Raw genomic sequence first — 55,341 nt, forward strand, 5'->3', positions numbered from 1 at the left:
TTTGGGGGGTAGCCCCCTGAGAAAATAGCTCGATGCCAGGTAAAACAATTCTCAAGATCAACGTTTAGCGAATGGAGAACCATTGCAACGTTGCAGGAAAGCCACCCATAAGGGTGGCTTTTTTGTTTGCAGACTCCTCCACGCGCTACCGTTTAGTCATTGGACCTATTGCGCGGTTTTAGATCAACGCGTCGACTTGCTCAAGGGAGCGGATCACGCGATGTCCGCGAGGGTTTTGATCTGGATTGCCTGGCCTTAGGCTAAACAACACTTGCATGCCCGCTTCATGGGCGGCATCACATTCCACGCCGTTGTCGCTGATGAAGGTGATCGATGCGGCTGCGATTTTGAGTTGATTGGCGATTGTCACGTAGCTGGTTGTCTCTTTTTTGCTGCCTGTGTGGGTGTCAAACCAACCGCTAAATAGCTCCCTTAGATCTCCCGACGTCGTGTGTGCATAGAGCAGCTGTTGTGCTTTGATGCTGCCTGATGAATACACCGCTAGCTTTAAACTTTCTTTTTTCCAGCGCTTGAGCGAAGTGATTGTCTCTGGGTAAAGGTCGGCCTTGATGTCACCCTTCTGGAATCCCTCAGCCCAAAGGTGGCCTTGCAAATCTTTCAGGGATGTGGCTTTCCGATCGGTTTTAATCATTAGCTGCCAATAGTTTTCTAGTGCTTGTCGTTCTTGCAGATTTGAGGCTTTTGCCTCCTGCAGGATTGCTTGTGCAGTGTTGTCACTATCTTGCTCCCACTCCCGCCATGCTTGCTTGGCAATGTCTTGAATGATCACCTCATCGCCATGCTCTGCAAGGAAAGACGAAAGGTGTGTTTGCGCATACGGGAAGAGAACGTCTGCGACAAATGTCACGGGGCAGGTTGTGCCTTCAATATCGAGCAACAGGCATTCCGTCATGACCACCTCCCTTGCAGAAGGCTCTCGCGCCAGTGCAAATCCAGCAGGAACTCAAGGATCTCCACATGTCGACGTGCATCGTTCAATGTCTTCCCCCACGCGTATAGGCCGTGACCAGCGACAAGCAGTCCGTGTGCTTTTCCAGGCAGATGCTTTGAAGCCGTGGCGCTCAGTGTCTGGAGATTTTGATCATTGGCAATGATCGGAACCGACACACTTGTGTCGTGCGTGTCGATGCCTTCGAGTCCTTTCAGCATCTCCCAGCCCTCGAGCCTGAGTGAGCCAGATGCGGCGTGATGTTTGGACAAAATAGTGGCTGCCGGTGAATGGGTGTGGAGAACTGATCCTGCGTTGCAATCGTGGATCACCTGAAGGTGCAGCAACGTTTCAGCGCTTGCCTTTCCCTCTCCCTTCACCACGGAGCCTCGGGCGTCCACCTCAATCAGTTGATCTGCCTGCACGAGCCCCTTGTCGACACCGCTTGGTGCCATCAAAAGGCGGAGTGGGCTGTGCTCTAGGACGACACTGAAATTTCCGCCGGTGCCATCACACCAGCCCCGCTGATGAAGGGCATGGATGGTGTCCACGAGTTGCTGTGGGGCCGTTCTCAATGCCATCCGCTTGGGGTGCTTTCCAGTCCTAGTCGAGGGCCGAGCCATGCACAACATGGCACCATCTGCGCGCCTCAGTGTTGACAGCCAGGGCACCAGTGGGTGCTGCGTCCTGCCAGTTTCTCGCGCTGAATCGTGCCGCCGCAGCGACTGCAACTCTGACCCGTGCGCCGATACACCGATGCTTGGCCGCCGTAGTTGCCGTTGACGCCCTCAAGATCGCGGAAGTCGCTGAACGTGGTCCCGCCGACCCCGATACTGATCTCCAGGACTTGCACCAGGGCTTCCCGCAGTTGTTGTAATTGCTGCAGGCTCAGGCTTCCTGCACGAGTTTGTGGCGCGATTCCTGACGCGAACAGGCTTTCGTCGGCGTAGATATTGCCGGCTCCCGCCACCACGGCTTGATCCAGCAACGCTGCCTTGATCGATCGGCTTGAGCCTTTCAGCTTTTGCTTGAGGTAAGCCGCGCTGAATGCATCGTCAAAAGGCTCAGGCCCAAGGGTCTTGAGGCCCGTCATGATGTGTTCGGCGGGTTCACCGGGCGGTACCCACCACATCTCTCCAAAACTGCGAAGATCCACAAACCTGAGCTCTTGGCCCTCGGGATTCCAGAATCGGACACGGGTGTGTCGGCAAGTGGATGATGGCTCTGGATGCCACTGAAACTGTCCGGTCATGCGTAGGTGCACACCCCAGAGACCGGCATCAGCTATGCCGTCTGTTGAGAGCTCATCAGTGCTGGCATGGAGGTTGGCGATCAGGTATTTGCCCCGCCGTTTCCAAGCTCCAACACGGGTTCCCTGCAGGGCCTCAACAAACAAAAAGGGTCCACCAGGACTCGCAATGGCACGGTCCCGGCAGACCTCGACACTTTGAATAATGAATGATTCCAGACGGCTCGCCAGTCCGCGGCGAACCGTCTCAACCTCTGGCAGTTCAGGCAAGGGCCTCAGGCGGGCTCGAGCTCGGCTTCTGCAAAGTTGTTGGTGTTGATTCCACCTTCGGAGCCGGAGATGCCGTTGTAGTTCACCTTCTCGAAGCGAACGACGACGGGATAGCGGATGCCAGAGGTGTCAATCGAGGCAACGGTGCCCACTTCGTTGAACCAGTAGGACTCGGGGCGCTTGATGCGCACCTTGTCACCGCGGGAGATCGCCATCGCTGCGGAGGGTCGGGATGCAAGGCGAGCGTATCGCCGTATGGGCGTGTGGATGCATGGAGCGTCACAGAATGTCGTTCGCCATGGCAGCATCCAGCCCCGTCTGTTCGTTTGCAGTGAGCTCTAGCCAGATTCCTGATCCCCCGGCTCTGGAGCTCGATCTCCCCGATCCTGAACGGGACGATCTCAGTACGCTCGAATTTCTGGCTCAACTGGAGCAAGCCTGGGCCGTTTGCGATCGATTTGATCTCCAGACAGAGATCTGGCGTGGCCGCATTCTCCGGGCCGTCCGCGACCGCGAGAAGCGCGGTGGCGAAGGGCGCGGTGCTGGCTTTCTGCAGTGGTTAAGGGAGAGAGAGATCAGTAAGACCCGTGCCTACAGCCTGATTCAGCTGGCTGAATCAGCGGATGATCTGGTGGGTGGAGGTCTGCTGCAGGCGGACAGCGTCAATCAGTTTTCCAAGCGGGCTTTTCTGGAAACAGCTCAGGCGGCCCCCGAGGTGCAGCTGATGATTTCAGAAGCGGCCAATGAGGGACAAGAAATCACTCGCAAGCAGGTGAGGCGCCTGACCGATGAGTTCACGGCGGCCACCAGCCCGTTGCTGCCGGAGGAGATCCGACAGCGGACTCAGGAGAATCTTCTGCCCCCCAAGCTGGTGGCTCCCCTGGTGAGGGAGCTGGCCAAACTCCCGGAACCTCAGCAGGAGGATTTGCGCCGGGCGCTGCGGGATGAACCGGAACTAGACCGTGTCAGGGACGTTACGAGTACGGCTCGTTGGATTCATAAGGCGACTGAATCAGGGGTCGCCGTTCGCGCTTTTCAGCAGGGCGAGCTCGACCTGGAGAAGGCCATGCAGGAGGCGCAACGGCTTGACGCCCTTGGTTTGCTTGCGGATGCGGTGGGCCAGGCCCAGGCTCTGGAATCGGCCGTTTTGAAGCTCCATACCTCCTGGCGGCGTCTCGGCGGCCTGCAGGAACGCCTCTGGGTTGAGAGTGGAAGCAGCACGCCCTATCTGCGCGATGTGCTTTCGGCTCTGCAGACCCTCAGCGGTGCGACCCTGAGGGTCTCCTTGGGCGAACTGGCCGGAGGAAAGCGGGTGCGTTTGCAGCTGGTGGAGGAGTCGCCTGACCAGCTGGAGCCACCGGTCATCCCCTAGATCTGGCGGTGCCTAAGCTGGACCCGCCATCGGTGGTGTTGTTTGGATCCCCTGCTGGCATCGCTCAGGCAGCATTACGGATGGGATGCGTTCCGTCCTGGTCAACGTTCGGTCATCGAGGCGCTCCTGGATGGTCGCGACTCCCTTGTGGTGCTTCCCACCGGCGGCGGCAAATCGCTGTGTTACCAGTTGCCCGCTCTTGTTCGAGGCGGACTGGTCCTGGTGATCTCTCCCCTTGTGGCCCTGATGGACGATCAGGTGCGACAGCTGCGGGCGCGCGGCATTGCTGCAGCTTCGCTCCATGCCGGCGTGGATCCGGAAGCGCGCCGTCGCATGCAGGAGATGCTTGCCGACGGTGGGCTGCGCCTGCTTTATCTCGCTCCTGAACGTCTCCAGCACGACTGGGTGCGCCGTGTCGTTGCTGACTCCGCCAGGCAGGGGCGCTTGGTGGCTCTTGCGGTTGATGAGGCCCACTGCATCAGCGCCTGGGGCCATGACTTTCGACCGGACTACCGGCGTCTTGGGGAGGTTCGGGATCTCTGCCCGGGTGTGCCGGTGGTGGCTCTGAGCGCCACGGCAGCGCCCCAGGTCAGGGCTGACATTCTGCGCTTGCTGGCCCTGCAGAGGCCCCTGGTGCAGGTTGGTTCTGCGCGACGGGACAACTTGGTGTACACCATGCGCCGTCGCCCTAAAGAGCCCCTGCCCCAGGTGCTCGCCGCCCTGCAAGAGGCCCGTGGCGCCGCTTTGATCTACGCGCGTACCCGACGGTCAGTCGAGCGCTGGGCCGCTCGCCTCCGCGATGAGGGGATTGAAGCGATCTCGTATCACGCCGGTCTCGAGGTCGAGGCGCGCCAGCAGGCTCTCCATCATTTTCTTGAAGCGGATCGTCCCGTCCTGGTGGCCACAGTGGCCTTTGGGATGGGTGTGGATCGCGCCGATGTGGGCCTCGTCCTGCACCTCGACCTCCCCTCGACTCCTGAGGGGTATCTGCAGGAGTCAGGTCGAGCCGGGCGTGATGGTTTGCCGGCCCAGTGTTTGGTGCTCTTTTCCCCAGGAGATCGCACCAGCTTGGGGTGGGCGATGCAGGCCTCGTTGCGGCGGCAGAGCGGCTCTGACTACCCGCCTGATGAACGCTGGCGTCTGGAGCAGGCGCAACGAAAGCTTCGGCGCATGGAAGCGGTGGCAGAGGGCGGGGACTGCCGCCAACAGGTGTTGCTGTTGGCGGTCGGTGAGCTCTCGCCGCCTTGTGGTCGCTGTGATCGATGCCTCAGCAAGGGCTCCTTGGCCGACTGGTCAGAACAGGCCGTTGAGGTGCTGAAGGCATTGGATCAGGGGCAGGGGCATGACCTGCGCTCGCTCACGGAGGCTCTTTCAGAGCAGGAGCCTCAGCGTTGGGGCTGGCTTGCCAGACGTTTGGTGCAGGAGGAGCTGATTCAGGAAAGCGATGACGGCATCCAGCGTCTGTACCTCAGGGACAGTGGTCGCCGGTTTCTGCGGCAGCCCTGGCCCCTGCGCTTTGTGGCTTGAATTCAGCCTTTGCTGCTCTTGCAGCGGTCTTTCACCAGATCATCCTCAAAGCCACTCTGCGGTGCACTCCAGCTTTTCCAGGATCCATCGGCTCCGGTGACATTGATCTTGTTTGCGGCGCAATTGACGGCGATGTAGAGGGGCTTGCCATCGGAGTTGAGCGTGGGGGCTACATCGCTGCCACCCATCGACTGCCAGTTGGCCCAGTCCACCTGAAGCGGGCCATAGGTTCGCCAGTCGGCATCCTTGGGCTGCACGGATTTGCTGGTGGGTTTCGGCGAGGCTTTCGCCGTTTGAGTGGGCTTGGCTGTTTGAACCGGTCGCGCAGTTTCGACTGCTTTGGCTGTCTGACTCTTCGGAGCGGGTTGGGATTTTGGAGCAGGTTGTGTGGCTTCGACGGTCTGTTTGCTGGGATTGGGTTTGGGTGTGGTTCCGCGAAGCATCAGCTTCGTGCCGACGGTCACCTTGTTGGGATCTGTCAGCTCGTTGAGCTGTATGAGGGTGGCCACGGGCACGTCATAAGCCTTGGCGATCTGAGTCAACGTTTGGCCGCTGGCCACGGTGTGGGCCGTGGCATTGGGATTGGCCTTGATCGCTACAGGCTTGGGTTTGGGGGCTTGTTTCGGTTTGGGCTTGGGCAGCACAGCGTTGCTTGGCAGCCTCAGGGTTGCTCCAAGTTCAACGTGGTCTGCGCTGGGAAGGTTGTTGAGCGCGATCAGTGCCTTCTCGCTGACGCGGTAGCGATCGGCAATGCCGCTCAACGTGTCACCACTGCGCACGGTGTGGCGGCCAGATCCAGCAACCACTCGGGGGCCTGGGACTTGCAGCGTCTGCCCCACTTCCACATGGTTGGCATCCCGCAGCCCGTTCATGCGCATCAGAGCGCCAACGGAGATGCCGTAACGGTCGGCAATGTCCGAGAGGGTGTCACCTGATTTGACGGTGACAGTGCCGGCGAAGCTCGGCAGAGGCAGCAGAACCGCCAGGGCCAGGGCGGCAATGGTGGTGCGGCGCATGCATCTCGGTCGGCTGGGCGAACCATAAGGTGCCCAGCCGGCGATGCCAGTCTCGGATCAGCCGAGCAGTCGTTTGATCAGCCCTCGGCTGATGGCATAGGGCGGGTAACGCAGTCGTGCATCCAGCGCGAAGGAGCGCTTCAGCACAGCCCGTTCATGGGAAAAGGTCCGGAATCCCGCCTCCCCGTGATAAGCCCCCATTCCGCTAGCGCCTACGCCCCCGAAGGGCAGTTCGGGAACACCCACCTGCATCACCACATCGTTAAAACACACCCCACCAGAGCTGGTGCCCTGAAGCAGCATGGACCTGTCTTGGGCCTCTCCTCCAAACAGATACAGCGCCAGCGGTTTCGGCTGCCGACGGATCCTTGTGATTGCCGCGGCGAGGTTGTCCACGCAGATCATGGGAAGCAGGGGGCCGAAGAGTTCGTCCTCCATCAGGGGATCGTCATCGCGATCCACCTGAATCACTGTTGGTGCCATACGCAGGGTGTCCGCGTCGCTCTCACCACCGATCAGCACCTGTCCGTTCTGCCGAGCCCCCTCCAGCAGAGCACTGAGTCGTTGGAATTGGCGGCCATGAATGAGATGGGCCAGATCAGGGGATTGCAGCGGCTGCTCTCCATAAAGCTCGAGGCGGGCTTGGGCCAGAGCTGCCAGTAGCGGCTCTCGAATGCTCGCTTGAACCAAGAGATGGTCGGGGGCAATGCAGGTCTGCCCTGCATTCAGCCCCTTGCCCCAGATCAGCCGTCTTGCAGTCACGGCCAGATCCGCTCCTTCAAGCACCACCGCTGGGCTTTTCCCCCCCAGCTCAAGCGTCACAGGGGTGAGGTGCGGTGCCGCACCAGCAAGAACTCTGGCGCCAATGGCTCCACTTCCGGTGAAGAAGATGTGGTCGTATCCCTGATCGACGAGGGCGGCGGCGACTGGCCCTTCACCCTCCACCACCTGCACCACCTCCTGAGGGAAATAGCTGGGAAGCAAACGAGCGATCAGGGACGAGGTCGCCGGAGACTGCTCGGAGGGTTTAACCACAGCGGTGTTGCCAGCGGCGAGGGCACTGATCAGCGGCTGCAGAGTGAGATGGAAGGGATAATTCCAGGGGCCAATGATCAGCACGCAGCCCAGCGGTTCTCGGATGACCTCCGCTTTGCCCGGACGTTGCGCAAGGGGCACGGGCACGGGCCGAGGTCGCATCCAGCGGCGCAGCTGGCGTCGGCAAAGTTTCAGCTCCTGCCGCAGGGCCAGGATCTCGACCATGCCCTCCAGCTCCGGTTTGCCCAGGTCTTGATGCAGGGCGGCAAGGATCTCGTCTTCGTGCTCCTCCACCAGAGTGGCGACTGCCTGCAGCTGGCGACGTCGCCAGCCCTCAGGGCGGGTATCGCCCCTCTGCACCGGGGCGCGCAGGGCTGCCAGATCCGGTAGGGCCTGGCTCACCGGGACGGTTGAGCTGGTCATGGCTGGGGACGGACTGCCGTCATGCTCGCAACCTGCTTGCCGTTCTGTGGGCAGCGCTGGCGTGACGCCTCCCCCCAGCGCTACCACCAGTGAAGGAGAGACGGCGATGAGGCATGGAGCAGCCCTGGTGGAGCGGTGCTGTCATCTATCAGCTGATCGTGCGTAGCTACGCCGACGGCAACGGCGATGGCACGGGCGATCTCCAGGGCCTCGCATCGCGGCTGCCTTATCTGCGTTGGTTGGGTGTGGATGCCCTCTGGTTGACACCGATCTATCCATCACCCCTGCAGGACGGCGGTTACGACATCACTGATTTCAAGGAGATTCACCCCGACCTCGGAGATCTCGCCGCTTTCCATCGCTGTCTCACCGCAGCCCATTCCCAGGGGATCAAGGTGATCCTCGACCTGGTGCTCAATCACACCAGCACGCTGCATCCCTGGTTCCAACGCGCCCGCTGGGCACCGAAGGGAAGCCCGGAGCGGGAGGTCTACGTGTGGAGTGATGACCCGCAGCGCTACGCCGATGCGCCGGTGTTGTTTCGACACTTCGAGGCCTCCAACTGGGAATGGGACCCGGTGGCTGAGCAGTACTACCTACATCGCTTCCTCCGCCATCAGCCAGACCTCAACTACGAGAACCCCCTTGTGCAGCAGGCGATGCTCGAGGTGGTGGACTTTTGGATCGAGCGGGGGGTGGATGGCTTCCGCCTCGATGCCGTGCCCTTTCTGTTTGAGCAGGAGGGATCCCGCTGTGAGGGCTTACCCCAGACCCATGCCTTTTTGAAGCTGTTGCGGCAGCGGGTGGAGCGGCATGGCCGTGATGTGCTTTTACTGGCTGAGGCGATTCAGCCAGTGGATGAGGCGGCGCCCTATCTGGCGGATGAGGAGCTGCATGGGGCGTTCAATTTCGTGCTGACAGCCCATCTCTTCGCCGCGATCGCCAGTGGCAGCACACGGGATCTTCGCCTCTGTCTCGAGGCCTCCCATCAGGCCGTTCCTGGATGTCGCTGGGCCCTGCCTCTGCGTAACCACGATGAGCTTTGGCTTGGCGATGGACACCTGGTGCCTGAGGAGCTGATCCAGTCGATCCGTACAGGACTGCATCAAGGGCAGGGGCATTGGCTCAACTGGGGAATCAATCGACGCTTGGCACCCCTGCTCAATGGTGACCCAGGTTCCAACCGGGTGCTGCACGCACTCCTCTACAGCCTTCCAGGCATGCCTTGCCTCTACTACGGCGATGAGCTGGGTATGGGTGACTGGCCCGGGTTGAGGGATCGTGACCCCAACCGAACGCCGATGGCTTGGACCCCTGCCCGCAACGGTGGATTTTCCACAGCTCCGGATCCTCTGCTGGTGCTGCCACCGATCACCGCTCCTGGATACGACTATCGGGTGGTGAATGTGGAGGTGCAAAAGCAACTGCCAGGTTCTCTGCTGAATTGGCATCGGCGGATGCTCACCTGCCGACGGCTGTTGCCTGCCTTGCGCAGTGGTGATTTCACCCTGCTCGACTGCGCACACCCTGCGGTGATCGTTTACAGCCGCTGCAGCGAGTCGATGACGGTGCTCGTCGCAGCCAATCTTTCTGCTGCTGGAGCCTCCTTCCGGCTGGATCTGAGTCGCTGGCTGGGCCAGCGAACGCGAGAGGTGCTCTGGGGCTGTGAGTTCCCTGAAGCGGGGCCCAACTGGTTTGTCTACCTCCCGGCCCACGGCTTCAGTTGGTGGTTGATCGGAGAGGTGGAAGAGATGCGTGACGATCTCGAACCGCAGGGCCTGTGACCGGGCCTGAGTGCTTTTAGAGCCTGAGGTCGATGGAGGGTTCTGCAAGGTTGCCGTTGGTGCGACTGTCTGCGAGCAATGACTGCACCTCAGGCACTAGGCGCTCGGCGTCCGCTTGATCCACCATGGCCAGGCGGCAGCGGCGCGCCAGCACATCGGTGACCGTGCGGGCGTGTTCCCGTTCGATCGCGTGCCGCAATTCGCCTCGACAAATAGGAATTACTTCGCTCAGGGGCCGCCGCTCAGCCGCAGGCCACCCGGCCAGAAGCTTGGGGGCTTTCAGTCCATGGTTGGCTTGAAGATGGGCGATCTGGCGCTGCCGCAGAGGGGTGTCGGGTAGGAGCTCTTCCAGCTGTTGCTGTTGCTCGCACAAGCGCTGCGGGGTGCGTTCCGGACTGCCATCCGCACCGAGCAAAGGCAGGGCAGTGGGCTCGGGAAGCGACTGTCCAAGCTGTTTCTCCACCGCCGCCAGGGTGTCGAGAGCCATGGGCCGGCAGGTGGTCCATTTGCCTCCCATCACGCTCACCAAGCCGCAGCTCAGAGTTTCCACCTCGTGTTCGCGAACCACGCGGCTGCTGCTGCGATTGGCTCCCGCGGGGCGCAACAGGGGGCGGCCGCCAGCCCAACTGCTGCTGACCCTGAGCTCGCTGAGGAAGGGAAACCAGCGCTGCACGTACGACAGCAGATAGGCGTGTTCTTCAGGTGAAGGGGTCTGGGCCTGCTCGAGAGGGCAGGGGGTATCGGTCGTGCCGACGAGGGTGCGGCCGAAGAATGGCAGCATGAACAGAACCCGTCCGTCATCGGTGGCCGGTAGCAGCAGGCCGATGCCCTGCGGGCAGAGGTCAGCTTCGAGCACCAGATGCACGCCTCGGCTCGTGAGCATGCGGGGCGGCAGGTCGGGATCGGCCATGTGGCGAATGGCATCCGCCTGGATGCCGGTGGCATTCACCACCACCTGGGCCTGCCAGCGTTCTTCGCGCCCATCGTCCCCCAGGCTGAGGACAGCGCAGATCCGACCTTGGCCATCACGCTCGAGTTGGGTGACTCGGCAGCCGGTGCGGATCTCGGCGCCGGCTTGTTCGGCAGTGAGGGCCAGAAGCAGATTGAGGCGGGCATCGTCGAACTGTCCATCGCTATAGGCCACACCACCGTTCAGCTCTGGTTGCAGCCCAGGGAGGGCCTCACGCAGCTGTTGCGACGACAGCCAGCGACTGGAGCCAATGCCAGTTCGCCCCGCAAGGGCGTCGTAGAGGCCAAGGCCAACGCGGTAGTAGGCCTGGCTTAGCCGGTTGCTGGTGGGCAGGGCGAGTTCGAGCCGATGAGCCAGAAAGGGCGCCTGTCGCAACCAATGGCCCCGTTCAAGTAAGGCTTCGCGCACCAGGCGGAGTTGGGCGGGATCAGCTGTTTTGAAGGCCAGTTCCAGGTAGCGCACGCCACCGTGAAGCAATTTGGTGCTGCGGCAGCTGGTGCCACCGCCGAGGTCGGACGCCTCCAGTAGAGCCACCTTGAGGCCGCGGCGTACGGCCTCATAGGCCACGCTCGCACCGCTGGCGCCGCCACCGATTACGACAAGGTCGAAGGACTGGTTCATGCCTGGTCTCCTTGGCTCCAGTGCAGGCTGCGGCGCACGGCGTCATCCCAACGCTCACGCCAGCGGTTCCGTTGCGGGCCATCGATTTGAGGCATGAACACGGTGGCTCCATCCACGCGCTGCACCTGCAGGGCTCGAAGATCCCCCACGGCGCCGCACTCCACACCGGCCAGCAAGGCCACCCCCCTGGCGGTGCTCTCCAGGCTGGCCGGTCGGCGCACCCGCAGGCCCGTGCTGTCGGCCTGCGCCTGAAGAAGTGGATCGGAGGCTGCCGCTCCCCCGTCGACGGCTAGTTCGCCAAGCCCTTGCCCCAGGGCCGTTTCTGCCAGATGCACCAGGGTGGCCACCGATAGGGCGATCCCCTCGAGGGCGGCCCTGGCGATATGGCGCCGATCGCTGTCTCGGGTGAGGCCGATCAGCAGCCCCCTGGCTTCCGGGTCCCAATGGGGGGTGCCCCAGCCGGTGAAGGCTGGAACCAGCATCACGCCGGCGGCGGAGTCCACCTGGGCAGCCAGTGCATTGATCGCTTCGGCGCTATCGATGATCCCTAGGCCGTCGCGCAGCCATTGCACGACGGTGCCGGCATTGAAGAGGCTTCCCTCCAGGCAATAGGTGGGAGTGCCATCGGCATCGGTCCAGCCCAGCGTGGTGAGTAGGCCGGCATTCGAGCGGCGGATCACTGAGCCGGTGTTCACGACAAGAAAGGCGCCGGTGCCGTAGGTGCACTTGGCTTCCCCGGGATCCAGGCAGAGCTGGCCGAGGGTGGCGGCTTGTTGATCGCCAAGCAGGGCCTTGATCGGCACACCCGCGAAGGGCAGGCCTTCGGTGATCGCGCCAAAGTCGCCGCGGCAGGGCACCAGCTCCGGTAACGCGGAAAGGGGCAGGCTGGCTTGCTCACAGAAGGCGTCCACCCACTGCCGCTGCTCCAGATCCATCAGCAAAGTGCGGCTGGCATTGCTCATATCGGAGTAGTGCCGCGTGCCCCCGCTCAGATGCCAGAGCAACCAGCTCTCCACGGTGCCGAAGCACAGGTCATCGCGAGACGCGGCCGCATTGGCGGCCGCTTCATGCAGGATCAGCCAACGGATCTTGCTGGCGCTGAAGTAAGGATCGAGCAGCAGGCCGGTGCGTTGGCGCCACTCTGTCTCCAGTCCCTGCTGTTTCCATTGCCGGCATAGGTCGGCGGTGCGGCCGTCCTGCCAGACGAGGGCTGGTCCGCAGGGGGCGCCGTCGTTGCGCTGCCACAGCACGGTGGTTTCCCGCTGGTTGGTGATGCCGCAGCAGCTCACGGCCTGGCGTTGCTCGGGGCTGAGGGCCTTCTCCAGATCGGCCATCGCCTGGAGTTGGCTCTGCCAGATCAGCCTGGGATCCTGCTCCACCCAGCCATCAGCTGGGTAGTGGATCGCCAGAGGGGCTGAGGCGCTGGCGATCAGGTGGCCCTCGGAGTCAAAGAGAGCGGCCCTGGAGCTGCTGGTGCCCTGGTCCAGGGCCAGAAGGAGCGGCTTGTCTGCCATGGCCATGCCGTTTTCCAAGTGCTAGCGCTGAGGCAGAGCGCTGCAAAGCGGTCGTTTCCTTTGTTGGCTGGCCCTGCCTGGGCTTCTTAGGACGCAATGTTCAGCTCGGGGAACTGTGCCTGCAGAAGGCGAAGGCGTTGTCGCAAGTTCTGAATCAGCGCTGTGATCGCAGGTTCGTCGCGCAGCTCACGACGAGTGACCAGAGTTTCCCCTGATTGAAAGGGCAGTGTGTAAGGCAGTGGAACGAGCCCCTCACCGGAGACTGCCTGGCTGAGACAGTGGCCATAGACGATGGTCACATCCTTGGTGCTGCGCCCTTCCCAGCGATCCTGGCGGTAACGGCTCATGGACACGGGAGTGTTCCAGAGGCCGAGCGTTTTCAGTTCTCGTTCGACCACGGGATAGGCGCCATCCGGCAGAGCCAGGCTCGGGAAGGCCTGGAGATCGCTCAAGTGGATGTCTGCTTCCTTCAGCAGTGGGTGGTCCGCTTTGACCAGCAGATGCAGCGGCATGGTGCAGAGGTGCACAGCACAGAGTTCGGGGTCGTCGGCGGCAGGGAGATCCGGAAGGCCGCAGATCCATGCATCGCAGATTCTTTGGCGCAGTAGGGATAGGTTGGGCTCCATCCCCACCAGATTGGAGAGACCGGCGATCCAACCGCAGGGCTCGGGTCTGCAAAGCAGGGGCAGGGTCCAGTAGGTGGCCTCCAACCGGAGGGGATGCAGTCCCGCCAGGCGGGCTCTCTGGTGGACCTCCCGTTCCATGTTCAGCAGCGTCTGATCACCAGTCAGGACCCACTCCTGATCATGCTTTTCAAGAGTGATCCCGAAGCTGCTGGCGCAGGTTCGCTGCCTTCGGCTCACCGACGATTGGTCGAGACTCAGGCGGCTAGCCACTTCCCGACCGGTTCTCAACCAGATCAGCCCATCGAGGCAAGCGAGGGAGTCGAGATCAACCATGGCTTTGGTGCCGAGCCATCGTTGGATGGAAGCCCTTGACGAGACTTGAACTCGTGACCTCTCCCTTACCAAGGGAGTGCTCTACCGCTGAGCTACAAGGGCATGTGGAAGGTGGGCCGGGTTGGATTTGAACCAACGTAGGCAGAGCCAGCGGATTTACAGTCCGCCCCCATTAACCACTCGGGCACCGACCCGAACCACACCGCAAGAACTTACCAGCCCGCGGGACCATCACCCCTCGATACGATCAGCTCGACATGCATCGCATCGGGCCATGCGCCTTCTGCTGCTCAACGGCCCCAATCTCAACCTGCTCGGGCGCCGAGAGCCTGGCCTCTACGGAATTGAGACCCTGGACGTAATCGAACAGCGTTTGATCCAGAGGGCCGAGGCCGAAGGTGTGCAGCTGGAGTGTTTCCAGAGCAACTTCGAGGGTGCCCTGGTGGAGCGAATTCATCAGGCGATGGGCCAGATGAATGGAATTCTCATCAATGCCGGTGCTTACACCCACACCTCCGTGGCTCTGCGGGATGCGCTGTTGGGGGTGGCGATTCCCTACGTAGAACTGCATCTCAGTAACACCCATGCCCGGGAGCCATTCCGGCATCACTCCTATCTGGCGGATCGTGCCGTCGGAGTCGTGAGTGGATTTGGGGCGGCGAGTTACGTTCTGGCTCTGGATGGCCTTCTGCAGCACCTGCGGGCTGCCTCTGCCCGTGGCTGAGGCCGCTGCTGTCACACCGGTGGCCAGCATCCGCTGGCTGGCGGCTCCTACCAGCGCCCTTTGGGTACAACAGGCCATCGCCCGCCCGATGGAGGTGCTGATCGATCACGCCCACTGTGAACGCAAGGCGGCCGGCTCCGCGGTGCAGCTCATGTTTCGCTATCTCTGCGAGCCGGGCCTCGGAGAGGTGCTCAGCCCTTTGGTGCGAGAGGAGCTGGAGCATTTCGAGCAAGTGTTGGCTCTTCTCAAGGCACGCGGTCGCTACCTCGAGCCGCTGCCATCGCCGGGCTACGGAGCCCAGCTTGCCAAGCATGTGCGTCGTGGTGAGCCGGAGCGGATGCTGGATTCCTTCCTGGTGGCAGGTCTGATCGAAGCCCGTAGCCACGAACGGATGGCCCTACTGGCGCAGCACAGCCCGGATCCGGAACTTCGTGATCTGTATGCGGGGCTGCTGCAAAGCGAGGCACGCCATTTCGGGCTCTATTGGGTGCTCTGCGAGGAGCGCTGGCCGCGGGACGTGATTGTTCCAAGGTTGCAAGCGTTGGCTCTCGCCGAGGTGGAGGCGCTCTCCGGCGAACTCGAGCGCCCCGAGGATGTGCGGATGCACTCCGTTGGAATCCGCAAGCAAAGTCCAAAAGAAGCCTGAAGAGACGCGCCGCTGTCTGTGGTCGGTTTTAAGATTGACCCAGTTCTTGCGGGTGTCGTGATGGCTGATCCAGCGGTGACGGTGAAGACAACCGTGGCAGCGGCTGTGGCTGACTCTCTGCAGGCCCTTCGTAACGGCACGACAGAGGAGCAGTGGGATGGTCTGAAAGCCAATCCGCTGGTTCGGGATCTGATCAGCCGATGCGCAGACCTCGAGGCAGCCCTGCTGTTGGCTGACGCCGCGGGATCAGGGGCCAGAGGTGATGTTCTGCAGAGGCTTCGGGCGCCGGTGGATGCGCGGCTGCTGCTTGCTGCCTGAGCCTCCCTTAGTTCAGGAGCGGGTAGCGGCTGGCGATTGGGTCACCCGTGAATTGGGCGACCCAGCCCTCTGGATTATTGAAGAACCGGATGGCGCAGAAGGACGGAGCAGACCCCATATCGAACCAGTGCTTGGTGCCTGCAGGAACGGCGATCCAGTCATCGGCGCAGCACAGCACCTGGATCACCTCATGGCCCAGATGGAGGCAGAACAGGCCCTGCCCTTCCACAAAGAAGCGCACTTCGTCTTCAGCGTGGGTGTGCTCATTCAGGAACTTGGAGCGGAGCGTTTCCCGATCGGGATGCTCAGGGGTCATCCGGATGGCATCGACCGTGCCATAGCCACCGCTGCTTTGCACGGCAGTAACCTCATCGGCATAGACCTTGAGGATCGCCTCCTGGTCAGCGCCTGATAGCAGGGATTGGCGCGCTGGCCAGCGCTCGAAACGGATGCCACGTTCCAGGAGTTCTGCCTGAATCGTGCCTGGATCATTGCTTTCCAGGCTGGGCAGGGGCGAGAGGTCATCATCGGGATTCCCTGGACCCTCGCCGGGGGTGTGGCTTGGGGCGGGAAAGATGCGCAGATGACTCATCGCTCCCTGAAGCTGCTGGGACATCCATCTTGCCTGGGGCTGGCTGCCGCCACCGGCTGGCCTGCCATTGCTTTACGACTGATCGGGCTGACCTAGAACGAGACGATTCGTTTGCCTCTTCTCGAATCCTGTGGACCTGCGAAGTGAGAGGCCAGCCGCATCTCCAGGAGTGGTGCTCCTGGGGGTGGGGCCTGGAGATCCGGACCTTCTCACCCTTGCCGGCTATCGAGCGTTGAGGGCGGCGGATGCTGTGGCTTACCCGGTCGCCTCGCTCACGGCCTCGGGGATGGCGCTCACGATCGTGGAGCGCTTTTTGGAGAGTGGGCAGCGGCAACTGCCCTTGGTGTTTCCGATGGTTCGGGAGGCCGAGCCGTTGCGGGCGGCCTGGCTGGCGGCAGCCAATGCATTGGCTGCCGAGGTGGCCGCGGGCCAGCGCGTGGTGTTTCTCTGCGAAGGGGATGTCTCTCTGTTTGCAACAGGGAGTTATGTGTTGCTGGCACTCCAAAAACACCATCCGGAATGCCCGTTGCAGGTGATTCCAGGGGTGTCCTCGGTCGCGGCCGCTGCTGCGGCGGGAGCCTGGCCTCTGGCCTTTCAGCAGGAGGCTCTGCTGATTCGACCCTGCCCAGACCGCCCCGACGATTTACTCGCCCTACTCGAGCAGGCGCGCCAGCAGGCGATGGTGTTGGCTCTGCTCAAGCTCGGCCATCGTTGGCTCTGGGTGCAGCCGTTGTTGGAGCAGCAGGGCCTGCTGGCCGAGGCCCTGTTTGCTGAGCGTGTCGGCTGGCCCGATCAGCATGTGATCACGGCCGATGCTGTGTCAGCCCAGAAAAGGCCTTATTTCTCCCAGCTTCTGATCCGGCAGAGATCGCAGGGCGTTCCCAGTCCGCCGGTTCTGCCGTAGAAGTGCTGCCTTAAAGGTGAAGGTGCAGTTCTTGGTCGCGATCGGCTCCGTGGTGTCAGAGCTTTCACTTCCCACCCTCACCCCGATGCAAGGCCTCGCCCTCTTGCATCCCGTCCTGATCATTCTGTTTGTGTATCCGGTGGTGGGGGCGACGATCCGCCTGGGAATCTTGGCTCGCGAGCGCCGGCTCCAGATCAATCCGATTCCACCGACGGTGCCGATCGAGCATGCCGACCATGGGCGTTGGCTGACGGGGGCTGTTGTGCTGGCGGTGCTGATTGCCTTTGGTCACGATGTGGCGTCTGCCTGGGCTGAAGGAATGCCCGCGGCGGACGACCGTGCAGCGCGTTTAGCCGGAATCCTGCTTGCTTCCATCGGCGTTGCAGCCGCCTATGGGGGGCTCTTGCGCACAGGTCGGACAGGGCGTCGTTTGCTCTGGGCCTTCGGCTGCTGGTTGGGTTTGTTGGTGCTGGGGGCTCAGCCGGAGGTGGAGCGTCTCGCCGATTCCCCATTGCAATTGGCCTTCTGGCAGTCCCATTACTGGGGTGGTGTGTTGCTTGCAGGGATGCTTCTGCTCTCGGTGGCCTTGCAAAAGGAAATCGCACGTCGTGATGCGGTGCGCCGACTTCACGTCGTGATCAATGTGCTGGTGGCTCTGCTCCTCGCTACCCAGGCGATTACCGGCACTCGCGATCTGCTGCTGGGCTGACTCTCTGCGGCACCAGGCTGCGTTGAAACGGTGCCGGTCCGCGCCATGGGGGCAGGATTCGCTGGCAGAGCACAAGCAAAGAGATCCATTCCCCACCGGCCTGGCGCTCCACCCAGCAGCCAGGACGGGTGAACAGCCAGCGGTAGAGGTTGCGGCGTTCATGGGACGAGAGCGGCTGCCAGCGCAGGGCGAGTTGATCGGCCTGTTTCCTGCGGTTGGATGGCTCCCACGGCGTGACCCCGAGGGCTGGCAGCTCATCGGACCAACGAAGCTTGGTACTGGCAACGATCGGTGGTGGGCGGCCAGGCAGCTGCACTTCCACACCGCTTTCGCTGATCGCTGTGATCCGGCAGGGGTGGTGATGACCTCCAGCGTCCTCAAGGGCTGCTGAGAGCGAGAGCTGCTGCCAGGGGGCTGGATCGGAGACGGCGGGATCCCAGCAGGCTCGAAGGGCGACCAGCAGGCTCAGGGTGTTGAGGGTGGCCCACAACAGGCCCAGGAGCTGTCCTTGGGGCGTTACCTCCTCAAGGGCTGTCTCTGGAGCTAAGAGGCCCGCCAGGTTGATGAGGTTGAGGAGTAGCAGCGCCAGCAGCGGCATCACCAGGCCCAGGCTCCAGCTGCCTCGGTCGCGCCGTTGATGCTTCGGCGTCACCCGGAAACCATGGAAACGGCCGAGCATGCGGCTGATCACGGTGAGGGTGAGCGGCACCGTCAGGACCCACCCGGTCAGTTCGCTCAGGAAGGCGGCCCTTGAGCCGCGATTGAGCCAGCCCAGGCTCAGAAGCAGCGTCGCCCAGAGCGGCAGCAGTAGAGAGATGATCGCCTCAGGGGTCAGCAGAATTGGCACCACACCGAGCAACCCGTAGCTCAAGGGCATCAGCATGAGCACAAGCCGGGGCAGGTTGTTGCACCAATGCAGCACTCCCTCGAGGTAGGCGATCCGCTGGCCGAGGCCTAGTCCTGGCGCCAGCGGGCCATCCGCTAGTCGCAAACTCTGGAGCGTCCCGGCAGCCCAGCGCTGCCGCTGGCGCACGAAGTCGGCCATCGTTTCTGCCGCCAGGCCAGCACTCAGCTTCTCCTGCAGGTAAAGCAACCGCCATCCGCTGCGTCGCAGGGCGATTCCGGTGACAAAGTCCTCCGACATCGCCTGCTCAACAAAGCCTCCAACAGCATCAAGGGCGGCGCGACGTGCCAGAAAGGAGGTGCCGGCGCAGACCACGGCGTCCCAGCCGTCACGCACCGGTTCGATCCAGCGGTAGAAACTTTCTTCATCGGGAAGCAGGCGCTGCTCCATTCCGAGATTGCGCATCACAGGATCGGCATTGATGAAGTTCTGCGGTGTCTGCACCAGGGCGACACCCGGTTCCATCAGAAGACCGATGCAGCGTTCGAGAAAGTGGCGTTGTGGGATGAAATCGGCATCGAACACGGCCACGAGCTCGCCGTTGCAATGGCGCAAACCGTGGTTCAGGTTGCCGGCCTTCGCGCCGTTCCGCTGGGGGCGATGCAGATAGCGACATCCCAGTTCAGCAGCAAGCTTCCGAACGTCCTTGCGTCCGCTGTCATCCAGCAGCCAGACGATGCTGTTGGAGTAGGTCTGATTGCAGCAACCCACAAGGGTCCGTTCGAGGACGGCGAGTGGTTCTCCTTTGGTGGGTACAAGGATGTCCACCCAGGGTCGCCAGCCACTGGCTCTCCATCGCTGCTCGCATTCCTCCACCTCGTTGCGGCGGTCGGGGAATGACCGCCAGGCCAGCCATAGGGGCACCAGTCCTGTGAGTAGCAGCCAGCCTTCGCTCAGCAGGAGCAGCAGGCTGAGGCTGGTGCTCAGGGCTGTGCTGACGTTGAGGCTGGCGCTCAGTCGCCACACCAGGTAACGGGCTGTGAGCAGGGTGATCAGCAGGATCAGACTGCGTCGAGCCCAGAGGGGAGAGCTCTGCTCTGGACGACGTTGAAGCCAGAGGGGCCAAAGCAGAACCAGGAGGGGCAGCAGGTTCACGGCGCTTCAGCAGCCGGGGGGGGGGCTGTTGCCAGCGACCGGCCTGCGGCATCGAGAAGAGCGATCGCGTCAGCGGGCGTCGGGGCGCGCATCAGGGCGTGGCGGAGCTGGGGCGCTCCACTGAAGCCGGTGCAGGTCCAGCTCATGTGTTTCCTTGCGATCAGGAGCCCGTGATCGCCGCGGCAGTCCACCAGGGCCAGCAGCTGTTCACGCGCAATGGCCAGCCGATCGGCCGCGGCTGGAGTCGTGGGGATAGGCCGACCAGCCAGGGCGGCATCGATCTGCCCGACTAGCCAGGGCGCTCCCATCGTGCCGCGCCCCACCATCACCCCATCCGCTCCAGTGGTTTCCAGGCAACGGAGGGCGTCGGCCGGGTTGTTCACATCGCCGTTGGCGATGACCGGAATCGCCAGGTTTTGTTTCACCGCTGCGATCGAAAGCCAGTCGGCCTGCCCCTTGAAGCCCTGTTCTCGTGTGCGGCCATGCAGGGTGAGCAGCTGAGCACCAGCGCCTTCCAGCCGTCGGCACCAGGCCACGGCCGCGGCGCTACTGCCGTCTTCACCGCACCAGCCAAGACGGGTTTTCACGGTCACCGGCAGGGTCACAGCGGCAGCGACCGTCTCAACAATCCGACAAGCCAGATCCTGATCGCGGATTAAGCCGCTGCCGCCGCCCTTGCGGGCGATTTTTCGCACCGGGCAGCCCATATTGATGTCGATCAGGAAGGCACCCGCTGCTTCCGCTCGCCGGGCAGCATCTGCCATGGCCTGCGGGCGGTGATCGAAAAGCTGCACGCCGATCGGCCCGGATTCCTCGGCCAGTTCCTCGACCTTGCGCCGGCCATGGCCAAGCTCAAGGCTCGTGGCGTTGACCATTTCCGTGAACAGGAGTGCATCCGGTGCCCAGCGCCGCACCAGGCTTCGAAAGATCCGATCACTGACGCCGGCCAGGGGGGATTGCAGAACTCGGCAGCGCAGCCGCCGCGGCGTACCCAGTCCGGGGAGTGTGAGGTCGCTTTGAAAACGCGGGGGGGCAGGGAGCGACATCGATCGCTGAACTACCTCTCCATCCTGCCCTTCAAGCAGCGTTCTCGTGGTTGCTCAAGCGCGCACGACTGCGGGCAACCTGCTGTTCAATTGCATTGCGCAGCCAGGCGGTGGTGGACCAGTCCTCTGCCTGGGCCAGACGCTCCACCTCCTGAGCAAGATCCACCGGCAACTGCAGATCAAACGACTGGATGCTGTGGGGGGCTGCAGGACCCCCTGGTAGCGGGGCATCAACGTGCAGCAGCTGCACTTTGAGCACCTCCAGGCGGGTGCCTGGACGCCCCCCGCCTTTGCGCACTTGCCTCAGGGTGAGACGCACGGCCGATCCAGCTCGCACCTGACTCAGCTGCCGAGCTGGCAGGGGCTGATCGCGACGGTCGCAATAGACCGGACGACTCCGCTCTGATGCCACTGAGTAGGTGAAGGTCACCCGGCCATCGGCGTCCCAGGGCATGGCCAGGCCGTCACGGCCCTGTAGGAACTGGCGGCGATCCCGGCGGGCCCTGCGAAGCACGCTGTCGGGCAGGCGGAAGCTCAGGCGGTGCGTGGACTGAGCCGAGTCGATCCGACTCGCGCTATCGAGACTCGTGTCAAACACATACATCCGTCGAAGGTAATGGAGGGATTAAGGAGTTGCTAAGTGCTGTCGTGAAACGATGGCTTCGGGTCTGATTGGTCTGATGACGGCGCAACCTTGGCCGCTCAGCGCGGCTCTACTGGAACGGATTCTGGAGGACCGCCTCTCCGATCGCTTTGTGGCGACGCTGGTCTGGGAGAGGCTTGGTTATCAACCCCGCTCTCCAGGAGAGCCCTGGAGTGCAGGACCTGAGACTCCTGAGCCCTGGAGGCTGGCCTACCCACAGGCTCCGGAGGTGATTGCCACACGGCCGGCCTCCGTGCAGCTCACCCGTTCGGTCCCGCCGGCGCACAAGCAACTGCTCAAACAGCAGCTTGGTTTTCAGGGGTACCGCATCGGTGCCCTCTACCCCCGGCGTACGCGGAGGGCCACGGCGGTCAACTGGTTGCTGGCCTGGTTGGCGGGGCGGGGTGATCCCTTGCCGGAGCAGGGGCCTGTGCCGGAGTTATTGCCAGCGCCGGAGGATCCGGTGCGAGGTCATCCCGGGGACCCGCCGGTGAGCTGAAGGCCCGCGCAGGGCCTTCAGCTCACACTTGGATGATCACCTTGGTTCCTTTGGGGGTGTTCTCAAACAACCAGCGAGCTTGATGGGTGGGCATGCGCACGCAGCCATTGCTGCGGGGTACGCCAAAGGCCTGGCCGGCGTCTTCCTGCCAGGGGGCTCCGTGCATGCAGATCAGTTCATTGGCGGTGATGCACATGGCGTAGGGCACGCCCGGGGCCACATAGTTCCGCCCTCGCATGGTCACAGAGCGGTATTTCGTGAGCACAGAGGCCTCGCCGGTCGGGGTCGGTGTGGATGCTTTGCCGGTGCTGACGGGAATCACGCGCACAACCTGCTGGTTGCGGTCCAAGACGGTGAGTCGCTGGTCGGAGAGGTCGACGACGAGGGTCGCAATGAGCTCGAGCATGGCTTGTGACGCTTGCTGCACTGCCCAAGGGCTAGCGGTCTCGGCTGGGTCTCATTAGTCTCTCTTAGGAAGATTTCCTATTCCTCCTCCTTGAGTGCCTGGAGGGGTGCCTCTGTACTGTCAAGAAAGTCCTTTTCCTTGTCTGTCTTGGCGCGTCCGGTTGTCGCGATCATCGGGCGTCCCAATGTCGGCAAGTCGACGCTGGTGAATCGCCTGTGCCGCACGCGCGAGGCGATCGTCCATGACGAGCCCGGAGTCACCCGCGACCGGACCTATCAGGACGGCTATTGGGGGGATCGTGAATTCAAGGTGGTTGATACCGGTGGTCTCGTTTTCGACGACGACAGTGAGTTTCTGCCGGAGATTCGCGAGCAGGCCAATCTGGCCATGGCCGAGGCCTGTGTGGCTGTCGTCATCGTGGATGGGCAGCAGGGGGTAACAGCCGCTGATGAGGCGATCGCCGAATGGTTGCGCACCCAGCGCTGCCCCACGCTCTTAGCGGTCAACAAGTGCGAGTCTCCCGATCAGGGGCTGGCCATGGCGGCTGAGTTCTGGGGATTGGGTCTGGGCGAGCCCCACCCGATTTCCGCGATTCATGGTGCAGGAACCGGGGATCTTCTGGATCAGGTGCTCACCTTTCTTCCTCCCAAGGAGGAGGAGGGGGAGGACGATGAACCGATCCAGATGGCGATTGTCGGCCGTCCCAATGTGGGTAAGTCGAGTCTGCTTAATTCCATTTGCGGCGAGCAGCGCGCGATCGTGAGCCCCATTCGCGGCACCACGCGCGACACCATTGATACCCAGCTTGAGCGCCAGGGCATGCCCTGGCGGCTGGTGGACACCGCTGGCATTCGCCGCCGGCGCAGTGTCAACTATGGGCCTGAATTTTTTGGGATCAATCGCAGTTTCAAGGCGATTGAACGCAGTGATGTCTGCGTGCTTGTGATCGATGCTCTCGATGGTGTGACCGAGCAGGATCAGCGTCTCGCTGGTCGAATCGAAGAGGAGGGTCGCGCCTGTGTGGTGGTGGTGAACAAATGGGATGCGGTCGAGAAGGACAGCCACACCATGCCGGCGATGGAGAAGGAGCTGCGCGCCAAGCTCTACTTCCTCGATTGGGCGCCCATGTTGTTCACCTCCGCTCTGACCGGCCAGCGGGTGGACAGCATCTTTGCGCTCGCGGCACTCGCGGTGGAGCAACATCGGCGCCGGGTCAGCACTTCGGTTGTCAATGAAGTGCTCAAGGAGGCCCTCAGCTGGCGCAGTCCACCGACCACCCGCGGAGGTCGTCAAGGTCGGCTGTATTACGGCACTCAGGTGGCCAGCCGTCCACCGAGCTTCACCTTGTTCGTGAATGATCCCAAGCTGTTTGGCGATACCTACCGTCGCTACGTGGAACGCCAGATCCGCGAAGGGCTTGGTTTCGATGGCACTCCTTTGAAGCTGTTCTGGCGGGGTAAACAGCAGCGGGATGCGGAGCGAGATTTGGCTCGCCAGCAGAACCGTCAGGACTAAACGATGGACTGGCTGAGGCAGATCCCCATCGGGCAGTTCGTGGATGGCCGTGAGAGCTGGCTGCGACTGATTGATCCACGCCTCAAGTTCGCTTGGGTGCTGCTTTTCTTGCTCACCCCTGTGCTGGCCGGTCCGATCTGGCGGCTCTCCCTTCTGGCTCTGCTGCTTCTGCTCACGCTGCTGAGTGGCCTGCCGCCAAGGCTCTGGTGGCGTTCGTTGCTCTTGCTTGCTCTGCTCGGGGGCGGCGTGGGGCTGCTGGCTGCGTTCCTGCCCACCGGTGATCCCGCTGCCTCTTGGCCCCTTCGCTCACCCCAGGAACTTCCCGACCTCTCACTGCAGGTGCCCTCTTGGGATATCTGGCGGCTGGGCCCTGTCCGGCTTGGTCCACTCAGCCTTGGTCCGCTTGTGATTGATCGGCGTTCCGCCGAGCTGGGCCTCAGCAGCGCCACGCTCATCATCACGGTGATTCACAGCGTCAATTTGATGCTGCTGACAACCCCAAGTGAAGACTTGGTCTGGGCCCTGAGCTGGGGTCTCGCCCCTCTGGCCTGTTTAGGTGTTCCGGTGGAGCGCTTGAGTTTTCAGCTCTTGCTCGCACTGCGCTTCCTTCCGCTGGTTCAGGAGGAGCTCCAGAATCTGATGCGTGCCCTCGCCAGTCGTGCGGTGAACCTGCGCAGGCTCGGGTTCAAGGCGTCCTTCGGCCTTGTTCTTTCTGTTGGAGAGCGATTGCTCGCCAACATCTTGCTGAGGGCCGAACAGGGGGCGGATGCGCTGCTAGCCCGGGGCGGCCAATGGCGCCCGGCTTCGCATTTTCGAGCCGCTTCGAAGACCACTCCGGCCTCGGCTGTTCTCAATTCTTTGGCAACGATTGTTCTCTTGCTGATGGTTGGTTTGCGTGGGAAGTACGGTGCACTGTGATTCCTGATCTGAATCTGTGGGCGCCGAGCGCTATCTGAATCACCCCACCTTCGGCATGCTGTATCGCGTCGCGCCGGCGGGAGAGGGCCGTGATATTTACGCCACGCTGTATGCACAGCGGATGTTTTTCCTTGTCACCCTGCAGCCCCGTGGTGCTCAGTTTGAGGTGATCCCCTACCAGGATGCGCGCCATCACGCTGAGCTCAACTTGGCGCGCAGCCGACGCGATGGAGCCGCTGATCAGGAGCTCTGGAGGGAGCTGTTCGACCAGACGTTCATCTGAGTGCGGTCTCTGCGCCTGTTTTGACCATGATCGAAGCGGATCTTTCAAGGCGTTGGGCAGAGCTCGGGGAAGCCTTGCCGCCTTCAGCCCGTCTGCTTGCGGTCAGTAAAGGCCATCCTGCGGAGCCGATCCGTTTCCTTGCAGGACTCGGGCAGCAGGACTTTGCAGAAAGCCGTCTTCAGGAGGCGCTGCCCAAGCAGGAGGCCTTAGGGGACCTGCAGGATCTGCGCTGGCATTTCATCGGTCGTCTGCAGGCCAACAAGGTGCGTCAGGTGGTGAGGGCGTTCCCCGTGATTCACTCGATTGATTCCTTGGCCCTGTGCCGGAGGGTCTCGAGGATCGCGGAGGAGGAGCAGCGTCATCCCCAGTTGATGCTTCAGGTCAAGCTGCGCCCAGATCCGAGCAAGGGCGGCTGGGACCCTGAGGATCTTCGGGCTGCCTGGGAGGAGCTGCAAGGCCTTCCCCATCTACGGATCACCGGCCTGATGACGATGGCCCCGCTGGGGCTGGAGTCGCAGGAGCGATTGGCGCTCTTTCAGGAGTGCCGGCGGTTGGCCGATGACCTGGGTCTTGATGAGTGCTCCATGGGGATGAGCGGTGACTGGCAGGACGCAGTAACGGCCGGAGCGACCTGGGTTCGGCTCGGTTCGGCTCTGTTCGGTGCGCGGCCCTTGCAGCAATCTGCTGTTTAACGCTTGCTCCGGCTCCGACGGAGCGCTATTCAGGGTCAAGGTTTTGCAGACTCCAGGTGTCGCTGATTTCCCGCCTTCGCGCCGTTGTTGCCGGTGATGATTATCTCGATGGCGACTATGACGATCTCGACTACGACACCGGCGAAGAGCATGAGGCTGATTCCGGGGCCACCCATGCCAGCGGTGGCGCTCTCGCACCGCTCGGTTCTGACAATCCCTTCGGCAGCGACTCCCCCTTCGGTGGCAGCTCAAATGTGATCGGGATGCCCGGTATCAGCACTGCGGCGGCTGAGGTGATGCTCATGGAGCCCCGCAGCTTTGATGAGATGCCGAAGGCGATCCAGGCGCTGCGCGAGCGCAAAACCGTGATTCTCAACCTCACGATGATGGAGCCCGACCAGGCTCAGCGTGCGGTGGATTTTGTGGCAGGGGGCACCTTTGCCATCGACGGCCACCAGGAGCGGGTCGGTGAAAGTATCTTCCTGTTCGCTCCAAGCTGCGTGAGCGTGACCAACGCCGGCCACGAAGAGGCCTCCTCCCCCACGGTGGTGAGCCGAGATGTGGAGCAGTCATCCGCTGAGGCCAGCATGGCTCCTGCCCCAGCCTGGGGCGGTGCGACTGCCGCTGCGCTTTGAGCCCTGCTTCAGCACTGTGCCTGACTCTCTGGGGGTGATCGGCCTGGGTCGGATGGCTCAGGCTCTGCTGCTGCCTCTGCTTGAGCAGGGTGTTGTCTCGGCCGACGATGTGATCGCGGTTGTTGGACAAGCGTCAACCTGCCAGCGCTTAGCGACGTCCTTGCCCCAGGGCGTGCATCTTTTGGCTGCAGCGGATCCGGAGGCGCGTTCGGTTTGGACGTGCAATGTCCAGCTGCTGGCGATCAAGCCCCATCAGCTTGATGGGGTTGCGGCTTCTGCACCGCCTGTGCCGGAGGGGACGTCCCCGATTCTGATTTCTGTTCTGGCTGGTGTGACCCTCGAGCGCCTTGAGGCTGCCTTCCCCGGACGACGTTGCGTTCGCGCGGTTCCAAATACCCCGTGTCTGGTGGGGGCTGGCCTCACCGGTCTGGCCTGGGGGCAGGGGCTCACTCCAGAGGATCAGCAGCGGGTCAAGGCATTCTTTTCCCCGGTCAGTGAGGTTCTTGAGTTGGGCGAGTCGCTTTTGGATGCGTTCTTGGCTCTCACCTCGTCCGGTCCGGCCTATGTGGCCATGGTGGCGGAGGCGATGGCTGATGGCGCCGTCGCCGCAGGCCTGCCCCGCGATCTCTCCCATCACCTGGCCCATCGCACGTTGGCCGGTACGGCCGCGTTGCTCAAGGAGCAGGAGCTGCATCCCGGCCAGCTCAAAGACATGGTGGCGTCACCTGGTGGCACCACGATGGCCGCTCTCCGTAGGTTGGAGCAGGCAGGCCTTCGCTCCGCATTGATCGAGGCGGTTGTGGCTGCGTCTGAACACGGCCGAAACCTGCTCTGATGGTTCAGCGGGTCATCAAGCAGCGTGGCTGGTGCGGGTTCTGAGTAGCTCGGCGTACAGGGCTTCGATCGCTTCGATATTGCGGCTGAGGGTGTAGCGCTCCAGAACCCGCTCGCGGGCGCGTCGGCCCAGTTCGGCGCTGAGCACCTCCTGGTCGCGAAGCACTGGTAGGAGGGTGCGCAGCTGGGTGGTGACCCCCTGGGTGCTCAGCACGATGCCTGCGCCTTCGTTGAGTACTTCCCCATCGGCACCAGCGTCTGTGGCCACGCAGGCACAACCGCAAGCCATCGCTTCCAGCAGTGCGAGCGAGAGGCCCTCCACCAGGCTCGGGAGAACGAACACTTCGGCTGCCTGCATCAGGGCCACCCGGGTGCAGAGGTCTGACTCGTAGCCCCACCAGGTCACGCTGCCATTGCCATGGGCGTTTTGCAGGGTGGTGCGGAGGGGGCCGTCTCCCACGACCACCAACCGGCAGCCACGGGGATTGACCAGCCGCCAGGCCTTGAGCAGGGCCTCGACATTCTTTTCGGTGGCGATCCGCCCCATGTAGAGGAAAATCCGGTCGTCGCCCAGTCGTTCGCGTACCGCCTGCTGCCCTGGGCTGACCGTGCTGGGATCCCCTGGGGCCCAGCAGTGGGGGTCGACGCCATTGGGAATCACGGCCAGCCGCTCTTCACGAACCCCGAGTCGGGCCAGCACTTCAGCCTGCAGATCGGAGAACACGATCACCCTGTCGTAGCGGGCCAGGGCCGGTGCATACAGCTGGTAGGTCAGTTGTTGCGTGCCAGCGGTGAGGTTGCGCAGGCCGGCATCGAAGGGTGGGTGAAAGGTTGCGACCAGAGGCACTCCCAGTTGCTGGCAGAGGTCTGGGAGGCGGAAATCCAGGGGGGAGAGGGTGAGACTGGCGTGGACCAGATCGGGCTGAAGCCGTTCTAGGGATTCGCGTAATTCCCTTTGAGCCCCTGGTGAAGGGATTGTGTAAACCTGCGATTTGATGAGGTACGGCAGGCTGACGTCCGGATCGTTCGCCAGCAGCGAGGTGGTTCGATTGGCCGGGGCCTCCGGGTTGTCGAAATGGATGAAGCTGGTCTGATGGCCACGGGCCTTTAGGGCTTCCGTGGTGCTCAGCCCGTAAGTGACGTTGCCGCAGAACGGTGATTTTTTGCCCAGCCAGGCGATATGCGCCACCCGCTGCTTCCCCTCTGCTGAACAAGAAAGTTAGCAGCGCTTCCAGGGGCGCTCCACTAGTGCAGCAATCAGAGCGAGGATCGCAAGCAGTCCCAGCACCGGGGAGAGGCCCACACGGCTCACCAGGGTCCCCGCCAGCACGAGCGGAAGACTGAGGGCGATGTTGATCAGATTGTTCTGCAGGCCGAACACGCGCCCCCGCTGGTGTTCAGGGGTGTCCTCCTGAATCGTGGTCTGGGCTGGAATTGCCACGAGGGCAGCACCTACGCCGAGAATTCCGCAAAGGCCCAGGGTCCCGCTCAGGGAGCCCTTGAACTGGCTGAGCAGGAGCAGCGACCAGGTGATCGTTCCCAGACCGGCTGCCGTCAGGCGGCGGCGGCTGAAGCGATGGCCGAGTTGGGCGGTCAGTACAGCGCCCACGGCCATGCCCAGGCCACTCATGGCCAGCAGAGTGCCAAAGCCGGAGGGGCCGAGGTTGGTGATCAGTGCGGCGAGCTGGAGGGCCAGCACATAGAGGGCCGCCAGCAGGCTGTAGAGCAGCACCAGATGCACCATGGCGCTTCGTACGGTCGGAAAGTGCCTGAGAACCTGCATCCCTTCGCCGATCTCCTGCCAGACGGAGCGTCCAGAGCTGGTTCGGGGGGGCTCATCCCGCCGGATCGCCAGCAGGCTCAGGGCCGCCATGCCGTAGCAAAAGGGCAGCAGAGTGAATTCCCCACCGGGAATACCGAGCCGCTCCGAGGCCAGGTTGAGGGCGCGAAGGATCGGTTCCCCAAGGGCGAAGCCCACGATCGTGGCGCCCATGCTCGTTGTTTGGTAGAGCGAGTTGGCAGCGAGCAGGTGTTCTCCTGGCACCAGCAGCGTGATCGCGGCTTGTTCCGCCGGTGCGAAGAACTGGGTCAGGATTGACTCCAGAAAGGTCATCACAAGGAGTCCCCAGTAGCCCCAGGGCAATCCGAGGATCTGGGGGCCGGGGATCAGACAGAGCGGTGTGAGCAACACCAGGAGCGCCCGCAGGCCGTTGGAGGCCACCATCACCCGTCGCTTGGGCCAGCGGTCCACCCAGACCCCAGCCACGCTTCCCAGCACCATGGCGGGAATGGTGTTGGCGACAAAGATTCCGGTGGCCAGCAGCGTGATCACCTGGGTGCGGGTGCTGATGTCGAAGCCGTAGTCGGACGCGACATCCGCCAGGACCCCGTTGTGCTGCTGCGTCAGCAGCAGGTGCTGATCGATCAAGAAGACCATCAGCACGATGTAGAACTTGTCGGCCAGCTGGGAGAAGATTTGGCCGATCCAGAGTTTGCGGAAATCCTCAAGCCTGAGAACGGCCTGGAGACCACGTCCCCCTTCTGGATTGCCCCCGGTCGGTAGGGCTGGTTCCGGGATGTTCAGAGATGGACCGCTCAAAGTGGCTGCCGTGACCGGGTCATGATCGCCCAGCCTCCCGCACCATGGCGAGGGAACGGACCGGCCGGGGCAGATGGGCCCTGATCCAGCACTCCACAACCGTGAGCAGGCGTAGCCAGACATCGACTGGTCCCATCAGCTCACCATCGCGTCGGTGGGGGAGCTCGGCCCTGGGGAGTCGCTGCAGGAGGGCCAGTTCCGATGGGTTGAGCTGAATCGCGGCCCCCGGTTGGCGCTCGATGGCAAAGCCTTCCTCCGCCAGCAGGCTGCAGCGCCAGTCCCACTGGCCAATGGGTGGTATCAGGGCGGAGCCACTGCGGCAGCAGCTTTGGAGCGGCAGCCCATAGCCGCCGAGGGCGAGCAGGTGCACGCAGGCCTGCACCGTGCCGGCCAGGGCGAGGGTCGGTTGGGGTGGTTGGAGCCGACTCCACTGCTCCAGCCGCTCCAGATGCAGCAACACCATGTCCAGGAGTCCTGGCATCGGATCGTCACCGGCCACCAGGGCGATGCAAAGTTCCGCCAGCGCCTGGGCACCGGCCAGGGTTTCCAGCCGCTGTCCGACGGCGCTGAAGCTGTGCTGCACCCGCAACTGCCGGATCCGTGGGAGACCTCGCTGGCCGACCACCTGCAAGTCCAGTTGGGTGAGGGGCACCGCTGCGGCCAAGCTGCTGCGCGGCCTGCGGGCTCCGGGAACAGCCAGTCGGATCACTCCCGATTCCCGACTCAGCAGGGTGAGCAGTCGATCGTGTTCTCCAAGGGGGCCCACCTTCAGCGCTAGACCCTCGAGGCGTCGCTCAGTCCCCATGGGAGCCGCCTGAGGAGGGACGGCGCAGTTCCTGAAGCAACTGAGGGCCATGGCTCGTGCCCAGCGCTGTTGCACCGGCTTCGATCAGCGCCGCACAGGTCTCCAGCTGCTGAATACCGCCCACGGCTTTGATCCCGCAGCGCGCGCGGCAGAGTCCTCGCAGGCGCTGGATCTGGGCTGGGGTGACCCCTGGCCCGAAGCCAGGGCCACTCTGTAGGGCGCAGACCCCGGCATCGAGGGCCGCTTCAACCGCTAGTTCCAGCCGATCGTCAGCCAGGCGGTTCAGGTCGAGCACCACCGTGATCGGAAGGCCGATTGCGCCCAGGGTGGCGAGCTCCTCTGCGAACTGATTGCCATCCCCGGTAGCTAATGCGGCCAGATCAGGGGCCACATCCAGGGCGTCTGCCCCTTGCTCTGCTGCCCATTCCGCTTCCGCCTGCTTCAGCTCGCTAGGGAGGCCACCGAAGGGGAAGGCAATGGTGGCGATCAGTCGGGTTGCACCAGGGGCACCAAGCCGTTCCCGCAGCATCGGCAGATGACGCAGGCTGGTGCAGAGCCCACCCATCCCAAGTTGCCGCGCCGCGTCACAGCCCTCCTGCAGCTGTTCGGGCGTCAGGTGGGGATCCAGCAGGGCTTGGTGGATCAGGGGGGCCAGTTCAGGCAGATCCTGCCGGCGGGTCGGAAGCGGCACTGGGGGCATGGAATCCTGGCGCGGGAGCCGGGCTGGAAGCCCGTGATCAGTCCCGAGCCTGAATCACGCCGTAGCCACCGTGGTTGCGGCGATAGATCACCTGCAGCTCACCGCTCTCCGCATCACGAAAGAGGTAGAAGTCGTGATCGATCAGATCGAGCTGATGGCGGGCTTCCTCCATGCGCATCGGTGGCATGGCGAAGTATTTGCGACGCACCGCGGGCTCAGGGAGTTGGGCCTCCTTGCCGTCGAGTAGCGAGCCATCGATGGGTGCCTCACTGGTCACCGCATCGGTGGGGGGCGTCTCGCTGGCGCGATGGCCATGGCTGTGGTGATGGTCGCTGTGGCGCTCTTTAAACCGACGCAGTTGTCGGCAGAGTTTGTTGGCAACCAGATCAATGCTGGCGTAGAGGTTTTCGCTGCGTTCCTGGGCGCGAATCACGGTGCCGTTGGCGAAGACGGTGACCTCCGCTGTTTGCTGGGGAACTCTCGGGTTGCGGGCTACGGAAAGATGCACATCCGCTTCCTTGACCATGTCGTTGTAGTGCTGCACCGCCCGCTCCAGCTTTGACTGGGTGTAGTCGCGCAGAGCAGGGGTCAGTTCGAGATTGCGACCATGGATCAGCAGCTTCACGGCATCCCTCCGGTGCCAGACGATATCCGCAACCTAGAGACGCCAAACCAGGGGGCAATGCAGGCTGCGGCATTTCTTTTTGAGCCCGCTTCGCCTGTGTCATTTTCAGAGGCCTGGAACTGGCAGCGCTCCTGGCAGGAGCGGCTGTTGGTGGAGCCGGGAGCGGCCCACCCCGAGGCTGTTTGGTTGCTGCAGCATCCCCTCTGCTACACCCTTGGCCGTGGTGCCAGTGAGCAGCATCTGCGCTTTGATCCCTCGCACCCTCCGGCGCCCCTGCATCGGATCGATCGGGGAGGGGAGGTGACGCACCATGCGCCCGGTCAGCTTGTGGCCTATCCAGTGCTTGATCTGCGCCGGCATCAGCCTGATCTGCACTGGTACCTGCGTGAGTTGGAAGCGGTGGTGATCGACGTGCTGGAGCTTCTGGAGCTGCAGGGTGAGCGGATCGAAGGCCTCACCGGGGTCTGGTTGGACGGCGCCAAGGTGGCGGCGATTGGGGTTGGTTGCCGCCGCTGGATCACCCAGCACGGGCTCGCACTCAACGTGAATTGTGATCTCGAAGGTTTTGAGGCCGTCGTGCCCTGCGGGTTAAGCGGTCGTCCGGTGGGGCGACTGAGTGACTGGCTTCCAGGCTTGACAGTGGAGGAGGTGCAGCCCCTCTTGGGCCAGGCCCTGGCGGCGCGGTTTGGCCTCGAATGGCTCAGTCCTTGAATTTCTAGCTGCCATTGCCGATGGCGCCCCAGGGTGATAGCCCTGGGCAATCCCGGGTCCCTGCCGTGTCGTCATTCGCTCAAGCCAGTTGGAGCCCTACAGCGCGGGAGCAGCAAGCCCTGGCCCGTCAGGAGCATGTGCAGGCCCTCGGACGGGTGGATCAGATCTGGCCTTGGCTTGCTCACCATCACGGCCGGGTGCTGGCGGTTGACGCTCCCCATGCCGTTCATCCGGAGCGCTTCAGTTACGGCGAGTTGGACGAACGAATCGCGCGGGCGGCCAGCGCGTTCGCTGCGCTTGGCATCAGCTCCGGCGATGTGGTGGGGCTCTTTGCGGAGAACAGCCCCCGCTGGCTGGTGGCGGATCAGGGGCTGATGCGGGCCGGGGCCACTGATGCGGTGCGCGGCGCTGCCGCACCCGTGGAGGAACTCCGTTACATCCTTGAGGATTCCGGGGCGGTGGCCTTGGTGGTTCAGAACACCGACCTCTGGCGGCGCCTTGACCTCCCGCCCCAGTTGCGAGCGCGACTTCGCTTTGTGCTTCAACTTGAGGGAAAGGCGGCGGAAGGGGTGCTCGCCTTTGATCACTTCCTTGCCCTGGGCGAAGGGCATACCGCTCCTGATCCGGAGGCAGGGCGAGACCGTGCCACCGCGGACGCAACGATCGCAACGATCCTGTACACCAGCGGGACGACCGGCCAGCCCAAGGGGGTGCCCCTCAGTCACGGCAACCTGCTGCATCAGATGCGCAGCCTTGCCTGTGTCGCGAGGCCAGAAGCCGGTGACCCGGTGCTGAGTGTGCTGCCCATCTGGCATGCCTACGAGCGCAGTGCGGAATATTTCTTTTTTTCCTGTGCCTGCTCGCAGACCTACACCACGATCAAGCAGCTGAAGAAGGATCTGCCCCGGGTGAAGCCGGTGGTGATGGTCACGGTGCCGAGGCTTTGGGAGGCCGTGCAGGCGGGCTTTGAAGATGTGGTGAAAACCTTCCCCGCTTCCCGTCAGCGCCTGCTGCGGGCAGCCCTGGCGAATAGCAGCGCCTATGGACTGGCCCGGCGCCGCAGCCTTGATCTGATGTTGGAGCCGCAGCGCAAACGCGATCGACTGCGCGCCACTGCCGAGGCGGCACGCCGCTGGCCGGCCCATGCCTTGGCATCCCGGTTGATCTGGCCAAAGCTGCGCCTTCAGTTAAGTGGCGGTCAACTGCGCTACCCGATCAACGGCGGTGGAGCGATCGCTCCCCACGTGGACGCCTTTTTTGAGGCTGTAGGGATTGAACTGCTGGTGGGTTATGGACTCACGGAAACCAGCCCCGTGGTGAGCTGTCGTCGTCCCTGGCGCAACATCCGCGGTAGTTCCGGCTTGCCGATGCCGGAGACGCAATTCCGGATCGTGGATCCCGAGAGCCGTCAGCCCCTCGGATACCGCCAGCGGGGTCTGGTGCTGGTGCGAGGCCCGCAGGTGATGAAGGGCTATCTCGGTCAACCAGAGGCCACCGCCAAAGTGCTGGATGCCGATGGTTGGTTTGACACCGGTGATCTCGGCATGTTGTTGCCGGATGGCTCGGTGGTGCTGACAGGCCGGGCTAAAGACACGATCGTGCTGAGCAGCGGTGAAAACATCGAGCCAGGCCCCCTGGAGGAGGCGCTGGTGGCCAGCCCCTTGATCGAGCAGGTGATGCTGGTGGGTCAGGACGAGCGTCAGCTCGGTGCCTTGGTGGTGCCCAGGGTTGAGACCATGCAGGCTTGGGCCTCTGATCAGGGGCTGGCCCTTGGCGAGGAGCTGGGAGGGCGGCCCGGTGATGAAAGCCTGCGCCGCCTGCTGCGCGGTGAACTCAATCGATTGCTGGCGCAGCGGGTCGGATCCCGTGCCGATGAGCGGTTGGCGGGGGTAGCCCTGGTGGAACCGTTCTCGATTGAGAATGGCTTACTCACCCAAACCTTGAAGCAGCGCCGCGATCGGATCAGTCAGAGGGATCGCGCGGCGATCGAGGCCATCTACGGCCGTTGAGGGGCGGTCATCCGTCTTGACCTTCCGGCGTTGGGCTGAGACGCTTGGCGCTCCCTCACGGCTCCCATGTCAGACGGCACCAGCCTCTCGATCAAGCGTTCCATCACCGTTCGTGCCGTCGTGACTCCCGCCTGGAAGGAGGAGGCTGAGCGCGAGTTGAGCAATGCGATTGCCACCACCGATCAGCAGCTGGCCCAGTTGGAGCAGGAGGGGCAGCAGGTGGTGGACGAGATCCGTCGCCAGAGCGCCAACCCCCTTGATCCCCGGGTGCAGGATCAGGTGGCGCAGGTACAGCAACAGGTGGCTGCCAAACGGGCCGAACTGGAGGAGCAGAAGCGCAACCTGCTGCAGCAGCAGGCTCAGGTGCGCGAGCTCGAGATGGAGCAGATCGTTGAGCAGGGCCAGATCGAAAGCTTCTGCGAGCTCAAGGTGGGCGACAACCTCGTGAGCAAGATGCAGGTGGCTGTCGTCGTGCGGGACGGGGTGGTCGAGTCGATCGAACAGGACTGATCCCTTCTTGGGCTCAGCGGTCTGGTCGGCCCGTAAAATCCCCCTACTCAGCCCACCTGGAGACGGTTTTGGCGACCCACGACATCTTCATGCCTGCCCTCAGCTCCACCATGACGGAGGGCAAGATCGTGGAGTGGCTCAAACAGCCCGGCGACAAGGTGGCACGGGGAGAGTCGGTGCTCGTGGTTGAGTCCGACAAGGCCGACATGGATGTTGAATCCTTCAATGAGGGTTACCTGGCGGCGGTGCTGATGCCAGCTGGGAGCACCGCTCCTGTTGGTGAAACCATTGGCTTGATCGTGGAGACCGAGGCCGAGATCGCCGAGGCTCAGGCCAAGGCAGGATCAGGCGGTGGCGCAGCAGCTGCTCCTGCTCAGCCTGCTGCTGCGGCCTCTTCACCGGCTCCTGTTGCCGCAGCACCCACACCTGCTGCTGTCCCCGCTCCTGCGGCACCCGCGGCACCGGTCGCTGCTGCCCCTGCGCCCGTGGCCAGCAACGGTCGTCTCGTGGCCAGTCCTCGTGCCAAGAAGTTGGCGGCCCAGATGGGCGTGAATCTCGCTGGTCTCCGCGGCACTGGACCCAATGGCCGGATCCAGGCGGAAGATGTGGAGCGGGCTGCTGGGCGCCCCGTGAGTGTTCCCCGTGTGGGTGAAGGCACGGCAGTCGCTGTGGTGGCCGGTGCCGGTGCTGCTGCCCCCAGCGCTCCGGCTGGCAACAGCTTTGGTGCCCCCGGCGACACCGTTGCCTTCAACACGCTTCAGGCGGCGGTGAATCGCAACATGGAAGCCAGCCTGGCGGTGCCCTGCTTCCGCGTGGGGTACACCATCACCACGGACAAGCTCGATACGTTTTACAAGCAGGTGAAGCCCAAGGGCGTCACGATGACGGCCCTGCTGGCCAAGGCTGTGGCGGTGACCTTGGCCCGTCACCCCCAGGTGAATGCCGCTACCACCGCCGCCGGGATGGCCTATCCCGCTGATGTGAATGTGGCCGTGGCGGTGGCCATGGAAGACGGCGGTCTGATTACGCCGGTGTTGCGTCAGGCCGACCGCACCGATCTCTATGAGATGTCGCGTCAGTGGGCTGACCTGGTGAAGCGCTCCCGCAGCAAGCAGCTGCAGCCAGAGGAATACAGCACCGGCACCTTCACCCTCTCCAATCTGGGCATGTTTGGCGTCGATCGCTTCGATGCGATTCTTCCCCCAGGCACCGGCGCGATCCTGGCGGTTGCCGCTTCTCGCCCCACTGTGGTGGCGGGCAAAGACGGTTCCATCTCCGTGAAGCGTCAGATGCAGGTGAACCTCACGGCCGACCACCGCGTGATCTACGGCGCTGATGGCGCTGCCTTCCTGAAGGATCTCGCGGAACTGATCGAGACCAGGCCGGAAAGCCTCGCGATCTGAGCGATCAGGGCAGGAGCTGTCAGATCCGGGCAACGTTGGCAGGCTTGGACCGAATGCTCTAAGTCGTGTCCACTGGTTTTCTGTCCCGTTTCTTCGGTCGACCTTTACCCCGTGCAGCCGCCGTCGGCGAGCGGCTGCCCAACTTTGAGGCCCTGCCCATCCTCTCCTCCGATGCGCTCTCGTCGGTGGCCTATGCCACGGAGGCAGCGCTGGGCGTTTTGATCCTTGGCGGTAGTGCTGCCCTCGGGCTGTCCGTGCCGATCACCCTGGCAATCATCGCCCTGATCGCGATTGTGGTGCTCTCCTATCGCCAGGCGATCGCCGCTTATCCCGATGGTGGCGGTTCTTACGTGGTGGCTCGCGACAATCTCGGTCGCAATGTGGGCCTCGTTGCCGCAGCTGCCCTGCTGATCGATTACACGCTCACGGCGGCGGTGAGCCTGATGGCGGGAACCCAGGCGCTGTCGTCTCTGGCGCCATCTCTGCTTCCCCATGAGGTGTCGCTGTCACTGCTGCTGTTGGTGCTGGTGGGCTGGGCCAATTTGCGGGGGGTGAAGGAGGCCGGTCGGGTGTTTGCGATTCCCACCTATGCCTTTGTGTTGATGGTGGTGTTGCTGACGATCGCGGGTCTGAAGGACCTCACGTTCCACCACGGCTGGTCAGCGGATGCGCCCCCGTCGATGCAGGCGCTTGAACCCATCGGTCTGTTTCTGATTCTGCGGGCCTTCAGCTCTGGCTGTTCCGCCATGACCGGGATCGAAGCCATTGCGAATGGCGTGAAGGTATTCAAGGAGCCTGCTCCGGCGAATGCTCGCAAGACGCTCCTCGTGATGGGGGTGTTGCTCTCCCTGATGTTCCTCGCGGTGAGTGGCATGGGATTCATGTATGGCATCGCCCCCGATCCCAAGGTCACCGTGCTGGCCCAGATCGGCATCCGCGTGTTCGGAGCAGGCAGCGTGTTGTTCTGGGCACTCCAGATCGCGACGCTGCTCATTCTCGTGCTGGCAGCCAATACGGCCTTCGCCGGCTTCCCGCGGCTGGCGGCGATGCTTGCCGATGATCGTTGCCTTCCGAGGCAGATGAGCTGGCTAGGAGACCGGCTGGTGTATCAAAACGGCATCGGTGTGCTTCTGGCCTTCACCGCCCTCATCATCCTGATCTGCAGGGGAGACACCACCGTGGCGGTGAATCTCTATGCCCTCGGGGTGTTCACGGCTTTTACTCTCTCGCAGCTGGGATTGGTGCGGCGCTGGTGGCGGCTTAGGGGTGATGGTTGGCAGGGCCGCATGCTGATGAATGCCCTGGGAGCCCTCGCCACCTTCCTGGTGCTGCTGGTGATCGTGGTGAGCAAGTTTGATGAGGGGGCCTGGACGGTTGTCATTGCGATTCCCCTGCTCGTGGCAGGGCTGGCGATGATCCGTCGCCGTTATCGGGAGGTGTATGCGGCCATCGCACCAAGAGCTGGCATGGAACCCCTCTGCTGCCCGGAGCGCAGCACCCCCACGGGGCATCACTGCATTGTTTGGATTGCAGGCCTCACCATGCCGAGCTTTGAGGCCGTGCGTTATGCCTGCTCCTTTGCCGACTCGGTGACAGCGGTGATGGTGCTCGCGGAAGAGGAGGACCCCGGTCGGCTCAGTACCGAGTGGGATCGCTGGGCCGGCACCCAGACGGGCTCCCTTGAGTTCAAGCTGCTCGACAGCCCCTTTAGTTCACTAATCGACCCCTTCTGCGACTACGTGGAACAGGAGGAGCAGCAGCACCCGGACCGCACCACCACTGTTGTGATGCCCGTGGCGATTCCTCGCGACCGTCTCGACATGACACTGCTGAATCAGCGAGGCCTGAACCTGTTCCGGGCCCTGTCGGCCGACGGCAGTCGGGTGTTTTCGATCGTGAGGTATTACGTGAAGGAGCCGATGCAGGACCCTGCCCGCGCTTAGGCAGATTGGCCATTGCCGCGCCGGTGCCTGTGTCTGACCCCCGCGATCTCCAGCTCAGTTCCTACGACTATCAGTTGCCTGAAGAGCGGATTGCTCAGTCGCCTGTGGAGCCGCGGCATGCAGCGCGGTTGCTGATGGTGCCATCCATCGATGCTCCGCTCGAACAGGTGCGTCATCAGACGGTGTGGGACTGGCAGCACGAACTCCAGCCCGGCGATCTGCTGGTGGTGAATGACACGCGGGTGTTGAAGGCCCGCTTGCGGGTGCGTCGCTCCGGGGGAGGGATGGCGGAGCTGCTGGTGCTAGAGCCGTGGGGTGAGGGGCGCTGGCTGTGTCTGGCCCGTCCTGCGAAGAAGTTGCGTCCTGGCGATCAGGTGTGGCTCGAGGGTCTTGAGCAGGAGCCTTTGCCGTTGCAGGTGCTGGCTAGCGATGCGGCAAGTGGCGGTCGCATCGTGCAATTCCCTGCCGGCTGCGAGGACGCGATCGCGATCGAAGCCCTGTTGGAGCGGTATGGAGAGGTGCCTCTGCCCCCATACATCACCCGGCACGACGAGGCGGATCAAACCCGTTACCAGACTCGTTATGCCGCACGACCCGGGGCTGTGGCGGCTCCCACGGCGGGGCTGCATCTCAGTGATCCGTTGCTGGCAGCGATCCGGGAGCGGGGCATTGCGCTGGCCTCGGTGACGCTCCACGTGGGCCTGGGCACCTTTCGGCCTGTGGAGACCGAAGACCTGAGCGAGCTCACGCTGCACAGCGAATGGGTCGAGGTGTCGGCCGACTTGGTGGAGGCGGTGAAGGCTTGCCGAGCACGGAGTGGACGGGTGATTGCTGTGGGCACCACCAGCGTCCGAGCTCTGGAAGGGGCGGCGGCTGCGGCAGGGGGACAGCTGCAGCCCTTAAAAGGTCCTGTGGATCTGGTGATTCAGCCGGGTTTTCGTTTTGCCGTGGTGCAGGGGCTGCTCACCAACTTCCATTTGCCGAAAAGCTCACTGCTCTTGCTGGTGAGCGCACTGATCAGTCGCGAGCGTCTCCTCAAGCTCTACGAAGTCGCGATTGGGGAGCGTTATCGCTTCTATTCCTACGGCGATGCCATGTGGATCGCTCCGGAGGCGGTGCTGAAGGCAGCGGCCCCCGGAGACTGAGTGGCGTTCAGGCGCTGATCAAGCGGTCACTGCGGGCTGTTCGATGATGCCGCTGGGCACATCAGCGAAGAGCACCGAGGAGAGGTAGCGCTCGGCCAGGTCGGGCAGCACCACGACGATGGTTTTGCCGGCGTAGGCATCTTGCTGGGCCAGGCGGATCGCGGCAGCAGCTGCGGCACCACAGGAGATGCCCACCAGCAGACCTTCTTCCTTGGCGAGGCGCAGGGCCATCTCAACGGACTCTTCGTTGGTGACCTGCTCCACCTTGTCGACGACCGAGAGGTCGAGGTTTTTGGGGATGAATCCGGCACCGATGCCCTGAATCTTGTGGGGGCCTGGCTTCACCTCATCGCCGTTCAGGGTCTGGGTGATCACAGGGCTGTGGCTGGGTTCCACGGCCACCGATTCGATTGCCTTGCCAGCCTGATTCTTGATGTAGCGCGATACACCGGTGATCGTGCCACCGGTGCCGACGCCTGCCACGAGGACGTCGATGGCGCCGTCGCAGTCATTCCAGATTTCTGGACCTGTGGTTTTCTCGTGAATCTCGGGGTTGGCGGGGTTCTCGAACTGACCGGGCATGAAATATTTGCTGGGGTCGCTCTCGGCGATCTCCTTGGCCTTGGCAATGGCACCACCCATGCCCTTGGCGGCCTCGGTGAGGATGATGTCTGCACCCAGCACGGCCATCACCCGCCGCCGTTCGATGGACATCGACTCAGGCATCGTGAGGATGAGCTTGTAGCCGCGGGCTGCCGCCGTGAAGGCCAGAGCGATGCCGGTGTTTCCAGAGGTGGGCTCGACGATGGTCTTGCCTTCGCTGAGCACGCCACGCTTCTCGGCGTCCCAGATCATGTTCGCGCCGATGCGGCACTTCACGCTGTAGGCGGGGTTGCGGCCTTCAACCTTGGCGAGCACGGTGGCCTTGCAGCCCTTGGTGACGTGGTTCAGGCGCACCAGGGGAGTGTTGCCGATGGCCTGGCTGTTATCGGCGTAAACGCGAGACATGGGGAAAGTTGCTGAAACCCAATCAAGGCAATGTAGGGAGTTCAGGGCGTAATGAGGCCGGCTGTTAAGGCCCTGTTCAGATTCCTTGAGGATGGGTTTCAAGCTTCCAGGGCCTGTTTAAAGCGCTGCCAGAGTTCTGCAGGGTCCTCCAGTCCCACAGACACCCGCAGGAGATGGGAGGGCACGCCGCAGGATGCAGCCCAGGGCAGTTCCTCGTAGTGGGCGAGCAGCACGTAGGGGCAACAGAGCGTGAAGGCCGTGCCGAGGCTCGGCCCTTTGCACACAGAGAGGGCGTCGTAGACCCGCTGGGCTTTCACGGTGCCTCCCTTCAGTTCAAACGACAGCAGGCAACCGTGACCAGGGGCGGAACAGCCATGACCAGGGGCTGAACCGACGTTCCCGGCATCGGATCGCATCAGGGCGGCGAAGTTCGCGCAGTCAGCCGGGTGAAAGACCCGTTCCACTGCCGGGTGCTGTTTCAGATGCTCGGCCAAGGCAAGCGTGTTGGCATTGAGCTGGGGTAACCGCTGGTTGAGATCGCGGCTGCCTTGTTCGAGGGGGATTGCATCAGCGGCAGCGAGGCCGGCCAGGATGCCTGCTTCATTGGATGACCGCTTGGAGAGGAAGGTCTGCCTCCACGTGGAGTGGGGGCTCACGATCAGGCTGCCCGCGAGCACATCCCCCCGACCGGCAAAGCTCTTGGTGAGGGAACTGAACACCAGGTCGGCATGGGGAAGGGCGTCGATGTTGAGCCCGGAGCCAATCGTGTCGTCAGCGATCACGGGGATGGCGCGGGCGTGGGCGAGCTTGGCAATCGTTGGCAGGTCAACGCACTGCAGCAGCGGGTTGCTGGGGAGTTCCACCACCAGTGCTGCCGGCTTGAGTCGCTCTAGGGCGGCCTCAACCATGGCGGGGCTGCTGTCCATCAGCAGCTCTGCACCGTTGAACAGCACCTGGGGCTGTTTGAGCACATCCACGTAGGGGAAGCCGATCTGGAGAGAGGGGCGGCCTGGATGCAGGTGGTTCACCAGTCGCAGCGCTTCGTGTTGGGCTGCCATGCCAGAAGGATGCAGCGAGATGTTCTCGGCGTTGCAGCCATACATCTGCGCCAGGCGGCTGATCACGGCTTGGAGCGCTGCGTTGGCTTCGCTGGCGGAGGGTGCGCTCTCCTTCCCAAGGGCGATGGCCGCCAATCGGGAGGAGGCCCCGAGGCCGGCGTGCTGCCAGAAGGCCTTGGCTGCTGCAGTGCTGTCAGGGTCGGCAATCAAGCAAGCGAGTCCGCGCACTGTTGCGATCGTTGTGTGAGCGTCGGGTGCCTCGCGGAGGCAGTGCGCCAGCGCGGCCTCCGCCGCGGCGAGGGTTGGATAGGGCCAGGCTCTGCTGGTTGGTGGGGCACCGCTCTCATCCAGGGCAGCCCTGGCTAGCTCTGAGACCAGCGGGTGGAAGCCGAAACGGGGATAGATCGCCCGCAACTGCGACCGGCAGGCCGGATCGTTGTCTTCGTAGGCCACCACATCCCTCCAGCGGGGCAATGCCACCGACACGGCATGGGTGGCATCGGGAAGCGGATGACCCAGGTCCGCGGCCTGCCAGCAGGGATTGTGCTGCAGATCGCGGGGGCTCATGACAGCAGGGCGAGGGCCTGATCGAGATCGGCGATCAGATCGTCGGGATCTTCGCAGCCGATCGAGAGACGCACGAGCCCATCACTGATCCCGAGCTTCTCCTTCACGTCGGCGGCCACGGCGGCATGGGTCATGGTGGCGGGGTGGCAGATCAGGCTTTCAACGCCCCCAAGGCTTTCGGCCATGGTGAACCAGCGCAGAGCCTTGCAAACGGCATAGGCCTGCTCACGGGTTGCTCGGATGCCGATGGTCACGATCGCTCCACCGCCACGCATCTGACGGAGCGCCACGGCTTCCTGGGGATGATCGTTTCGATGGGGATACCGCACCCAGTTCACGGCCGGATGCATGGCCAGGTGGTCAGCGATCGTCGCCGCACTGGCCATCTGATGCCGAAGGCGCAGGGGCAGGGTTTTGATGCCCCGTGTAATCAGCCAACAGTCGAAGGGGGATGGCATCAGGCCCAGGGCTTTCTGGGCAAACACCATGCGCCCATGCCATTCAGGGGCATCCGTGCACACGGCACCCCCTAAGGCATCGGAGTGACCGTTGATGTATTTGGTGGTGCTGGTGAGCGAGAGCGTGGCACCCAGCTGCAAAGGGCGCTGCACCAAGGCTGTGGCGAAGGTGTTGTCGACCACAACGGGCACACCTGCGCTGCGGGCTGCGCTGCAGACCGCTTCCAGGTCAATCACTTTGAGAAGGGGATTGGTAGGGCTCTCCAGCCAGACCATGGCGGGTTGGCGCTCAGCAATCGTTGTGAGCGCTTGGGGATCAGTGAAATCGACCCATTCCGTGCGCACACCGAATTTGGCAAACACCTGTTCAAACAGGCGCACGGTGCAGCCGTAGAGGTTCTCTTCGCAGAGCACCAGATCCCCCTGGCTGAGGGTGGAGGCGATGGCGGTAATAGCGCTGACGCCTGAACCGAACACCGTGGCGTGGGCACTCTGCTCAATGGAGGCGAGCACGCCTTCGAGGATGCGGAAGTTGGGGTTCCCCGAGCGGGTGTAGTCGAACCCGCCAGGGTTGCCGTGGGCGAAGGTTGAGGTGGCGTAGATCGGCGGCATCACCGTGCCGGTCTCGGCCGCGTAGCTCTCACCGTGATGGATGGCCCGGGTGGCAGTAGCGGGTGCGGTCGCGGGATGCTGCAAGGGGGAGATTCGATCGGCTATCGAGTTTAGGAGATTGTTGTTTTTCTCAGTAAGAATCAAGACTTATCTATTCGCGCTTCCGCAGAGCAATATGCGCAAGATGTGGAAATTATTGTTTCGTTGAAACAAGCTTAAAGGCTTCGTTGTCCCAAAGGATTAATGAAAAGCACTCCCAGACTTGATCAAGTCGTAGTCGCTTAACGTTGTCAAAGTTGTTTTGTTCGTCTTGATGGCACATGCGCAAGCGATAATTTGGTATTCTTTCGGAGAGGTGATGCACGTGGTGGTAAGCGATATCAGCGGTGAACCAGTTGAGAACAGGAGGCATGATTAAAAATGATGAGCCATCGACAGCACCTTTGAAGTAACTCCAATTGTCTTCGCCACTCGCATACGATCCTGGGAAGTTGTGTTGGACAAAGAACACTGCGATCATGATTGCTGCGCTGGTGCTCATGATTGAGGTGTAGAGGATCCAAAAGTGCCAATATCCGATTGCGCTTCCGATCCACCACCAGGTAAGTGAGACGCAAATGGTGTTGGCAGTTGTGTCGTAAACCTCCTCTCTGGTGTAGAAAAAGCTTGATTTGTGTTTGTCGATGAACGTAAAGGGGTTAAACACTTTGCCACTAGACAATTCACGGCACCCATGGATAGTACCTTTTGCAATCAATTCGAGAAATCCCAGAAGTAATGCAACTCTCGGCTTGATCACCAAATAGTAAAAGCCCCCAGGTAAGAGGGTTAAGGGGTGGCGAAGTATTTTATAGGCAAACTGAGAGTATTTGGTCTTGTTCTTATATTCGCGGAGCGTCGTTAAAGCCGATGGACCTCTGTAACGATTCCAGTTGCCATTGTGTTTGTGGTGAAATGCGTGACCCCTTGACCAAGGGTGATGAGGCATGGCGTGAACAATGCTGAGAAGGAAGGCGGCAACACGATTGGAGGCCTTGGCCTTGAACAAGCTGTGATGGCCGCAATCATGCATCAGTGAAAAGCTTCTGCTTAAAAAAAGAATGATAAAAATAAAAAGAACGGGTGTTAATATGAGTGATAGTATTGACAGCTTTTCGGTGACATTGGCAATTGCAATGCAGCATAAGGTCAAGGGGACGATCGTGCTAATGATCTGCCAGGCGGCAATTCTGTCGTCGCTGCTCATGTACGGCTTGATATTTAAGTCAATGCGCCTCAGCGGAGTTGTTGACAGGGTTTTGGTAACGGCGCTGTTCAAGGGGATTGTTTTCGTTGATTAGTGGTATGGAAGCGAGTTGTTCGGCCTGCTTTTTGAGGAGTGGTGATGCCGAATGCTGGAAGCAATGGTACAAATAAATTCAGTATGGCGGCGAGATTTCGAGGTTTCGCCAGTATTTGATCTGACCCTAGTGGATTTTGCCAATGGTTGACCCCTCTCCGCTCCCTGGAAAGCCGAGAGCACTGACCTACTCGGAGATGATGAATGGTGGTCGCGCGCAGATGGATGAGCAAACTCACGAGCGAGAGCTCGAGTTGCAACGACGTGAAGCGACCTTGGAACAACAGGTCAACCGTTTGGAGCAGTCTTTAAAAATCGCTGAGTGACTGCTTTGCATCGGGCGAAAAAAACTCCTGCCCGCCATCGATCACCACAACGTCGTTGTTGATGCAGAAACCAGGGTCATAAAAATCTTCATGGACACCACCGATGCGCACCCGTCGTCCATTGCTGGGATTCTTGTGCCATGGGGGCTTTAAGCGGTTTGTTTGTTTTAGCTCTCTCCACCATTGATGCCTAGTCACAAAAAAACCCCCACCGAGGTGGGGGCATGAAGCCATGTGGTGTAACTGAAGGTCAGACCTTTCTGGAGTAGTACTCCACCACCAGCAGTTCGTTGATTTCGAGCGCGACCCATTCGCGCTCGCAGCGGCCCACCACCTTGGCGCTGAGCTTGGGCTTGTCGAGCTCCAGGTGCGGAGGCACGTTGGCCAGGCCAGGGAACTCCAGGTTGCCCTCAGCCAGTTGCTTGCTGCACTTGCGCTCGCGGATGGCGATCACGTCGCCGGGCTTGCACTGATAGCTGGCGATGTCGGTGACGCGACCGTTCACGGTCACGTGCCCATGGTTCACCAGCTGACGGGCACCGGGAACGGTGGGGCCGAAGCCGAGGCGGAAGCAGACATTGTCGAGACGGTTCTCGAGCAGTTTCAGAAGGTTGGTTCCAGTGGAACCCTCCTGGGCGCGCGCTTTCTTCACGTAGCGCACGAGCTGACGCTCGGAGACGCCGTAGTTGAAGCGAAGCTTTTGCTTCTCTTCGAGACGGATCGCGTATTCAGAGCGCTTGCGACGGGCTTGGCCGTGCTGACCGGGGGGATAGGACCGCTTTGCGGCCTTCCGGGTGAGACCGGGAAGGTCTCCCAAGCGCCGCGTGATCCTCAGGCGAGGGCCGCGGTATCGAGACATAGGGAAGGAGTTGTTGGGACCATTCGCGCCGCTCAACCGTCATGCTGGACACAAGGCCCAGACCGTGGCTCCGCATGCGCGAATCGAACACTCTATCTGGCGGCATTCCAGCCCTCTGCAACCAACTCCTTGCTGGCCTGATGCTGGCCCTGATCGGCTTCTATCGCCGCTGGTTCTCGCCGTTGCTCGGGCCCCGCTGCCGCTTCATTCCTAGTTGCAGCGCCTATGGGTTGGAGGCGATCCAGCGCCATGGTCCCTGGCGAGGCGGATGGCTTACCTTGCGCCGGCTCAGCCGCTGCCATCCCTTCACCCCTTGCGGTTGTGACCCTGTCCCCGACTGAGCAGCAAACACTCACCCTCTTCAGCCGCAAGGGCTGTTGTTTGTGCGAGGGGCTGGAGGAGCGTTTGCGCGCGCTTGATCTGTCCGCCTTGCAACCGCCTCTGTCGTTGGAGGTGGTGGATATCGATGCTCCGGATTGTTCCCCTGAACTTCGGGCCCGATTCGACCTGGAGGTGCCTGTGCTCACCCTGGTCATCATCGGGAGACAGCTGGAGCTACCGCGGGTGTCCCCGCGACTGAGTGACGAGGGCCTGTTGAACTGGTTGCAACGGGCCTGCTCCAAGGCGCTTGGATCGGATTAGAACGGCCCCATCGTTTTCGGGTCGGCGATGTCTCAGACGCTGCATTCGCTCCTGCGAGCTGTTGGCCTGACCTGGCCGGAGTCACTGGCCAATGCGCCGATTCAGGCGATTACCTGCGATTCCCGCTGTGTTGGCGCGGGCAGCCTGTTTCTGGGGTTGCCTGGGGTTCGTGTGGATGGCGGCAGTTTCTGGCCTAAGGCCCTCGCCGATGGTGCCGTGGCTGCGGTGATTGGCCCGGCGGCGGCGGCTGCTCAACCGCCGGGGGAGAATGATCCTGTGCTGGTGGTGCCCGAGCCGGTAGCCACTTGGATCGGTGAATTGGCCGCGGCGTTCTGGCAGCACCCCTCCAGTCGCATGACCTTGATCGGAGTGACGGGCACGAACGGCAAGACCACCACCACCCATCTGATCGAGCACTTGAGTCTGGAGGCCGGTCGACCCGCCGCTTTGTTCGGCACGCTGGTGAACCGCTGGCCTGGGCACAGCATCACGGCCACCCACACCACGGCCTTTGCCGATCGTCTTCAGGCCCAGCTGGCGGAGGCGGTGGCCGGTGGCACCCAGGTGGCGGCGATGGAAGTGAGCTCCCACGCCCTGGAGCAGCAGCGGGTGGCCGGGTGCCGCTTCGCTGGGGCTGTGTTCACCAACCTCACCCAGGACCACCTCGACTACCACCCATCGATGGAGGCCTATTTCGAGGCCAAGGCGCGCCTGTTCGCGGCGCCTCTGTTGCTTGATGAGGGGGCTCGGGCTGTGGTGAACGTTGACGACCCCTGGGGCCGACAGTTGGCCGAGCGGTTGGCTGAGCGCTGCTGGCGCAGTTCCCTCGAACCCGATCAGGACGTTGAGTTGACCATGACCGATCTGGTGATGCGCTCCAGCGGTGTGGAGGGGCGCCTGCTGACACCGAGGGGAGAGGGGATGTTCCAGTCGCCGCTGGTCGGGCGGTTCAACCTGATGAACCTGTTGCAGGCCGTTGGTGTGCTGCAGCAACAGGGCCTTCCTTTGCCCATGCTGCTGCAGGGCATCAGCAGCTTCCGTGGCGTGCCGGGACGCATGGAGCGGGTGGTGGTGCCGTCAGCGGCTGCCGATCAGCTACCTGCCGTGCTGGTCGATTACGCCCATACCCCTGATGGCCTCAAGAACGCCCTGGAGGCCTGCCGTCCTTTTGTGCAGGGGCGTTTGGTCTGCGTGTTCGGCTGTGGGGGCGACCGCGATCGGGGTAAGCGGCCTCAGATGGCGGCCATTGCCGCCCAGCTGGCGGATCGGGTTGTGGTCACATCCGATAACCCACGCACCGAGGACCCCCAGCAGATCCTCAACGATGTGGTGGCGGGCCTGCCGGTTGGATGTGAGCCTGTAGTGGCGGTGGACCGGGCTGCAGCGATCGCCGGGGCGGTGGCTTCGGCGGCACCGGGCGATCTGGTGTTGATTGCTGGAAAAGGGCATGAGGACTATCAGATCCTGGGCACTGAGAAAGTGCATTTCGATGACCGTGAGGAGGCGGAGAAGGCGCTTCGCTCTCGCCTGAGCTGTTGATCGGCTGATTCTTTGGGCTGCCCGCAGCCCTAGAGCAGGCCCAGAATCCTGCTGCGTCCCGCAATCAGGGCCACGCTCACGGCAAAGCCGATCAGGAGCAGCACCTGATAGCAGAGGAAGAACAACCGCTCGCTCGCACCGCGATAAAAGCGCTGGCCGCTCAGATTGCCGATCACTGTGACCGGGATCAGCAGCAGGGCACTGCCGGCGTTGCCGAGATGGAGGATGCCGAGGCTGATCAGGGGAATCAACTTGAGAAGGTTCTGCACCATCAGTGCGATCAGTTGTGCTGCCACGAAGCGACTGCGTGGAACCTGATGGCGAAGAAAAAACACCGTGAGCAGTGGTGAGCCGGAATTGGCCACGGTCTGGCTGATACCCACTCCCGATCCCACCAGCACCAGGCCGGTGGGGCCGGCCGGTCCACCGCCACCACCGGCGCTGGCAATGACGTTGCGGCCCGCCACCAGGGCCACATAAAGCAGCGAGAGCAGGGCCACCAGCACCTCCATGCGGCGATGGACGATGTTGAGATCGCCGCCCGACACCACAAAGCCGCCGGTGCCGAGGCCGCTGCGGGCGAACCCCATCAGGAAGGCGGCGCTGAGGGCAAGCAGCAGGGCCAGCCAGGGCCGGGGCTGGGTGAGAAACGCCTGCAGCACCTCCAAGCCTGAACCATTCACAACGGATGGCAGCGTCGCAAGGTCCACGATAATGCTATGTGACACGTTAGCGTGCTATTCGCGTTACGAAATAGTGCCAATTTGGTGAATGAGCTGGTCGACCTCGGTTTCGCTGGTGGCGACATGGGTGCAGGCCCGCAGGCAGATGGGATCGGCCAGATCGCGGATCCAGATCCCTTTGGCGCCGAGGGTTTCAACGGTCGTGGCTGGAGGGGTGGTCCCGGCGAGCTGGAAGCTCACCAACCCGGCCGGGGGAGGACCCTCAAGCAGGGGGGAGGCCCCTGACAGTGCCGTCAGTTGCTGCCAGAGCTTGGTGCTCAGCGCCTGAATCCGTGCCAACCGCTGCTCCGCACTCCCCTCTCGCTCGAGCAGTTCCAGCGAGGTGCGGAGGCCTGCCATGAGCGGTATGCAGCTCGTCGCCACCTCGAAGCGGCGACTGTCGTGGTGAAAAGGATCCGGATCCCCGGCGATGGCCCTGCTTTCATCCTTGAGACTCCGCCAACCGATCAGGGTGGGACTGGCCTCCGCCAGCACGCGCTCCGAGAGCGCTACGCCACCCAGGCCCTCGGGACCGCAGGCCCACTTGTGGCCTGTGAAGGCGTAGATGTCGGAGGCAGCAGCGGCTTCGGCGACTGGGATCTGCCCAAAGCTCTGGGCCGCATCCACCAGCAGGTAGGGATGGCTGGGATGCTGGCTGAGCTGCATGGCCACCGCTGCGATCGGCATCCGTTGCCCTGTGTTCCAAAGCAGGTGGGAGAGCACCACAAGCCGGGTGTTCGCATGCAAGTTGGCCGTGAGGGCACTGAGCACGTCGGCATCGGTTCGCGCCTGTTGGTCGCCACCGCCGCGGAGCTGTTTCACCGGCAGGGTGTCGATCTGAAGTTGCCGACGCCGCGCCAGCTCTTGGCAGGCGGCCACCACTCCAGGGTGCTCACAGTCGCCAATCAGGATGCGCTCTCCAGGCTGCAGGGGCAGGCCCCAGAGCGGCAGCACACAGCCACTGGTGACGTTCTCGCTCAGGGCCAAGCGATGGGGGGGGACGCCGCACAGTCCGGCCAGCAGGGCCCTGGTGCTGTTGACTTCACGGCCGATGAACGGCCAGACATCGGTGGTGAAGGGCCCCAGTTCTTGAATCTGCTGCCATGAGCTGGTGATGGCCTCCAGCGATGGTGTGGGCAACGGGCCCTGGCCGCCGTAGTTGAAGTAGGTCTTGTTGGCGAGGGCGGGGCAGTGGTTGCGCATCGCTCCAGGCGTCAGCGTATGAACTGGATCATCGCTTGATCAGCGCCCTGGCAGTGGGATCAGATTGAGGTGTTTCGCACTGATGGCGATGAACGCCAAGGTGATCGTTGGTAGTGAGGAGTGGTGCGGTCTGCCAGGCCTCGGGCTAGCGGCGATCAAAGCTCGCGTGGATTCCGGTGCCGCGACCTCGTCACTGCATGCCTTCAACATCACGCCGTTTCAACGGGAGGGGAAGGAGTGGATCAGTTTTGAGGTGCATCCCCTTCAAAACGATCGATCGGTGGTGGTGCGCCATGAGGCACCGGTGCTCCAGCAGCGCGGGGTGAAGAACACCAGCGGTCTGGTGGAGGCCCGCTATGTGATTCGCGAGACCCTGCAACTTGGTGATCAGAGCTGGCCGATCGAGCTCACGCTCACGAATCGTGATGCCATGGGGTATCGGATGCTGCTCGGCCGTGAGGCGATGGTGGGCCGGGTGCTGGTGGATCCGGAGGGCAGCCATCACCTAGTGCAGTACGACCATGCCCAGGTGGAGGCGATGTATGCCCATCACCGGGTGGAGCGCAAGGGGCTACGCATCGCTCTGCTCGCCACCGATCCCGACCTCTACAGCAATCGCCGCTTGATGGAGGCGGGGGAGGAGCGCGGCCATCGCATGGAGTTTCTGGCGATCAAGCACTGCTACATGCGCCTCGATGCCCAGAGCCCGGAGATGCATTACCGGGGCCGCGATGTGTTGGAGCGTTTCGATGCGGTGATCCCGCGCATCCGCCCGAGCGTCACGTTTTATGGCTGTGCGGTGACCCGTCAGTTCCAGGCCATGGGCTTGCAGACGCTCAACACGGCGGAAGCGATCAGCTGCTCGCGCGACAAGCTGCTGGCATCGCAACTGTTTGTGCGCCATGGCCTGAATGTGCCGGTGACTGGCTTTGCCAGTTCCCCGCTCGACACGAAAGATCTGATCACGATGGTGGGCGGGGCTCCTCTGATCGTGAAGTTGCTCGAGGGTGCCCAGGGGCGCGGCGTGGTGCTGGCGGAAACACAGAAGGCAGCCGAGAGCGTGATTAATGCGATGAAAAGCATCAACGCCAACCTGTTGGTGCAGGAATTCATCAAGGAAGCCGGCGGCAAGGATCTCCGCTGTTTTGTGATGGGCGGCAAGGTTGTGGCGGCCATCGAGCGCACCGCGGCCCTGGGCGACTATCGCGCCAACCTGCACCAGGGCGGCAAGGCCCGGGCGGTGCGGGTGCTGCAGAACGAGCGACGTCTGGCGATCGCAGCCTGCCGTGCCATGGGCCTCGATGTGGCCGGTGTCGACATCATCCGTTCGGAACGCGGCCCCCTGCTCCTGGAGGTGAATTCCAGCCCTGGGTTGGAGGGCATCGAAACCGCCACGGGGAAAGACCTGGCGGGGCGGATGATTCAGGAGCTGGAGCGCAAATTGGGTTGGGTTCGGCCGATGCTGCAGGCAGATGTCACAACCAAGTTGACTGCCTCAAAAAGCTGATTAGGTTGTATGAAATTTGAGTATCGAAAGTGGAAGTTTTCGTGAGTATTGATGGCCTGACTCATGGGGAGCGCCGAGCAGCCCGAGTGGCAGGTTTTGATCTTAACGAGCTCACGGCAAAACAATTGGATCAAGCGCGTGAGTATCTGCGCATTGCTGATGAGATTGGCATTACGTTCTTTGATAGCAAGAACGATCTCAAGCGCGTTCAAGATGCGATTCGGCTTGAGCAGGCCGAAGCTGAGGCTGCTCAATTGCCTTCTGAAATTTCAGGAATTTTAGAGGCCTCCAGCGCGGAAAAGACTGTTGCTGGTTTGATCGGCTTTGATCTTGAGCGCCTCACCGATCAAGATATTCTTCTCACAAGGGATTATCTGAGTGTTGCTGATCAGATCGGTATCGGTCAACTCGATACCAAGGATGAGCTTGCCCGCGTTCAGCAGGTCATTGGTAAGGCTGAGGCGTCTACTGAAAAGCCTCAAAATCTAATCATTTTTATCAGAGATCAGGTAAAGCCCGAAGATCTTTGGTTGCCCAGGGGATGGGCTGAGGAGAATTTGCCAACGCGTCAGTGGCTTCTCGATAACGGACTCTCGTTTGAGAATTCATTCACGAACACGGCGATGTGTTCCTCCGCACGCGCAACTTTTTTCACGGGTAAATACCCTGCTCAGCACGGCCTTGATTTGCTGTTAAGCGACATAGAGAATCCAATCCTCGATTCTCAGGTTCAGCTGAATCCTGATTTGCCAACCCTTGGAACAGTGCTTCTGGATCAGGGGTATGACGTTTCTTTCTTTGGTAAGGCCCATCTCAGTAAGACGTTCACAATGGAGGATGGGGAGGTTGTTTATCAGGATATGAATCAATATGATTTTAAAGACTGGCAGGGCCCTGATGCGGGTCAAGATATGGAACCTAAAAATGCTGGTGGTGGTTATGCAGATAATGATTCGCGTTTCATTGATGAAGCGGTGCAATGGCTTGATAAGCGCTTTGAATCAGGTAACGAGAAGCCATTTGCCATGGTGGTTTCACTTGTTAACCCCCACGACGTGCTCTCGTATCCCAGGAATTGGGGGGAGGGGGATCCTGATGAATTCTTCGGCTATCCCGAGGAGATGATTGAGGGAGATATTGATCTGTTGCCTCCAACTGTTGACGAGGATTTAACTGGATCGCTAACGATCGATGGTTTTGACTTTACCAGTAACTTCAAGCCGCAGATCCAGGGTGAATGGCTGCGAGCTCAATTTGCTGCACAGCCACTGTTGAATGATCAGATGAGGCTCAATTACCTTAACTTCTACGGAAATTTGATGGAGATTGCGGATAAGCAAATGGGCGATGTTATTGAGGCACTCGGCCGTCGTGTGGATGACACGATGTTCGTCAGTACGGCTGATCATGGTGAGATGGGGATGTCTCATGGCGGTATGGTTCAGAAGATGTTCAATGCCTATGAAGAGTCGATCAGGGTTCCAATGATCTGGTCGAATCCGAAATACTTCAAAGGTGGTCAGACCTCTGATGCACTGGTGTCGTTGGTGGATTTCTTGCCTACAGTTGCTGGGTTTTATGGATCCTCTCAGGAGCGATTGAGTGGTTATGACTTGCGTGGAGTTGATTATTCCTCGATTCTCGAAAGAGCTTCAAAGGGCTCAGCGCTGAAGCACGACAATCTTGATGTGCAGTCCTCAATTGTTTATACCTACGATGATATTTATGCTGGCCAGGATCCGCGGAACTCGATCCCTGAGGGTGCTTGGGATCACGGGCTCCTGCCTGGGCCTAATCGTTTGCAAGCTGTGCGTACAAAGGATTTCAAGTATGTTAGATATTACTCTGCGGATGAGGAGTATTCGGCCAGGAATTGGCAGGGAGAGCTCTATGACTTGAGGGTTGATGGAGGCGATTACTATCCGCTGTTTGATGGTGAGGGTGATCTCAATCCGTTTAAGCCTGGTCCGCTTGAAATGAGGAATCTCGATCCAAAAGCAGAGGCACTCCGAGTTCTGCAGGGTGGTGAGTCGATTGCGACTCCTGAGCAGCAGCTTGCCTACTTTGAAATGTCGAATTTATTAGATCAGTTGATTGGGGAGAAACTTCAGCCAATGCTCCCGTTCCCGTCTGTGGCGCCGTCTATTTTTGAGTATCAGGGCGGTTCCTCTGATGATCCGATTTACGGCATTGGTGATCCGATAGTCAGATTGATTCCGGGTTCGAATGGAACTCAGGATCTCGAGTTGGCATTTAATACGCGCGCTGGTCAAACTTATAATCTTGTGGCGCTTGACCGTTCATTGAATTCTGAAACAGGCTCGCTCGATATCTCGATAGCGGAGATGCTTGTGCCAAACATCATTGGCACGAATGGGCCTGCTTATCAGTATTTGCGAGGGCTTCCTGCTGATGCGCGCCTGTCTGATTATGCATTGGAGTGGTTGGGAGGCTTTGTGCCACTGGAGTCCTTTGGATGACCGGTCTGAGAGATCTAGAGCGCTTTATAGAGCGTGCCAAGGCAGACCCCGATGTGTCCGCGCAGCTGTCCGATTGCAGCGTTGAAAAATGGGGTGATGCTCATCTGCCCCTCGATATCGACTTGGATAAAGTGATTCAACTGGCTGCGCGACTCGGTTTCACGTTTGAACGTTCGGACGTGATTTCTAGTCAATGTAAGCATCTTCAGGAATTCTCGTTGTTCGAAATGGAGAATTCTTTTGTTGCGCGGCGCTATCTGGCTCGAGTGCAGCTGCAGCTTGACCGTGGTGGTGGTGTTATTCCTGAGATTGATTATTATCGCTATTAAATCTCCGGCTCTATCCCGCAGCGTTCCGTAGTTCTTGGATTGATCGCACTCTTGCTGAGATGACTTTCGTTGACTGGCTCTGGATCCTGCATCCATTCCTAGCGGTGGTGCTGATCTATCCCTTGATGGGCATGGTGATTCGCCTGGCGCTGCAGACCCGGCAGCGGCGCCTGCAGAAGATGAAACTCCCCGCCACGGTGGGGCGCGACCACAGTGATCTGGGTCGCTGGTTGTCGGCCGGCGTGGTGCTGATCGTGCTGATCGCGCTCACGGTGGGGATTGCCACCAAGGCGCCTCTGGCGGCGTTCGCTGGGGGTACCCCGCGGGCGATGCAGTTGGTGTTGGTGCTGGTCGGCACGCTGGTGAGCCTGGTGGCGCTCTGGTTCGTGAAGGCACCGGGGTTGCGCCTGGTCTTTGCCCTGATCACCTGGGCCGGTGTGCTGGGGCTCGGCGCCCAGCCGGAGGTCTGGCGTCTATCGGATAACCCCCTGGATGGAGCCTTCTGGCAGTCGCACTACTGGGCTGGTGTTGCTGTCACCGGACTGATGCTGTTCTCCCTTGGCGCCCGGCCCGAGATCCTGCGCGACATCCGCCTGCGGCGTCTGCATGTGAGCGCCAGCGTGCTTGCGGCGGTGCTGTTTTTGATGCAAGGGCTCACCGGCACCCGGGACCTTCTCGAGATTCCCCTGAGCTGGCAGAAACCAACGATCTACAGCTGCAATTTTGAGGCGCGCACCTGCCCGCCTCTGGCTCAGTCGGGCCGCTGATACACCCATACCCAGCGACCGTCATCGAGCTGGCGTTGGACCCGCTCATAGACCTGAGGGGCTTCTTCCCAGGCATCGAGCAGGGACCAGAGCGCATCGCTGACGCGATATACCTCCCCATCCACAAACCCGATGCCGGGTTGCAGCATCGGATAGCCCCCATGGTTCACAAGCTCTGAAGCGCTGAGCCGCCCGGATGCTTCAGCGGCTGCACCCCCAAGCAAGTGGTGTGCAGGGCCGTTGGCGCGAAGGCTGCCGTAGACGAAAAGCAGGTTCAGAGCACCTGCACCACTTCGCTCACCTCGGGGATCGCTTCACGCATCTTGCGCTCGATGCCCATCTTCAGGGTCATGGTGCTGCTGGGGCAGCTGCCGCAGGCTCCCTGCAGACGCACCTTCACCACGGGGCCATCGATCTCCACCA

The 55,341-nt window shown here is 62.0% G+C and carries 57 protein-coding genes and 2 tRNA genes (1 of these 59 only partly in view); 28 read left to right on the top strand and 31 right to left on the bottom strand.

Going from position 1 to position 55,341, the window contains the following annotated elements:
• Positions 1 to 178 precede the first annotated feature (178 nt).
• The 4 genes from mtnC to CWE16_RS10780 all read right to left on the bottom strand — a co-directional run bounded on the left by mtnC (position 179) and on the right by CWE16_RS10780 (position 2,683).
• Entirely contained in the window at positions 179 to 913 is a 735-nt protein-coding gene (mtnC, locus tag CWE16_RS10765) for an acireductone synthase (protein WP_131595341.1), read from the bottom strand.
• On the bottom strand, positions 910 to 1,530 hold the full coding sequence (gene mtnB, locus CWE16_RS10770) for a methylthioribulose 1-phosphate dehydratase (protein WP_131595343.1): 621 nt from the start codon (positions 1,528 to 1,530) through the stop codon (positions 910 to 912). The genes mtnC and mtnB overlap by 4 nt, the downstream gene beginning before the upstream one ends.
• 68 nt (positions 1,531 to 1,598) lie before the next feature.
• The gene (locus CWE16_RS10775; protein WP_131595345.1) at positions 1,599 to 2,468 is read right to left on the bottom strand and encodes a DNA-formamidopyrimidine glycosylase; all 870 of its coding nucleotides are present in this window, start codon (positions 2,466 to 2,468) and stop codon (positions 1,599 to 1,601) included.
• A 5-nt stretch (positions 2,469 to 2,473) separates the two neighbouring features.
• The gene (locus CWE16_RS10780) at positions 2,474 to 2,683 is read right to left on the bottom strand and encodes a photosystem I reaction center subunit IV (RefSeq protein ID WP_131456023.1); all 210 of its coding nucleotides are present in this window, start codon (positions 2,681 to 2,683) and stop codon (positions 2,474 to 2,476) included.
• Between the two features lie 116 nt (positions 2,684 to 2,799).
• On the opposite strand from CWE16_RS10780, the gene CWE16_RS10785 reads away from it, so the two are divergent.
• Both CWE16_RS10785 and CWE16_RS10790 read left to right on the top strand, forming a co-directional pair.
• Positions 2,800 to 3,840, top strand: coding sequence for a hypothetical protein (locus tag CWE16_RS10785; protein ID WP_131595607.1), 1,041 nt, complete (start codon positions 2,800 to 2,802; stop codon positions 3,838 to 3,840).
• A 42-nt stretch (positions 3,841 to 3,882) separates the two neighbouring features.
• Positions 3,883 to 5,367 carry a RecQ family ATP-dependent DNA helicase gene (locus CWE16_RS10790; protein WP_131595347.1) on the top strand — a complete coding sequence of 495 codons (1,485 nt, stop codon included), beginning with the start codon at positions 3,883 to 3,885 and terminating at the stop codon, positions 5,365 to 5,367.
• Positions 5,368 to 5,369: 2 nt separating this feature from the next.
• On the opposite strand, the gene CWE16_RS10795 is transcribed toward CWE16_RS10790, so the two are convergent.
• The gene (locus CWE16_RS10795) at positions 5,370 to 6,383 is read right to left on the bottom strand and encodes a muramidase family protein (protein ID WP_131595349.1); all 1,014 of its coding nucleotides are present in this window, start codon (positions 6,381 to 6,383) and stop codon (positions 5,370 to 5,372) included.
• Positions 6,384 to 6,440: 57 nt separating this feature from the next.
• Positions 6,441 to 7,841, bottom strand: coding sequence for an aldehyde dehydrogenase family protein (locus CWE16_RS10800; RefSeq protein ID WP_131595351.1), 1,401 nt, complete (start codon positions 7,839 to 7,841; stop codon positions 6,441 to 6,443).
• Between the two features lie 113 nt (positions 7,842 to 7,954).
• On the opposite strand from CWE16_RS10800, the gene CWE16_RS10805 reads away from it, so the two are divergent.
• On the top strand, positions 7,955 to 9,625 hold the full coding sequence (locus CWE16_RS10805) for an alpha-amylase family protein (RefSeq protein WP_131456033.1): 1,671 nt from the start codon (positions 7,955 to 7,957) through the stop codon (positions 9,623 to 9,625).
• A 16-nt stretch (positions 9,626 to 9,641) separates the two neighbouring features.
• Here CWE16_RS10805 and CWE16_RS10810 read toward each other — a convergent pair whose 3' ends face one another.
• From CWE16_RS10810 to CWE16_RS10830, 5 genes are all read right to left on the bottom strand, one after another.
• Positions 9,642 to 11,216 (bottom strand): glycerol-3-phosphate dehydrogenase/oxidase, encoded by a 1,575-nt coding sequence (locus CWE16_RS10810; RefSeq protein WP_131595353.1) that lies wholly within the window; start codon positions 11,214 to 11,216, stop codon positions 9,642 to 9,644.
• Complete coding sequence (gene glpK / locus CWE16_RS10815) at positions 11,213 to 12,736, bottom strand: glycerol kinase GlpK (protein WP_131595355.1); 1,524 nt, start codon at positions 12,734 to 12,736, stop codon at positions 11,213 to 11,215. Before glpK ends, CWE16_RS10810 begins: the two co-directional genes overlap by 4 nt.
• Before the next feature lie 80 nt (positions 12,737 to 12,816).
• A complete protein-coding gene (locus CWE16_RS10820; RefSeq protein WP_131595357.1) occupies positions 12,817 to 13,689 on the bottom strand; it encodes a LysR substrate-binding domain-containing protein in 873 nt (290 codons plus the stop codon).
• Positions 13,690 to 13,719: 30 nt separating this feature from the next.
• A tRNA-Thr gene (locus tag CWE16_RS10825) sits at positions 13,720 to 13,791 on the bottom strand.
• Between the two features lie 10 nt (positions 13,792 to 13,801).
• Positions 13,802 to 13,883, bottom strand: a tRNA-Tyr gene (locus CWE16_RS10830).
• A gap of 80 nt (positions 13,884 to 13,963) precedes the next feature.
• Here CWE16_RS10830 and aroQ point away from each other — a divergent pair.
• The 3 genes from aroQ to CWE16_RS10845 are packed head-to-tail and all read left to right on the top strand — an operon-like array spanning position 13,964 to position 15,377.
• The gene (aroQ, locus tag CWE16_RS10835; RefSeq protein ID WP_131595359.1) at positions 13,964 to 14,413 is read left to right on the top strand and encodes a type II 3-dehydroquinate dehydratase; all 450 of its coding nucleotides are present in this window, start codon (positions 13,964 to 13,966) and stop codon (positions 14,411 to 14,413) included.
• Positions 14,370 to 15,059 (top strand): tRNA-(ms[2]io[6]A)-hydroxylase, encoded by a 690-nt coding sequence (locus CWE16_RS10840; protein WP_236629705.1) that lies wholly within the window; start codon positions 14,370 to 14,372, stop codon positions 15,057 to 15,059. The genes aroQ and CWE16_RS10840 overlap by 44 nt, the downstream gene beginning before the upstream one ends.
• Before the next feature lie 60 nt (positions 15,060 to 15,119).
• The gene (locus CWE16_RS10845; protein WP_131595361.1) at positions 15,120 to 15,377 is read left to right on the top strand and encodes a hypothetical protein; all 258 of its coding nucleotides are present in this window, start codon (positions 15,120 to 15,122) and stop codon (positions 15,375 to 15,377) included.
• Positions 15,378 to 15,384: 7 nt separating this feature from the next.
• On the opposite strand, the gene CWE16_RS10850 is transcribed toward CWE16_RS10845, so the two are convergent.
• Entirely contained in the window at positions 15,385 to 15,969 is a 585-nt protein-coding gene (locus CWE16_RS10850) for a 1,2-dihydroxy-3-keto-5-methylthiopentene dioxygenase (protein WP_131595611.1), read from the bottom strand.
• Positions 15,970 to 16,099: 130 nt separating this feature from the next.
• Between CWE16_RS10850 and cobI the strand changes: the two genes are divergently transcribed.
• Positions 16,100 to 16,873, top strand: coding sequence for a precorrin-2 C(20)-methyltransferase (gene cobI / locus CWE16_RS10855; protein WP_236629707.1), 774 nt, complete (start codon positions 16,100 to 16,102; stop codon positions 16,871 to 16,873).
• A gap of 85 nt (positions 16,874 to 16,958) precedes the next feature.
• On the top strand, positions 16,959 to 17,582 hold the full coding sequence (locus CWE16_RS10860; protein WP_131595615.1) for a DUF4079 domain-containing protein: 624 nt from the start codon (positions 16,959 to 16,961) through the stop codon (positions 17,580 to 17,582).
• On the opposite strand, the gene CWE16_RS10865 is transcribed toward CWE16_RS10860, so the two are convergent.
• Genes CWE16_RS10865 through CWE16_RS10875 form a run of 3 tightly spaced genes read right to left on the bottom strand, consistent with a single transcriptional unit; the run spans position 17,551 to position 21,231 of the window.
• Positions 17,551 to 19,581 carry a glycosyltransferase family 2 protein gene (locus CWE16_RS10865; protein ID WP_131595363.1) on the bottom strand — a complete coding sequence of 677 codons (2,031 nt, stop codon included), beginning with the start codon at positions 19,579 to 19,581 and terminating at the stop codon, positions 17,551 to 17,553. The two genes, CWE16_RS10860 and CWE16_RS10865, sit on opposite strands and share 32 nt — an antisense overlap.
• Positions 19,578 to 20,627, bottom strand: coding sequence for a tRNA dihydrouridine synthase DusB (gene dusB / locus CWE16_RS10870; protein ID WP_131595365.1), 1,050 nt, complete (start codon positions 20,625 to 20,627; stop codon positions 19,578 to 19,580). The genes CWE16_RS10865 and dusB overlap by 4 nt, the downstream gene beginning before the upstream one ends.
• A gap of 31 nt (positions 20,628 to 20,658) precedes the next feature.
• Complete coding sequence (locus CWE16_RS10875) at positions 20,659 to 21,231, bottom strand: hypothetical protein (protein WP_131595367.1); 573 nt, start codon at positions 21,229 to 21,231, stop codon at positions 20,659 to 20,661.
• Between the two features lie 76 nt (positions 21,232 to 21,307).
• On the opposite strand from CWE16_RS10875, the gene CWE16_RS10880 reads away from it, so the two are divergent.
• Positions 21,308 to 21,769 (top strand): DUF1823 family protein, encoded by a 462-nt coding sequence (locus tag CWE16_RS10880; protein ID WP_131595369.1) that lies wholly within the window; start codon positions 21,308 to 21,310, stop codon positions 21,767 to 21,769.
• Positions 21,770 to 21,791: 22 nt separating this feature from the next.
• Here CWE16_RS10880 and CWE16_RS10885 read toward each other — a convergent pair whose 3' ends face one another.
• Positions 21,792 to 22,175, bottom strand: a complete 384-nt coding sequence (locus tag CWE16_RS10885) for a L,D-transpeptidase (protein ID WP_131456061.1) — start codon at positions 22,173 to 22,175, stop codon at positions 21,792 to 21,794.
• A gap of 147 nt (positions 22,176 to 22,322) precedes the next feature.
• Here CWE16_RS10885 and der point away from each other — a divergent pair, with 147 nt between their 5' ends.
• From der to proC, 6 genes are read left to right on the top strand one after another with little or no spacing between them, the layout of a single operon-like run.
• The gene (gene der, locus CWE16_RS10890; RefSeq protein ID WP_131456063.1) at positions 22,323 to 23,690 is read left to right on the top strand and encodes a ribosome biogenesis GTPase Der; all 1,368 of its coding nucleotides are present in this window, start codon (positions 22,323 to 22,325) and stop codon (positions 23,688 to 23,690) included.
• Between the two features lie 3 nt (positions 23,691 to 23,693).
• Positions 23,694 to 24,608, top strand: coding sequence for a CbiQ family ECF transporter T component (locus CWE16_RS10895; RefSeq protein ID WP_131595371.1), 915 nt, complete (start codon positions 23,694 to 23,696; stop codon positions 24,606 to 24,608).
• A 16-nt stretch (positions 24,609 to 24,624) separates the two neighbouring features.
• A complete protein-coding gene (locus tag CWE16_RS10900; RefSeq protein ID WP_131456067.1) occupies positions 24,625 to 24,891 on the top strand; it encodes a PipX family protein in 267 nt (88 codons plus the stop codon).
• Between the two features lie 26 nt (positions 24,892 to 24,917).
• Entirely contained in the window at positions 24,918 to 25,583 is a 666-nt protein-coding gene (locus tag CWE16_RS10905) for a YggS family pyridoxal phosphate-dependent enzyme (protein WP_131595373.1), read from the top strand.
• A 56-nt stretch (positions 25,584 to 25,639) separates the two neighbouring features.
• Positions 25,640 to 26,218 carry a cell division protein SepF gene (locus CWE16_RS10910; protein WP_131595375.1) on the top strand — a complete coding sequence of 193 codons (579 nt, stop codon included), beginning with the start codon at positions 25,640 to 25,642 and terminating at the stop codon, positions 26,216 to 26,218.
• A gap of 52 nt (positions 26,219 to 26,270) precedes the next feature.
• Positions 26,271 to 27,053: a pyrroline-5-carboxylate reductase gene (gene proC / locus CWE16_RS10915; RefSeq protein ID WP_236629726.1), complete on the top strand. Its 783-nt coding sequence runs from the start codon at positions 26,271 to 26,273 to the stop codon at positions 27,051 to 27,053.
• A 15-nt stretch (positions 27,054 to 27,068) separates the two neighbouring features.
• Here proC and CWE16_RS10920 read toward each other — a convergent pair whose 3' ends face one another.
• The 5 genes from CWE16_RS10920 to hpf are packed head-to-tail and all read right to left on the bottom strand — an operon-like array spanning position 27,069 to position 31,781.
• Entirely contained in the window at positions 27,069 to 28,241 is a 1,173-nt protein-coding gene (locus CWE16_RS10920) for a glycosyltransferase family 4 protein (protein ID WP_131595379.1), read from the bottom strand.
• A gap of 30 nt (positions 28,242 to 28,271) precedes the next feature.
• On the bottom strand, positions 28,272 to 29,651 hold the full coding sequence (locus tag CWE16_RS10925; protein WP_201737996.1) for an MFS transporter: 1,380 nt from the start codon (positions 29,649 to 29,651) through the stop codon (positions 28,272 to 28,274).
• A 19-nt stretch (positions 29,652 to 29,670) separates the two neighbouring features.
• Positions 29,671 to 30,456, bottom strand: coding sequence for a DNA repair protein RecO (gene recO / locus CWE16_RS10930; RefSeq protein ID WP_131595382.1), 786 nt, complete (start codon positions 30,454 to 30,456; stop codon positions 29,671 to 29,673).
• Positions 30,446 to 31,156, bottom strand: a complete 711-nt coding sequence (locus CWE16_RS10935; protein ID WP_131595384.1) for a 2-deoxyribose-5-phosphate aldolase — start codon at positions 31,154 to 31,156, stop codon at positions 30,446 to 30,448. Before CWE16_RS10935 ends, recO begins: the two co-directional genes overlap by 11 nt.
• 37 nt (positions 31,157 to 31,193) lie before the next feature.
• Positions 31,194 to 31,781 (bottom strand): ribosome hibernation-promoting factor, HPF/YfiA family, encoded by a 588-nt coding sequence (gene hpf / locus CWE16_RS10940; protein WP_131595386.1) that lies wholly within the window; start codon positions 31,779 to 31,781, stop codon positions 31,194 to 31,196.
• Between the two features lie 57 nt (positions 31,782 to 31,838).
• On the opposite strand from hpf, the gene lipB reads away from it, so the two are divergent.
• The 6 genes from lipB to queA all read left to right on the top strand — a co-directional run bounded on the left by lipB (position 31,839) and on the right by queA (position 39,502).
• On the top strand, positions 31,839 to 32,492 hold the full coding sequence (lipB, locus tag CWE16_RS10945; RefSeq protein WP_236629727.1) for a lipoyl(octanoyl) transferase LipB: 654 nt from the start codon (positions 31,839 to 31,841) through the stop codon (positions 32,490 to 32,492).
• Between the two features lie 20 nt (positions 32,493 to 32,512).
• The gene (locus tag CWE16_RS10950; RefSeq protein WP_201737997.1) at positions 32,513 to 34,501 is read left to right on the top strand and encodes an AMP-binding protein; all 1,989 of its coding nucleotides are present in this window, start codon (positions 32,513 to 32,515) and stop codon (positions 34,499 to 34,501) included.
• Positions 34,502 to 34,567: 66 nt separating this feature from the next.
• A complete protein-coding gene (locus tag CWE16_RS10955; protein WP_131456087.1) occupies positions 34,568 to 35,011 on the top strand; it encodes a YlqD family protein in 444 nt (147 codons plus the stop codon).
• 68 nt (positions 35,012 to 35,079) lie between these two features.
• Positions 35,080 to 36,414 (top strand): dihydrolipoamide acetyltransferase family protein, encoded by a 1,335-nt coding sequence (locus CWE16_RS10960; protein ID WP_131595392.1) that lies wholly within the window; start codon positions 35,080 to 35,082, stop codon positions 36,412 to 36,414.
• A 65-nt stretch (positions 36,415 to 36,479) separates the two neighbouring features.
• On the top strand, positions 36,480 to 38,357 hold the full coding sequence (locus tag CWE16_RS10965; protein ID WP_236629708.1) for an APC family permease: 1,878 nt from the start codon (positions 36,480 to 36,482) through the stop codon (positions 38,355 to 38,357).
• A 29-nt stretch (positions 38,358 to 38,386) separates the two neighbouring features.
• Complete coding sequence (gene queA / locus CWE16_RS10970; RefSeq protein ID WP_131595394.1) at positions 38,387 to 39,502, top strand: tRNA preQ1(34) S-adenosylmethionine ribosyltransferase-isomerase QueA; 1,116 nt, start codon at positions 38,387 to 38,389, stop codon at positions 39,500 to 39,502.
• An 18-nt stretch (positions 39,503 to 39,520) separates the two neighbouring features.
• On the opposite strand, the gene cysK is transcribed toward queA, so the two are convergent.
• From cysK to rpsD, 6 genes are all read right to left on the bottom strand, one after another.
• A complete protein-coding gene (gene cysK, locus CWE16_RS10975; protein ID WP_131595396.1) occupies positions 39,521 to 40,510 on the bottom strand; it encodes a cysteine synthase A in 990 nt (329 codons plus the stop codon).
• 98 nt (positions 40,511 to 40,608) lie between these two features.
• Positions 40,609 to 42,135, bottom strand: a complete 1,527-nt coding sequence (locus tag CWE16_RS10980; RefSeq protein WP_131595398.1) for a PLP-dependent transferase — start codon at positions 42,133 to 42,135, stop codon at positions 40,609 to 40,611.
• Complete coding sequence (locus CWE16_RS10985; RefSeq protein WP_131595400.1) at positions 42,132 to 43,289, bottom strand: trans-sulfuration enzyme family protein; 1,158 nt, start codon at positions 43,287 to 43,289, stop codon at positions 42,132 to 42,134. The genes CWE16_RS10980 and CWE16_RS10985 overlap by 4 nt, the downstream gene beginning before the upstream one ends.
• Positions 43,290 to 43,398: 109 nt before the next feature.
• A complete protein-coding gene (locus tag CWE16_RS10990; RefSeq protein ID WP_236629709.1) occupies positions 43,399 to 44,523 on the bottom strand; it encodes a fatty acid desaturase in 1,125 nt (374 codons plus the stop codon).
• A gap of 329 nt (positions 44,524 to 44,852) precedes the next feature.
• Positions 44,853 to 44,981, bottom strand: coding sequence for a hypothetical protein (locus tag CWE16_RS12375; RefSeq protein ID WP_269088346.1), 129 nt, complete (start codon positions 44,979 to 44,981; stop codon positions 44,853 to 44,855).
• A gap of 139 nt (positions 44,982 to 45,120) precedes the next feature.
• Positions 45,121 to 45,729, bottom strand: coding sequence for a 30S ribosomal protein S4 (gene rpsD, locus CWE16_RS11005; RefSeq protein WP_131456100.1), 609 nt, complete (start codon positions 45,727 to 45,729; stop codon positions 45,121 to 45,123).
• Between the two features lie 74 nt (positions 45,730 to 45,803).
• Here rpsD and yidD point away from each other — a divergent pair, with 74 nt between their 5' ends.
• Genes yidD through CWE16_RS11020 form a run of 3 tightly spaced genes read left to right on the top strand, consistent with a single transcriptional unit; the run spans position 45,804 to position 47,910 of the window.
• The gene (yidD, locus tag CWE16_RS11010; RefSeq protein WP_131456102.1) at positions 45,804 to 46,070 is read left to right on the top strand and encodes a membrane protein insertion efficiency factor YidD; all 267 of its coding nucleotides are present in this window, start codon (positions 45,804 to 45,806) and stop codon (positions 46,068 to 46,070) included.
• Positions 46,051 to 46,371, top strand: a complete 321-nt coding sequence (locus tag CWE16_RS11015; RefSeq protein ID WP_236629710.1) for a glutaredoxin family protein — start codon at positions 46,051 to 46,053, stop codon at positions 46,369 to 46,371. The genes yidD and CWE16_RS11015 overlap by 20 nt, the downstream gene beginning before the upstream one ends.
• A 27-nt stretch (positions 46,372 to 46,398) precedes the next feature.
• Entirely contained in the window at positions 46,399 to 47,910 is a 1,512-nt protein-coding gene (locus CWE16_RS11020) for a UDP-N-acetylmuramoyl-L-alanyl-D-glutamate--2,6-diaminopimelate ligase (RefSeq protein ID WP_131595408.1), read from the top strand.
• Positions 47,911 to 47,939: 29 nt separating this feature from the next.
• Here CWE16_RS11020 and CWE16_RS11025 read toward each other — a convergent pair whose 3' ends face one another.
• Positions 47,940 to 48,638 carry a sulfite exporter TauE/SafE family protein gene (locus CWE16_RS11025; protein ID WP_236629711.1) on the bottom strand — a complete coding sequence of 233 codons (699 nt, stop codon included), beginning with the start codon at positions 48,636 to 48,638 and terminating at the stop codon, positions 47,940 to 47,942.
• A gap of 18 nt (positions 48,639 to 48,656) precedes the next feature.
• Complete coding sequence (locus CWE16_RS11030) at positions 48,657 to 49,835, bottom strand: aminotransferase class V-fold PLP-dependent enzyme (protein WP_131595410.1); 1,179 nt, start codon at positions 49,833 to 49,835, stop codon at positions 48,657 to 48,659.
• Positions 49,836 to 49,917: 82 nt separating this feature from the next.
• Between CWE16_RS11030 and rimK the strand changes: the two genes are divergently transcribed.
• The 4 genes from rimK to CWE16_RS11050 are packed head-to-tail and all read left to right on the top strand — an operon-like array spanning position 49,918 to position 54,918.
• Positions 49,918 to 51,342 (top strand): 30S ribosomal protein S6--L-glutamate ligase, encoded by a 1,425-nt coding sequence (rimK, locus tag CWE16_RS11035; RefSeq protein ID WP_236629712.1) that lies wholly within the window; start codon positions 49,918 to 49,920, stop codon positions 51,340 to 51,342.
• Positions 51,343 to 51,371: 29 nt separating this feature from the next.
• On the top strand, positions 51,372 to 53,822 hold the full coding sequence (locus tag CWE16_RS11040) for a sulfatase-like hydrolase/transferase (protein WP_131595412.1): 2,451 nt from the start codon (positions 51,372 to 51,374) through the stop codon (positions 53,820 to 53,822).
• On the top strand, positions 53,819 to 54,151 hold the full coding sequence (locus CWE16_RS11045; RefSeq protein WP_131595414.1) for a Nif11-like leader peptide family natural product precursor: 333 nt from the start codon (positions 53,819 to 53,821) through the stop codon (positions 54,149 to 54,151). Before CWE16_RS11040 ends, CWE16_RS11045 begins: the two co-directional genes overlap by 4 nt.
• Positions 54,152 to 54,210: 59 nt before the next feature.
• On the top strand, positions 54,211 to 54,918 hold the full coding sequence (locus tag CWE16_RS11050; protein ID WP_131595416.1) for a DUF4079 domain-containing protein: 708 nt from the start codon (positions 54,211 to 54,213) through the stop codon (positions 54,916 to 54,918).
• Here CWE16_RS11050 and CWE16_RS11055 read toward each other — a convergent pair.
• Positions 54,903 to 55,142 carry a gamma-glutamylcyclotransferase family protein gene (locus tag CWE16_RS11055; protein WP_236629713.1) on the bottom strand — a complete coding sequence of 80 codons (240 nt, stop codon included), beginning with the start codon at positions 55,140 to 55,142 and terminating at the stop codon, positions 54,903 to 54,905. The genes CWE16_RS11050 and CWE16_RS11055 overlap by 16 nt on opposite strands.
• 50 nt (positions 55,143 to 55,192) lie before the next feature.
• On the bottom strand, positions 55,193 to 55,341 hold the 3' portion of the coding sequence (locus CWE16_RS11060; protein WP_007098450.1) for a NifU family protein. It continues 97 nt past the right edge of the window; 149 of the gene's 246 nt are visible here — the last part of the coding sequence; the start codon falls outside the window, past its right edge — the gene reads right to left on this strand; the stop codon is at positions 55,193 to 55,195.

Source organism: Synechococcus sp. BS55D (genome assembly GCF_004332415.1).
Classification (GTDB): Bacteria; Cyanobacteriota; Cyanobacteriia; order PCC-6307; family Cyanobiaceae; genus Synechococcus_C.

What these genes read in the sequence shown, in the direction of transcription:
- CWE16_RS11020 (WP_131595408.1), top strand. Translation starts at nt 46,399, where the DNA reads ATGTCTCAGACGCTGCATTCGCTCCTGCGAGCTGTTGGCCTGACCTGG.
- rpsD (WP_131456100.1), bottom strand. Translation starts at nt 45,729, where the DNA reads ATGTCTCGATACCGCGGCCCTCGCCTGAGGATCACGCGGCGCTTGGGA.
- CWE16_RS10800 (WP_131595351.1), bottom strand. Translation starts at nt 7,841, where the DNA reads ATGACCAGCTCAACCGTCCCGGTGAGCCAGGCCCTACCGGATCTGGCA.
- dusB (WP_131595365.1), bottom strand. Translation starts at nt 20,627, where the DNA reads ATGTCGCTCCCTGCCCCCCCGCGTTTTCAAAGCGACCTCACACTCCCC.
- CWE16_RS11030 (WP_131595410.1), bottom strand. Translation starts at nt 49,835, where the DNA reads ATGCGCAACCACTGCCCCGCCCTCGCCAACAAGACCTACTTCAACTAC.
- CWE16_RS10880 (WP_131595369.1), top strand. Translation starts at nt 21,308, where the DNA reads ATGACGGCGCAACCTTGGCCGCTCAGCGCGGCTCTACTGGAACGGATT.
- CWE16_RS10980 (WP_131595398.1), bottom strand. Translation starts at nt 42,135, where the DNA reads ATGAGCCCCCGCGATCTGCAGCACAATCCCTGCTGGCAGGCCGCGGAC.
- lipB (WP_236629727.1), top strand. Translation starts at nt 31,839, where the DNA reads ATGCAGGCTGCGGCATTTCTTTTTGAGCCCGCTTCGCCTGTGTCATTT.
- mtnC (WP_131595341.1), bottom strand. Translation starts at nt 913, where the DNA reads ATGACGGAATGCCTGTTGCTCGATATTGAAGGCACAACCTGCCCCGTG.
- CWE16_RS10885 (WP_131456061.1), bottom strand. Translation starts at nt 22,175, where the DNA reads ATGCTCGAGCTCATTGCGACCCTCGTCGTCGACCTCTCCGACCAGCGA.
- CWE16_RS10950 (WP_201737997.1), top strand. Translation starts at nt 32,513, where the DNA reads ATGGCGCCCCAGGGTGATAGCCCTGGGCAATCCCGGGTCCCTGCCGTG.
- CWE16_RS10810 (WP_131595353.1), bottom strand. Translation starts at nt 11,216, where the DNA reads ATGAACCAGTCCTTCGACCTTGTCGTAATCGGTGGCGGCGCCAGCGGT.
- CWE16_RS10955 (WP_131456087.1), top strand. Translation starts at nt 34,568, where the DNA reads ATGTCAGACGGCACCAGCCTCTCGATCAAGCGTTCCATCACCGTTCGT.
- mtnB (WP_131595343.1), bottom strand. Translation starts at nt 1,530, where the DNA reads ATGGCATTGAGAACGGCCCCACAGCAACTCGTGGACACCATCCATGCC.
- yidD (WP_131456102.1), top strand. Translation starts at nt 45,804, where the DNA reads ATGCGCGAATCGAACACTCTATCTGGCGGCATTCCAGCCCTCTGCAAC.
- CWE16_RS10840 (WP_236629705.1), top strand. Translation starts at nt 14,370, where the DNA reads ATGGCCTTCTGCAGCACCTGCGGGCTGCCTCTGCCCGTGGCTGAGGCC.
- CWE16_RS10795 (WP_131595349.1), bottom strand. Translation starts at nt 6,383, where the DNA reads ATGCGCCGCACCACCATTGCCGCCCTGGCCCTGGCGGTTCTGCTGCCT.
- rimK (WP_236629712.1), top strand. Translation starts at nt 49,918, where the DNA reads ATGGCGATGAACGCCAAGGTGATCGTTGGTAGTGAGGAGTGGTGCGGT.
- CWE16_RS10780 (WP_131456023.1), bottom strand. Translation starts at nt 2,683, where the DNA reads ATGGCGATCTCCCGCGGTGACAAGGTGCGCATCAAGCGCCCCGAGTCC.
- CWE16_RS10895 (WP_131595371.1), top strand. Translation starts at nt 23,694, where the DNA reads ATGGACTGGCTGAGGCAGATCCCCATCGGGCAGTTCGTGGATGGCCGT.
- CWE16_RS10805 (WP_131456033.1), top strand. Translation starts at nt 7,955, where the DNA reads ATGGAGCAGCCCTGGTGGAGCGGTGCTGTCATCTATCAGCTGATCGTG.
- CWE16_RS10845 (WP_131595361.1), top strand. Translation starts at nt 15,120, where the DNA reads ATGGCTGATCCAGCGGTGACGGTGAAGACAACCGTGGCAGCGGCTGTG.
- recO (WP_131595382.1), bottom strand. Translation starts at nt 30,456, where the DNA reads ATGGGGACTGAGCGACGCCTCGAGGGTCTAGCGCTGAAGGTGGGCCCC.
- aroQ (WP_131595359.1), top strand. Translation starts at nt 13,964, where the DNA reads ATGCGCCTTCTGCTGCTCAACGGCCCCAATCTCAACCTGCTCGGGCGC.
- CWE16_RS11050 (WP_131595416.1), top strand. Translation starts at nt 54,211, where the DNA reads ATGACTTTCGTTGACTGGCTCTGGATCCTGCATCCATTCCTAGCGGTG.
- glpK (WP_131595355.1), bottom strand. Translation starts at nt 12,736, where the DNA reads ATGGCCATGGCAGACAAGCCGCTCCTTCTGGCCCTGGACCAGGGCACC.
- CWE16_RS10860 (WP_131595615.1), top strand. Translation starts at nt 16,959, where the DNA reads ATGCAAGGCCTCGCCCTCTTGCATCCCGTCCTGATCATTCTGTTTGTG.
- CWE16_RS10935 (WP_131595384.1), bottom strand. Translation starts at nt 31,156, where the DNA reads ATGCCCCCAGTGCCGCTTCCGACCCGCCGGCAGGATCTGCCTGAACTG.
- CWE16_RS10875 (WP_131595367.1), bottom strand. Translation starts at nt 21,231, where the DNA reads ATGTATGTGTTTGACACGAGTCTCGATAGCGCGAGTCGGATCGACTCG.
- CWE16_RS10850 (WP_131595611.1), bottom strand. Translation starts at nt 15,969, where the DNA reads ATGAGTCATCTGCGCATCTTTCCCGCCCCAAGCCACACCCCCGGCGAG.
- CWE16_RS10905 (WP_131595373.1), top strand. Translation starts at nt 24,918, where the DNA reads ATGATCGAAGCGGATCTTTCAAGGCGTTGGGCAGAGCTCGGGGAAGCC.
- cysK (WP_131595396.1), bottom strand. Translation starts at nt 40,510, where the DNA reads ATGTCTCGCGTTTACGCCGATAACAGCCAGGCCATCGGCAACACTCCC.
- CWE16_RS10820 (WP_131595357.1), bottom strand. Translation starts at nt 13,689, where the DNA reads ATGGTTGATCTCGACTCCCTCGCTTGCCTCGATGGGCTGATCTGGTTG.
- CWE16_RS11045 (WP_131595414.1), top strand. Translation starts at nt 53,819, where the DNA reads ATGACCGGTCTGAGAGATCTAGAGCGCTTTATAGAGCGTGCCAAGGCA.
- proC (WP_236629726.1), top strand. Translation starts at nt 26,271, where the DNA reads ATGGCTCAGGCTCTGCTGCTGCCTCTGCTTGAGCAGGGTGTTGTCTCG.